This window comes from Pseudonocardia humida, assembly GCF_023898865.1.
Lineage (GTDB): Bacteria > Actinomycetota > Actinomycetes > Mycobacteriales > Pseudonocardiaceae > Pseudonocardia > Pseudonocardia humida.
Map to the genome: position 1 here is coordinate 1 of NZ_JAGSOV010000083.1, position 56,475 is coordinate 56,475.

The following is a 56,475-nucleotide window of genomic DNA, read 5'->3' on the forward strand; positions in this document are numbered from 1 at the left end:
GGCGGCGCCGGCGCGGCGGGCGACCTCGGATCGAGCAGGGGTTCGGCCCCTGCCGTCACGTCGACCCGCCCAGGGTTGCACGCCCGGAAAACCCCCGCACGGTTGGCATCGAGCACGCTGCGGCCGGCAGGGCAGGGTGCGGGGGCCTTCCGGACGTGCACGCTGAGCACGCCGACGTGACGGCAGGGGCCTCGGGAGAGGAGTGGCGCTTCGCGCCCCGGGGTTCACGCCTTCGGCGCTCACCCGCCCCCATCCCGGCTCGCGGTGCTGGCGCGCCCGGCGGGACGGGAGTGACTTTCGTCTCGCCGGGCGGGGCGAGTGCGGCTTTCGTCCCGCCGGGCGGGGCGAGTGCGGCTTCGTCTCGCCGGGCGGGGCGAGTGCGGCTTCGTCTCGCCGGGCCGGGCGAGAGCCGCTCTCGCTCGCGGCGGGCTCGGCGGAGTAGCCCGGGGAGCGGCGCGAGAGTGGTCCTCGTCCAGCCCTGCTGGACCACAGTCACTGTCGTCCCGCCCGGAGCGAGCGGGCTTCTCGCCACACGTGCCTGCCCGAGAGCGCCACTCGCCCAACTCCGGACGAGCCCGGCGGGCGCCGCCGCGAGACCTGGTCGCCCAGGGCGCGCCCTTCGACGATCACGACGACCGATCGAGGCCGGGTCAGCCCGCTTCGGCGCGCAGCCGGTCGACGTCGGCGGCCAGGCGGGTGCGGATGTGGGTGATCAGGCGGTAGAGGTCGGGGCAGTAGACGCTGGGGTTGGTGAAGCCGGCACCGGCCGCCCAGCGCTGGGTGTGCGCGCCGCCGCCGCAGACCTCGACGATCGCGCAGGTCCGGCAGGTGTCGGCGAGGGCGGACGGGCCGGCCTGCCGCTCGCGGACCAGGGGGTGCGCCAGCGCGGCGTCGAAGGGGTCGTCGGCCACGCTCAGGCCGGTGGCGCCGGCGCCGGGCAGGGTCGCGGTGAGGGCGTCGCACACGTCGATGGCGCCGTCGGTCTGCACCACGATCGACGCCGTGGGCAGCAGGCCGGTGCCGGTCACCGTGGCTCGGCCGCCCAGCAGCAGGTTGAGCACGTCGTCGAACAGCCGCACGGACGTCTCCCGGACGGGGTGGTCGTACCAGCGGTCGAAGACGCGGCAGAGCCAGTCGCCGTAGGGCGCGTCGGGGGCGCCGGGCACGCGCCCGGGCGGTGGGGCCGTCCAGTTGCCCTCCGGCAGCAGGAAGTCGATCTGCGGCGGGTCGTGCGCGACCAGGGCCTCGTAGGTGGTGACGGGGTCGTTGGCCAGGTCGACGGTGCACAGCAGGCCCGCGTAGGCGGGGGTGTTGTCCGGGCGGCGCAGCTCGTCGAGGGCGGCGGCGACGGCGCCGTGCGTGCCGGTCCCGGAGCGGCGCCTGCGGTGGCGGTCGTGGGCCGCGGCGTCGCCGTCGAGGCTGACGCCGATCCGCACGCCGAGCCGGCGCAGCCGGGCGACGCCCGCGGCGTCGAGCCGCACGGCGTTGGTCTGCACGGCGAAGCGCAGGTCGGTCAGGTGCCCGGCGGCCCGGCGGATCGTGCGCACGCAGTGCTCGATCTCGTCGAGGCCGGCCAGCAGCGGCTCGCCGCCGTGCAGGGCGACGCCGACGGCGGGCAGGGCGTGCGCGCGGACGTGCTCGGCGATGCGGCCGGCGGCCTGCTCGACCGTGCGCCGCGACATCACGGTGGGGCGCTCGGCCCAGCCGCGGTCGCCCAGGGTGTAGACGTAGCAGTAGTCGCAGGCCAGGTCGCAGCGGCTGTGCACCTTGAGCAGGAACTGGTGGAACGGGTGCGGCGCCGGTCGCGACTGCTCGTGCACGGCGCTCCGACTCCGGCGGCGACCCCGACGGGCTACGGGCCCGCGGGGTGCGTTCACCGCCTGTGACGTGGAACCCCACTCTAGGACAGCGCGTGCTCCCCGGGGAACCGGATACGGTGCGGCGGCTCTCACCGTGGGTGCGGTTATCCTCACGGCGTGAGGCCGAAGCCGTCCGCCGCGCCACCGGTGCCCCCGCCCGGCCCGTCGGACGCGGTCGGCGGGTCGCCGTCCGGTGTCCGCGTCGACGCCTCCGACCTCGACGACCTGCTCGCCGGGCTGCCGGCCACGGCCCTCGGCGAGGCGCTGCGCCGGGCCCGCCGCGAGCGCGACCGCCCGCCCCCCACCGGCGCGAAGTACCAGCGGGCCATGGAATGACCGGGCCGAGCGGGGCACCGGCCCGGTTCACCACCTTCCTGCCGGTGTCCTCGGCGGTCCCGTCCTCGTCGCTGGTCGCCGACGTCGCCCTGCTGCTGGCCGGGGCCGGGCGCGCCGTGCTGGTGGTCGACTGGTCGCTGGGCGAGGCGGGCGTGCGCTCGTGCCTGCGCCGGGTGCCCGCCCGGCGGCTGCCGGTCGGGGAGCTCGCCGCGCCCGTGCGGGACGCGCTGCGGCGCACGTTCGGCACGCCGCCGGGCGTCGACCCGTTCGACGGCGCGGACCGCTTCGACAGCCTCGACCCGTTCGACGGCCTCGTGGACGACCCGGACGACACCGAGCGCTACGGGGCGTGGTGGCGCCACCGGATGCACGCCGTGCCGGGCCTGCTCGACGTGGCCGCGCTGGCCGACCCGGCGGGCCCGGTCGTCGGGCGGTCGTCCGACGTGCAGATCGACCGCCAGATCCAGCAGCTGGCCGGTGCGCTGCGGGTGGGCTGCCCGTACGACCACGTCCTGCTGCACGGCCTGCGCCCCGGCGCGGCGGGCGGCGTCGGGCTGGTCGCCGGGGTCGCCGACACGGTGGTGGTCACCGTGGCCGCGGTGCCCGACGCCCTCGACCTCGCCCAGCGGGCCGCGACCGACTTGCTCACCCGCCGCCCGTACGACCTGGAGATGGTGGTCGCCGCGATCGACCTCGGCGGCGGCAGCGTGCGGCGGGGCAGCGGGCGGGAGCTGACCGCGCGCGTCCTGGCCGACTTGACCCGCCCGCGGGTGATCGGTCCGGACGTCACGGCGGTGACGATGACCTACGGCGTGGAGTCGGCCTCCGGAGACGCGCTCTCCGTGCTGGTCGACGCGGACGGCCCCGCCGGGCGCGACCGGCGCCGCATCGCCGAGCTGGTGTCGGGCGCCGACGACGTCCCGGCGCTGCCCGAGCGGCTGCGCGCCCACTTCGGCAACGTCCTGGGCGACACCTCCGGGGCGGGCACCTACTGGCTGGCCTACACCCCGCCCGACCGCTCATGGGCCGACCGGATCGCCGGGCTGCTGCGCGACGCCGGTGTGCCCACCCGCCGCTACCCCGCCGACGGGGACGTCGTGCCCGGCCCGCGCGACACCGTGGTCGCCGTGGCCTCCCCCCGCCTGGGCGCCGCCGACCCGCTCCTCGACGCCCTGACCGAGCACGGTGTCGATCGGGGTGGCGATCAGGGGGCCGGGCCGGGCCCGGAGGTGGTGGCGGTCGTCGTCGAGCCGGTGCCCGCCGAGCTGCTGCGCGGGCGCAGGCGCATCGACCTGGCCCGGCTCGCGCCGGAGGACCGCCGCGCGGAGCTGCTGGGCGGCCTGGACCTGTTCATCGGCCACGCCGTCGACCGCGACGGCGCCGTGCCCTACGCCGGCCGGCCGCTGCGCGTCCCGGGCCGCGACCGGCGCTTCGTCGGGCGCGACGACCTGCTCGAGCGCATCCGCGACGCGTTCGCGCCGATCGAGGGCCACACCGCGGAGTCGCCCGGTGGCCCGCTCGTCCTCGTCGGGGAGCCGGGCGTGGGCAAGAGCGGGGTCGCCGCCGAGTACGCCCGCCGCTTCGCCCGCGACTACTCCGGCGTGCTCTGGGCGCCCGCCCAGGACGCCCGGGCGGCCCGGGCCGCGCTGGCCGACCTGGCCCGCGAGCAGGGCTGGCCCACCCCGCGCGGCGGTTCCGACGCCGCGCTGGACCACCTGCGCTCCGGGCACGGCGGCGAGCGCTGGCTGGTGGTCTTCGACAACGTGCTCGGCGGCGCGCTCACCGACATCCCGCTCAACGGCGTGGCCGACGTGCTGATCACCACCACCAGCGGGTACCGGCCCACCACCGGCCGCACGCTGGAGGTCGACCGGCTGCCGCCCGCGGCGGGCGCGGCGATCCTGCGCGACGAAGCGCTGGGCGTCCCCGGCTTGACCGACGCCGACGCGGCGCGGGTGGTGGAGATGGTCGGCGGCCTGCCGATCCCGCTGATGCTGGCCGCGGCCTGCCTGCGCGACGCGGTCGCCCGGATGCAGCAGCTTCAGGTCGACGCGGTGGTGGCGCGCCGGGACGCGGTCGACAACCTGCGCGACGCGCTCACCGCAGGCGGCGCCCCGCCCGACCCGCCTCCCGCCGAGCTGGGCCGCGCGCCCGCCTCCGGGGTGACCGCCCGCATCCTCGGCGTCGCCTGCGCCGCGCTGGCCCGCGACGACGTCGGGCAGCTCGCCGTGCGGCTGGCCCAGATGTGCACGTACCTGTCCGCCGACGGCGTCGACATGGGCGTGATCGGGCACCGCGCGTTCGTCGCCCGGCTCGCCGAGAGCGCCGGCCCGGCCGGTCGCGTGCTGTTCGAGGACGAGTGGGTGCTCGACCGCGTCCTGGCCGCGGGGGCCCGGTTCGGGCTGTTCGCGGTGGAGTGGGCGGCGCCGTCGTCGGTGCGGATGCACCGGGTGCTGCAGCGTGCGCTGCAGGAGCTCACCGACCCGGAGGTCATGCTGAGCCGCCAGGCCGACGTGCTGTGGGCGCTGGCCGACCACGCGCCGCTGCGCCCGGAGACCGAGCCCGCGGTGATGGCCGAGCTGGAGCGCCACCTGGTGGCCAGCGGCGCGCCCGACGCCGTCGACCGGTCCGGCCTGGTGCGCCACCTGGGCGCCCCCGACGAGCCCGGCAGCCCGGCCTGGAACGTCCGGCGCTGGGTCGTGGAGCAGATCGGGCACGTCTACGCGACCGGGGAGCCGGTCTCCTGGGAGTCGGCGCTGAACATGGCCACCGCCGTCGAGCGCCGCTGGGTGGAGCGCTTCGGCCCGGGCGACCCGCTGCGCTGCCGGCTCGCCGACCGCCGCGGCGGGCTGCTGTTCTCGCTCAACCGCACCGAGGAGGCCCGCCAGGTCGACATGGGCGTGCTCGCCGAGATCCGCCGCACGCTGGGTCCGGCGCACCCGCGCGCGGTGCACGCGGCCGGTGCGCTCGCCGGCGACGTGCTGCGCCTCGGCCGCTTCGACGAGGCCCTGCCCGAGGCCGAGACGGTGTGGGCCGAGCTGCGCGACACCTTCGGCGAGGACCACCCGCTGGCCCTGGCCAAGGGCTACAACCTCGCCCACACCCGGTTCCTCAACGGTCGCCAGGTCGAGGCGCTGGCGCTGCACCGGCGCTGCCACGCCCACCGCGAGCGCGTCCTGGGCCCAACCCACCCCTGGTACCGCGAGTCGCTGCGCAGCCTGGGCTTCTACCTGCGCGAGACCGGCGACTCCGACCAGGCCCTGCTGCGCCTCGAGCACGCGCTCGACCTGGCCGGGGAGTCCGGCGCGCCGGCCGAGCAGCTCGAACGCATCCGGGTCAAGCGGGCGCTGGCGGTCACGCTGCGCCGCGCCCACCGGCGCTCCCCGCGCGACGTCATCGAGGAGGCGGAGAAGCAGCTCACCGCGCTGCACGCGCTGCTCGGGCCCGACCACCAGGAGATGCTGGGCGCGCTGATGGGCCAGGCCGTCGACCTGGCCTCGGCCGGGCGGGCCAAGGAGGCCACCGCGCTGGCCGCGCGCGCGGTGCGCGGGTTCGCCGCGCTCGCCGTCGGCGACGCCCACCCGTTCGTCGGCGTCGCGCTGACCAACCAGGCCCTCGTCCAGCTGGCCGCCGGGGAGGTCGACCAGGCGGTGGCCACCGGCAGGCGCGCCGTCGAGGAGCTGGCCGCGGCGGTCGACGACGTGCACCCGTGGCGGTTGGCCGCGCAGTCCGGACTGGTCAGGGCGCTGGCCCTGCAGGGGAGGACGGCCGAGGCCGACGAGCTGCTCGGGTCGACGGACGGGCTGTGCCGGCACTACCTTCCTCCGCGCCACCCCGTCGCCGGCGCCGTGGCCGACAACCGGGCGGCCGCCGACCTGGTCGGGGTGGCTGCGGCGGCGGCCGCGGAGAGCTGGCGGGAGCTGGACATCGACCTACCGCCCACATGACCCGGCGCGGGGCGGGCGCGGTGACGAGCAGGGTCGGCTGTGGGGCAACGGGGGAGGCGCCGTGACCGTCGAGGGGGGTCCGCACGAGGTCAGGGTGCGCCGGACCGGGGGCGAGCCGGCCGGGCTGGACGAGGTCGAGGACCGGTTGCGCGCCGCGCTGGCCGGGCCCGGCGCGCCGCGCTGGCTGGGCCAGCTGGTCGGCGGGGTGCCCGACCTGGAGTGCGACACCCTCGGCGCCGGTTCGCCGGGACGGCTGCGCGAGGCGTTCCACAACTCGGGGCGGCTGCTGAGCATCCTGTTCGCCGAGCAGGACCGGCGCCTGGAGCCCGCCCGCTCCGGCCGGCTGGTCCGGATGGTCGTGCGGACGGGGCGTGGCGGCGCGTTCTGCCTGTCGGTGGTGCCCGGCCAGCACGTCGTCGGGTTCGCGCACGACGTCGGCCCGGACGGGGTCGCGGCGGCGGGCGCGGCGATGATCGGGCTGGTCGACCGGTTGCGCGCCGACCTCGGGCTGCGCAGCCAGAACCCGGGCGGCCTGGCCGCCCGCCGCGACGCCGCGCACCCGGCCGCGGCCGGCGACGGGCCCGAGGGACCGGCAGGCGCCGACCCACCGACCACCGCGGGGGTCACCGCGGGCCCCCTGTTCGACCGGGCCGCGGCCCTGCTGGACGGTGCGGCGCTGCAGTGGGTGGGCCACGTCCGCGACGAGGCGGTGGTCTTCACCGCCGACCGGTTCGCCGACCGCCGGCTGGCCCGGCACTTCCGGCTGATGAGCGCCCCGGCCCGGCGCCGGTTCTACGAGTCGTTCGCCGCCGAGGTCGTCCCGCTGACCGGGCGCCTGGACCGCCTGGTCCGGTCGCCGCTCGGCGGCCCGCTCGACGGCCTCGTCCTCGACCTGGAGCAGGGCGCGCTGCTGGTGCAGCGGCTCGGCCCGCGCGAGCACCTGGTCGGCGTCACGGTCGACCAGGAGCGGGTGGCGGCGGCCGAGGAGGCGCTGGCCGCGCTGACCCGCTCGCTGCGGACCGGTGAGGGCGGCTGAGACCCCGCGTCAGGTGATCGGGGAGCGTTCCGCGGCCGCGCGCACCTCGCGGCCGAGCTCGCGGATCTGCCGGTTCGCCGCGTCGATCTCCACGCGGGCCGGGCGGATCCGGCCCGAGCCGCCCCGGCGCGACGGGCGCGGCAGGTTGTGCAGTTCGAGCAGGGGCAGCACGTCGACCGCCTCCTCGTAGCGCGCGCAGAGCCGGTCGAGCTCGCGGCGCCCCGGTGAGGCCGGCACCAGCATCCACTCCCGGTCGACGGTGCGGGCCCACTCGCGCACGGCGGACCGGAACTCCTGCACCACCGCCAGGACCATCGAGACGGTGCCCAGGGCGCGCATGGCGAGGTGGTCGACCCGGCCGATGCGGCGCAGCCCCGCCAGCACCTCCTCGCCGCGGTCGTCGGACCGGAACAGCCCGCGACCGGTGCCCTCCGGCGTGCCCAGCGCGACGATCTCGTCGATGGCCCGGGTGAACACCGTGCGGACCGGCTGGGGCAGCGGGTCGTCGGTGCGCCCGGGGCGGCGCGGCTCGCCCGTCCACCCTGGCGGGACCAGGGCGGCCTGCTGGCCGCGCAGCGAGTCCACGCCGGCGGCGACCCGGTCGATCAGGTCGAGGGTGCGGGTCTGCTGGCGGTCGACGCGGTCGATCCAGTCGCGCAGGCCGGCGATCGGGTCGGCGTCGTCGGCGTCGTCGAAGGCGTGCAGCATCGCCTTGACCGCGGCCGCGAGGTCGTCGTCGAAGGTCTCCGCGGCGAACGACAGCGGCGCGCGCCCGAACTCCTGCCGGATGCGCGCCACGTGCACGGCGCTGGCCGCCCCGGTGACCACGACCTGGACCTGGGCGCGCACGCTGTGCCGGTCCAGCGTCTCGGCCGTGGCCACCAGGCGCTGCACGTCGGCCGGGGAGACCACGGCGTCGGCGATCAGGATGCCGACCCCGGCGTGGTCCGGGCTGGGCACCGGGATCCAGAAGTCGAGCCGGCCGCCGTCGTCCAGGCTGGCGGCGTAGTCGACCCGGAAGTCCCACAGGTGGTTCTCCAGGACCCGCCGGATGGTCGCGACCACGCGGGAGCGGTCGGCCACGGCGAACCAGCTGCGGGCGTCGTCGAGGACGCGGTCCTCGGTGACCTCGCCGCCGGTCTGGGCGGCCTCGCGGCGCAGCCGGTCGGTGAAGTCGCCGAGCATGCGGGGGTTGCCGTCGGTGAGGTCGACGATGCGCTCGACGGCGTCGATGGAGAACGGGGAGAGGGTGTCCGAGCCCGAGCGGGCCCGCAGGAAGCGGGCGGCGGCCTCGCCGTCGAAACCGGTCAGCTCGATGCGGGTGCCGGTGCGCCGGTAGGGGCCGATCTCCAGCTCGTCGAGCGCCTCGGCGCTGCCGGTCAGGTAGACCAGCGTGCCGGCCACGCGCAACTGCTCCAGCGCGCGGCGCAGGGCGCGGACCTGGCGGTCGTGGCCCTGGTCGAAGTCGAGCTGGTCGACGTCGTCGAGCACGAGCACCAGCCGGGCGCCCTGGCGGCCGTAGAGCCGGGCGAAGACGCCGAGCGCGTCGAGCCCGCCGGGGGCGGGGGCGGTGAGGCCGCGCTCGCGCAGCACCCCGGCCGGCGGCTCGCCGCGCAGCCAGGCCCAGGCCGCGGTGTCCAGCCCGTCGCGCAGCAGCAGCACGAGCGCGGCCGCGTAGTCGCTGTCGCCGACGACCTCCACGAGCACCGTGGACAACCGCTCCAGCAGCACGGCGGGGGAGAGGCCGAGCTCGGTGAGGTGCGCGTCGCGGTCGGCGGCGGTCTGGTCGGGGGTGCGCAGGAGCTCGTTGGTGCGGGCGGCGACCCGCTCGTCGGTGATGGCCCCGGAGACGAGGTCGGCGTGGTAGCCGCGCACGCAGGCCAGCACCTCGGAGCGGGGCAGCGCCCCGACGAACGCCGCGTGCAGCTGGTCGGCGTCCATCCCGGCGACGTTCAGGTGCACCGCGCGCGCCGGGATGCCGGAGCCGCCCGGGCCGAAGTCGTGCGTCTGCCGGACGAGCAGCCGGGCCAGGTGCGACTTGCCCGATCCCGGGGGGCCGGAGATCCCGATCACCGAGCCCGGGACCAGCGCGCCCGCGCTCACCGGGCGGGCCCGGAGGTGGTCGTCGAGGAGCTGGCGGGCGGTGCGCACCGCCGGCGTGTCGATCGTCAGCGGTCCCACCGGAGCCGCTGACTCGGACTGGTCGTCCACTAGGGCGCCTCGGGTTCACGTCGCGCGAGCAGGTCGGTTATCTCCGGGAACTCTATGAAGGGTAGTCCGTCGAACTCGGAGCGACCACCGATCCGCCGCCCGTACAGCCGGCGGAACAGCGCCACCACCCACCCGATGGTGTGCTGGTCGTCGCGGTTGAGGCCCTCCACCTTGCGCAGGGTCTCCTCGGTGACGCCGGGCAGGCCGCTGCCGGCGGCCAGCGCGCCGAGCCTGCGCTCGACCACCGTCCAGGCCTCCCCGGGCTCCAGGTGCCGCAGCGGCAGGCTGAGCAGCGGGAGGCTGTCGGGGCGCGGCGGGCGGCGGGCCAGCGGCAGCGAGCCGGGCGTGGTGGTCCGCTCGGCGAAGAAGAGCATCCCCGGGCCCATCCAGCCGTCGTAGGTCTCCAGGTTGGCGGCGTCGATGTCGGGTGGGCCGGTCGGCAGCAGGACGACCGCGATCCGGTCCTGGACGAGGTTGCGGCGCATGAACCGGTAGACCAGGCCGGGGTCGCACTCCTCGACCGAGGGCCGCTCCAGCATGTCCGCACCGCGGGTGCGCTGCTCGTCGGTGAGCCAGGACGCCTCCTCCAGGGCGTGCCGGCACACCGTCCAGCGCATCTCGTGCCCGGAGCGCATGGTGCCGTCGGGCTTGGTGGGCGACACGCCGCGCAGGTCGAGGGTGCTGAGCACGGTGCCCCGCGGGACGCGCTCGCGGACCAGCTGCACGCACCGGTTGACCAGGGTGGTCTTCCCGCTGCGCTCCGGGCCCTCGACGACCGCCAGCCGGCCCCGCCGGGCGATGGCGGGCACGTGCAGCTGCTGGGCGAACTCGGCCAGCCGTTCGCCGTGCCCGCCCACGTCGTCGATGAACCAGCCGGCGTGCAGGTCGGGGTCGAGCGGGCCGTCGGAGTAGGGGTCGTCGCCGGGCGGGACGAACGGGTTGGCCGCCGTCACGCCCCACCCCCGGGGCGCCACGTCCGGTCCAGGCCGGCGGCGAGCGCGGTCGCGGTGGTGCGGACGCGGTCGGCCGCCGCCGCGATCTCCCGGCTGTGCGCGGTGACATCGTCGCGGTCGTCGGGCCACGGGCCGGCGATCGCGGCCGAGACGGCGTCCAGGGCGAGCAGCGTGTCGGCCGCGGCCCCCGGCCGGCGCAGCGCCTCGGCGTGCCAGGCCGCCGCGTCCAGCTCGCCCACCTGGTCGAGCAGCGAGGCCACCGTCGGCCCGTCCGCGGTGCCCTTCGTGCGGACCAGGACGAACGCCTCGACCGAGCGCACGAACCGCCCGGCCGCGGCGCGCAGCGCGTCGCCCGCCTGGCGGCGCCGGGTCGAGCGCGCGGTCAGCCAGCTGGTCCCCAGCGCGAGCACCGCGCCGACCAGCACGTTCACCGTGGCGATCAGGCCCGTCGTCCACTCCGACGCCGGCCCGTCGGGCCTGATCGCCGCGCAGGCCCGCTCGAACCGCTCGGGCTCGTCGGTGCGCCACGTCGCGGCGGGCACCTCGGCGCCCTCGACCAGGAACGTGCCCGGGGTCGCGCCGGCGCGGGCGATCCCGAGGGCCTCAGCGGCGTCGACGAGCTTCTGGCGCTGCGGGCGGGACAGGCAGAACGCGACGTCCTCGTCGGTGCCCGGGTCGGGCGAGCCGGCGCAGCCGGACAGCACCAGTACGGCGACGGCCACCACCGCCGACCCCCGCGCGCCCACTCCCACGTGCTCGTTCACCCCGACCACCGTCGCCGACCGCGCCGGACCGATCGCGGTCGCGGTCAGTCTGGCCGACGGTGATCGCGGCGGCGCCGCCGGGCCCTACGATCGCCCCGGTGCGGGTGAGCATCCTCGACGACTACGTCGACACGCTGCGATCGCTGGACTGCTTCCGGTTGCTCGACGGCCACGACGTCACGGTCCTCACCGACCACGTGCCCGACGTCGACGCCCTCGCCGGGCGGCTGGCCGGCACCGAGGCGCTGGTCCTGATCCGGGAGCGCACCGCGATCACCGCCGAGCTGCTCGCCCGGCTGCCCGGGCTGCGGCTGATCAGCCAGAGCGGCGCGTACCCGCACGTGGACGTCGAGGCGTGCACCCGCCACGGAGTGCTGCTCTGCTCGCGTACCGGCGCGGCCGGGCCGTCGTACGCCACGGCCGAGCTCACCTGGGGCCTGGTCCTGGCCGCCGCCCGGCAGATCCCCGTCCAGCAGGCCTCGCTGCGGGCCGGCACGTGGCAGGCCGGCGTGGGTCGCACGCTGCGCGGGCGGACGCTGGGCGTCTACGGCTACGGGAAGATCGGGCGGGTCGTGGCGGGCTACGGCGACGCGTTCGGCATGGACGTGCTGGTGTGGGGCAGCGGGGCCGCCCGCGAGCGGGCCGCCGCCGACCGGCGCCGGGTGCCGGCGGACCGCGCGGCCTTCTTCGCCGGCTCCGACGTGCTCAGCGTGCACCTGCGCCTGGTCGAGGCCACCCGCGGCGTCGTCACCGCAGCGGACCTGGCCGCGATGCGCCCCGACGCGCTGTTCGTCAACACCAGCCGGGCCGGGCTGGTGCAGCCGGGAGCGCTGGTCGCGGCGCTCGACGCCGGACGGCCGGGGACGGCCGCGGTCGACGTCTTCGACGAGGAGCCGACAACCACCGACCCCCTGCTCGCGCGCCCGAATGTGATCGCCACACCGCACATCGGCTACGTGACGCGCGAGGACCTCGAGGCGCAGTTCCGCACCGTGTTCGGGCAGGTCGCCGCGTTCGCCGCGGGGGAGCCGACGAACGTGGTCAACCCCGACGCGCTCCGCTGACCCGCCTGGAGCCCCTGTCCTGCGCCGGGCCCGAACCGCCGGTCCGCGCTACGACGACGGGCCGGGGCGGTCCGGCTCGTCGCCCCACCCCCGGGCGGTGAGCGCCTCGCCGAGCCGGTCGGCGTGGCGCAGGGTCCGCACCAGGAACGGCGCGGCGAACGCGACGACCGAGCGCTCGGCCCCCCGGGCCTTCGCCGCGGCCCGCACCTCGGCGGCGATCCCGGCCAGCGTGCCCACCGCGGCCACCGTCAGCCCGACCAGCAGCCCGACCCGGTCGGGGCGGACGCCGAAGCGGCGCAGCGGGCCGAGCCCGCGCTCGACCGCGCCCACCACCGCGTCGACGCGGGTGGTGAGCGTGAACAGGGTGGCCACCCCGATCGCGACGGCCAGCCGCAGCGCCGCCGTCGCGGCGGCGGGCAGGCCCAGCAGCAGTGCCTGCACGGCGAAGACCAGGGCGACCAGCGGGAGGGCGGTGCGCAGCAGCCGCCACACCCGCCGCCCGGGCACCCGGGCCACCGCGTAGCCGAGCGCGACGGCGGCGAGCAGCCCCGCCAGCGCCACCGGCTCGCCCGTCACGACGGCCAGCGTGACCACGACCATGACCCCGGCCAGCTTCGGTCCCGCCGGCAACCGGTGCAGGGGCCCGGTGCCCGGTTCGTAGAGGCCGAGCGGGTTCATCCGGCGAGCGCGCGGTAGTGCCGCAGGGCCGGGGCGGGCTCGTCGTCGGCGACGACCCGGCCGCCGTCGACCACGACGACCCGCTCGAAGCCGTCGAGCAGGTCGAGGTCGTGGGTGACCAGCACGACCTGCTGGCGCAGGCCGGAGAGCAGGTCGACGAAGCGGCGCTTGTTGCGCAGGTCGAGCAGCGTCGTCGGCTCGTCGCAGACCAGCACGTCCGGGTCGAGCGCGAGCATCCCGCACAGCGCGAGCAGCTGCTTCTGGCCGCCGGAGAGCTGGTGGGCGGGGTGGTCGGCGTAGCCGGCCAGGCCGTGCTCGGCCAGCACCTCGGCCGCGCGGCGCGCCCGCTCCGCGCGCCCCAGCCCGGCTCGGCGCAGCGAGAAGGCGACGTCCTCACCGGCGGTCGGCATGACGATCTGGCTGTCCGGGTCGGTGAAGACGAACCCGACCCGGCGGCGGACCTCGGCCCCGCGCCGCGCGGTGTCCAGCCCGTCCACCAGCACCCGCCCGGACGTCGGCAGCACCAGCCCGTTGACCGTGCGGGCCAGGGTCGACTTGCCCGAGCCGTTGGCCCCGACGAACGCCACCCGCTTCTCGGGCAGCGCGAGCGTCACGTCGGCCAGGACCTCCCGGTCGCCGTAGCGGTGGCCCACCCCCTCGAACTCGATCACGCGACGACCTCCCAGGCCGCCGCCACGCCGACCCCGCCGCCCGCGGAGAGCGCGGCGAGCCCGGTCCGCTCGCCGCCGCCGCCGCGCACCAGGCGCGCGAACAGCCGCACGACCAGCACCGCGCCCGAGGCCCCCCAGGGGTGCCCCAGCGCGATCGCGCCGCCGTCCGGGCTGACCCGCTCCTCGTCGATGCCGACGGCGTCGAGGCAGGCCAGCGCCTGCCCGGCGAAGGCCTCGTTGAACTCGACGACGTCCGGCGGCCCGGCCGCCGCGAGCACCCGCCGCATCGCCGGCACCGCGCCCAGCCCCAGCAGGTTGGGGTCGACGGCACCCGTGGCCGCGACCACCAGCCGCAGCCCCGACAGGCCGCGCTCGCGGCGCACCCGCTCGCTGACCACCAGCACGGCCGCCGCCCCGTCGTTGACCCCGCACGAGTTCGCCGCGGTCGCCGTGCCGTCGGGGGTGAACGCCGGGCGGAATCGGGCCAGGCGCTCCAGCGTGAACTCCCGGGGCCGCTCGTCGGCGTCGACCCCGCCGACGGCCACCAGCTCCCCGGCGAACCGCCCCGCCCGCCGCGCCGCCAGCGCCCGGGCGTGGCTGCGCAGGGCGAAGCGGTCCTGCCGCGCGCGGGAGATCCCGGCCCGCGCCGCGACCAGGTCGGCGGCCGCGCCCATCTCCGGGTCGCCCGCCTCGGCCGGGGCGAACGGCGCGCGGGTGTAGGGCCGGGGCGGATCGGTGCGCCAGGCCCGGTGCGGCGCGGTCGACGCGCTCTCCACCCCACCGGCCAGGAACACCTCGCCCTCGCCGGCGCGCACGGCCGTCGCCGCCATCGCGATCGCCGCCAGCCCGGAGGCGCACTGCCGGTCCACGGTGACCCCCGGGACGCCCCGCCCGAGCCCGGCCCGCAGCGCGGCGACCCGCGCGGGGTTCCCGCCCGGCCCGAACACGTTGCCCAGCAGCACGTCGTCCACATCGGACAGGCCGGCGTCGTCGAGGGTCGCGCGCAGCACGGGGGCCGCGAGCTCGTCGACGGCGCACCCCTTCAACGCCCCTCCGGCGCTGCCGATGGGGGTGCGGCGCGCCGCGACGACGACGGGGGTGCGGTCGTCGGGGATCACGGCGCGGGGGAGGCCGGCGGGGCGTGCACGGCTCCGAGCGTAGGTGGGCGGGGATGGGTCTCCCGCGACCGCCTGGCCGGCCGGTTGAGGCGCGAGCCGACAGTTGATAAACCGAGTACTCAGTCTAATAATGGTGGGGTGAAGCGCCGCGCCCCGGTCATCGCCCTGCTGCTGCTCGCCCCGTTCGTCGGCGAGTTCCTGCTGGGCAACATCTCCCTGCGGGAGATCTTCGCGCTGCCGTTCCTCGTCCCGCTCTACGGCGCGGGCGCCCTCCTGATCCGCGAGGTCGCCCGCCGCACCGGCCGCGGCTGGCCGACGATCCTGCTGCTCGGCGCGGCCTACGGCGTGATCGAGGCGGGGCTGGTCGACCAGTCCCTGTTCAACCCGTCCCTGGATGGCTGGGACTTCCTCGCCGTCACCCCGGTCCCGGCGCTCGGGATCAGCGCGTGGCACGCGATGTCGTTCGTGATGGGGCACGCGGTGTGGAGCATCGCGGTGCCGATCGCGCTGGCCGAGCTGCTCGTGCCCGACCGGGCGCGCGAGCCGTGGTTGGGGCGGACCGGTCTGGTGCTGACCGCCGTGGTGTACGTGCTCGGCTGCCTGGAGGTGTTCGCCTTCATGTTCGCGGCCGAGGAGTTCCTGGCCACCCCGGGGCAGATGATCGGAGCCGCCGCGGTGGCGGCCGTGCTGGTGGTCGCGGCGTGGCGGGTTCCGCGGCGGCGCGAGCCGGCCGGCCGGGGGTGGGTGCCGCGGCCGCGGGTGCTCGGGGCGGCGGTGTTCGCCGGCCTGGTCGTCTACCAGCTGCGCCCGGAGACGTGGGGCGGGTTCGCGTTCGGGATCGCCTGGCTGGTCCTGCTCGGGACCGCGCTGGTCCCGCTCGCCCGGCGGCGCCGGTTCGGCGCGCGGCACGAGCTGGCCGTCGTGGCGGCCGCGCTGGCCGTCTACGCGCTGCTCGGGCCGGTGCTCACGCTGATGACGACGCCGGACGACCCGTTGCGGTGGGTCGGCAACGCCGTCTTCGCCGGGATCGCCGTCGTGCTGGTGCTGATCGCCCGGGCGCGCACCCGGCCGCGGGTGGACGCCGCGACGCCGCCGGGCTGACGGTCAGCGCAGCGGGTCGGCCCGCAGGGTGCCGGCGGCCAGCTGCTCGCCGACCAGCGCCCTGGCCGGTTTCCCGGACGGCGTGCGCGGTAGCCGGGGCACCACGAGCCAGCGGCGCGGGCGCTTGGCGGGCTCCAGGCCGTCCCGGGCCGCGGCGCGCAGGGCGCGCAGGGTGGGCCCGGCCTCGACGACCGCGGTCACCACCGATCCGAGCCGGGGGTGCGGCGTGGCGGCGACCAGCACGTCCCGCGCGCCGGGGGCGTCGCGCAGCACCGCCTCCACCTCCTCGGCCGACACCAGCCGCCCGCCGCAGGAGATCGTGGCCGTCCCGCGGCCGTGCACCCGCAGCCCGCCGGTGGGGGTGAGCTCGGCGCGATCGCCGACGGTCGTCCACGGCCCGGCCGGCTCGACCGCGCCGCCGCGCAGGTGGCCGCGGAACGCCAGGGGTGATCGCACCCACAGCACGCCCTCCCGGACCCGCAGGTCCACGCCGTCGACCGGGCGCAGCTCGGCCTCGCCCCGGCGGCGCACGGCGATCAGGGAGTGCTCGGCCGAGCCGTAGTACTCGACGAGTTCGGCGTCGGGCAGCAGCCGGGCGAACCGCTCGCGCACGGGCGCGGGCAGGTGGGCGCCGCCGCAGACGACCACCCGCGGCGCCCCGCGCCCGGGTGCGCGCTCGACGCGGTCGAGGAGGTCGACCAGCGCGGCCGGCACCAGGTGCACGGTTCCGGCGCGGCGGGCGTCGGCGAGCTCCAGCCGGGGGCGCAGCGCGGGCGCCGTGCCGCACCACAGGGCGTGCAGCGCCCCGAACAGGAACAGCGACGAGCTGGGCGGGCCGGGGACCAGCACCGGCCCGGGCAGCTCGCCGAGCGCGGCGAAGCTGCGCAGCCAGGAGTCGCGCGAGCGGACCAGCACCTTCGGGCGTCCGCTGCTGCCCGAGGTGGTGGGCAGGTAGAACGCGGTGCCGGCGCCGCCGACCGGCCCGACGCGCCCGTCGGGAGGCGGGGGGCCGCCGGTGACGACGAGGTCGGGGGCGGCGTCGGCGAGCACGGCCGCGCGCTCGCGGGCCGTCCACCGCGGCTCGACCACGAGCGTGGCCGCGCCGAGCAGGTCGGCGCCGAGCAGCCAGGCGAGCGCGTCATCGGGGGCGGCCTCGACGGCGACGCGGTCGCCCTCGCGCACGCCCCGGGAGCGCAGCGCCGCGGCCGCACCGTGCGCCCGGGCCGGCGTCGCGGCCGGCCCGAGGACGGTCATCGGCCGCCGACCGCGGTCCGGTCGAGCCGGTCGGGCAGGGCCCGGTGCACGACGGCGGCGACCAGCGCGGCGACCACGACCTTGGCCGCGTCGCCGGGCACGAACACCAGGGAGCCGACCAGGGCGGTGCCGGCGTCGCCGGTGTAGACGGCCAGGAACGGCACGCCGACGGCGTAGTCGGCGAGCAGGCCACAGGTGGTGGCCAGCAGCAGCACCGGCAGCCCCGGGCGCGCCGCGCGCTGCACGATCAGACCGGTGACCAGGGCTGAGAGCATCCAGCCCAGCAGGAACCCGCCGCTGGGCCCGACGAACGGCGCCAGCCCGCCGCGCCCGCCGGACAGCAGGGGCAGGCCGATCGCGACGAGCGCCAGCAGCAGCACCACCGCCCCGGTGCCGCGCCGCGCTCCCAGCAGCGCGCCGGCCAGCAGCGGACCGATGTTCTGCAGCACGATCGGCACGCCGGTGGCCCCGAGGTGGATCCCGGGGAAGATCCCCAGCACGGCGATGAACGCGGCGAACACGACCACGGCGGCGATGGCGGCCGCGGGGGAACGATCGCGCGGAGCGGTCATGATCGGAGGCTAGTGCGCCGCCCGACCGCTCCGGCGGCCGCGTGTCCACCGTCGCACTCCGTCGAGAACGAACTCGTCGCCGTTGTGGACCGGTCCACACGGCGACAACCGCGTTCTCGACGGGGGCAGGTGGGGCGGGGGCGCAGGCCGTCGAGGTGCAGGGCCAGGAAGCGGCGCCACGCGAGCGGGTCGGCGTCCGCGGTGAGCTGGATGATCCGCGAGACCGCCCAGACGAGGGCGGCGAGGTCGTCGGCGGTGAAGTCGGCGCGCAACCCGCCCGCGCCCTTGGCCCGGTCGAGGATCCGGTCGACGTGGCCGAAGCCCGCGCAGGAGGTGCCGGGGTCGGCGGTGCCGGGCGCGTTGCGGGCCACGGCGTCGTTGATGCCGCGGTCGCGGGCCTGCAGCGAGAACATGCCCTCCAGGAACGCCACGAAGCCGTGCCACGGGTCGGGGTCGGCCAGCGCCTGCTCGGCGATCGGGTCGAGCGGGGACAGCTGCGCCGGCAGGATCGCCGCGACGAGCGCGGCCCGGTCGGCGAAGTGGTTGTAGAGCGTCCCGATGCTGACACCCGCGCGGCGCGCCACCTCGTCGAGGGGGGCGTCGAGGCCCTGCTCGCCCAGCACGGCCTCCGCGGCGCGCAGCAGCTTGTCGCGGTTGCGCACGGCGTCGGCGCGCAGGGGGCGCTCCCGGACCGTCACGGTCGCCGATCCTAGTCGCGGACCACGTCGAGGGCGGCCTCAAGCTCCTGCCGCCATCGACACCGACCACCGCCCGACGGACGTGCGCGCCGTCGGGCACAGTGTGCGGGTGCCGGACCTCGCCGCCGCCCTCACACCCGTGCTGACCGCCGCGCTCGGAGCCGGGAGCCGGGTCGTCGAGGCGACGTCGATGACGGCGGGCGCCTCCCGGCACACCACCGCGGTCGTCGTCGACGACGGGACCGGCGGTCGCCGCCGGCTGGTGCTCCAGCAGGCCCGACCCGGCACCGCCGGGGCCATGCTGGTCGAAGCGGAGCTCATGCGGCGGGCCCGCGCCGGCGGGGTGCCGGTGCCCGAGGTGGTGGCGGCCTCCGACGACCCGGACGCACCCGGCGCGCCGTACACGCTGACCGGCCACGTCGCGGGGGAGACGCTGCCGCAGCGGATCCTGGGCGACTGCCCGCCGGGACTGGCGCGCCGCTGCGGCGAGGTGCTGGCCGCGATCCACCGCATCGACCCGGCCGGCGTCGACCTGCCCGCCCCGGACGACCCGGTGCGCGCCCTGCGCGACCTGTACGACGGGACGGGGTCCGCGGTCCCCACCTTCGAGCTGGGCTTCCGGGAGCTGACCCGCGACCGGCCCCCGGCCTGTCCGCGCGGGCTGGTGCACGGCGACTTCCGGATGGGCAACCTGGTGGTCTCCGCGGACGCGCGCGGCGGCCTGGCCGCGGTGCTCGACTGGGAGCTCGCCCACGTCGGCGACCCGGTGGAGGACATGGGCTGGCTGTGCACCAAGGCCTGGCGGTTCCGCCGGCCCGCGGTGGTGGGCGGCTTCGGCGACGTCGACGACCTGCTCGCCGGCTACGCCGCGGGCGGCGGTCGGCCGGTCGACCGCGCGGAGCTGCACTGGTGGACCGTCTACGGCACGCTGCGCTGGGGCGTGCTGTGCCTGTCCATGCTGCGGGCCCACCTCGACGGCCACGTCCGCTCGGTCGATCGGGTCGCCATCGGGCGCCGGGTCGCCGAGCAGGAGTGGGACCTGCTCGACCTGCTCGACTCCGCCGCTACCGCCCGCTGAGCGCCTCCACGACCGGCGCGAATGCGTCCGGGTCGCGGACGACGTAGTGGCTGATGCCGAGCAGCTCGCGCAGCCGCTGCAGCTTGTCCACGACCTGCTCGACGCTCCCGAACAGCGCGAACGGGCTGTCGCGGACGGCGTCGGCGGTCAGCTCGAAGGCCCGGGCCACCTCCTCGGCGCTCGGCGCGTCCGCTCCGATGCGGAGGAACTGCACCAGGGCGGACCGCTCGATCCCGCCGTCGCGCTCCCCGGCGGCCTCGCTCAGCCAGCGGGCCCGCTCGACCAGCGCCGGCACGGCGAACCCGCCACCGCTCGGTGCCCCGCCCTCGCCGTGCACGATTCCGGTGAACTGGAAGATGTCGGCGTAGCGGGCGGCCAGCCGGACGACGCGGGGGCCGTGCCCGCCGATCAGGAACGGCACCCGCTCCTGCACCGGGCGCACCCCCAGGTCGTCGACGTGGACGCGGTGGTGCTCGCCGTCGTGGTCGGCGCGGCCCTCGTCGAGCAGCGCCCGCAGCACGGCGAGCGACTCGGCGAACCGGGAGACCCGCGCGCCCGGCGGCCGGATCGGCGCGCCGATGGCCTCGTGCTCGGACTCGTCGTAGCCGGTGCCCAGACCCAGGACCAGCCGACCGCCGGTCATGCGGTCGACGGTGGCCGCGGTGCGGGCCAGCAGCACCGGGTGGTGCAGCTCGTTGTTGAGCACCAGCGGGCCCACCCGCAGCCGCTCGGTCGCGGAGGCCGCGACGACCAGCGGCGCGAACGGGTCGACGTGGCCGATGTGGTCGTAGGAGTACAGCTCCTGGTAACCGAGCGACTCCACCTTCCTGGCGTACGGGGGCAGCGCGGCACCGTCGGCGAGCAGCGATCGGCCCGCGTCGAGGTGGGTGCCGCCCTGGACGGTGAACCGGAACGGGCGCGGCATGGCGGTGTCGGTGTCCCTTCGCGATCTCGACGGGTGGTCGTCGACAGCATCGCGTGCCCGGCCGGTCACCGGGACCCGGTTCGCTGCGCGCGGAACCGGGGCGACCGCGTGGCGCGTCCCGGTCAGCCCCGGGGGCCCGGGGGCCTACCGGCGGGGTCGAGCGGCACCGGGGCCGTGGCGGTCGAGGTGAAGTCGACGGCGGTGGTGGTGGCCACGGCGGTCGTCGGGTTCGGACCCGTCGCCGGCCCGTTCTCGACGCCCGTGTCCAACCCCGCCCTGGCCAGCAGGCCCTTCTCGTTGAGCGCCCACTCGCCGCGCTCGGCGAGGCGGGCGTGCGCCTCCTCGAAGTCGGCCCGGGTGCGCACGGCCGCGGCGGCGCGCTGGTCGCCGCGGTCGGCGTGGTGCTCGGCGTAGGTGCGGTGGAACTGCGCCCGCCACCGCCACGACGGCGGCGCCGACTCGCGCAGCACGGGCGGGAACTGCGGGCGGGGCAGCGGCGGCCCGGTCAGCTGGCGGCCCAGCGCCAGCTCGCCGGCCAGCGCGTAGGTGGGCCAGCCCGCGAGGTGGCCGAGCAGCGGGTCGATCTCGAAGCGGCCCTGCTCGGCGAGCGCCGCCCAGCTCTCCACGACGTCGAGGTCGCGGTAGAGCACGTCGACCTTGATCCCGTCGAGGGTCCACCAGGCGCCGCCGTTCATCAGCCGCCCCCATTCGCCGGGGTCGACGACCGTGCCGGGGTGCCCGAAGGCCCGCAGGTGACCGGCGTCGAGGTGGCCCCGGTAGTAGAGGCCGAAGTCCCAGTCGCTGTCGGGGAGCTCGGCGCCGCGGGCCCGGGACCCGCCGAGGGTGACCGCGACGACCCCGGGGATGGCCTGGAGCCGCTCAGCGAGCCAGTGCATCGTCGAAGTATGACGGCTCGGCCTGACGCCCGGCGGGGGGTCCCGGGGGTCCGCCCGCCGGTCGGGCAGCCGGTGCGGGCTCAGCCCAGTCCGCCCCGCTTGACCAGCTGCGCGGCGATGACGTTGCGCTGGATCTCGTTGGTGCCCTCGCCGACGATCATCAGCGGGGCGTCGCGGAAGTAGCGCTCGACGTCGTACTCGGTGGAGTAGCCGTAGCCGCCGTGGATGCGCACGGCGTCGAGGGCGACCTCCATCGCGGTCTCCGAGGCGAACAGCTTGGCCATGCCGGCCTCCATGTCGCAGCGCTGGCCGGCGTCGTACTTCTCGGCGGCGTAGAGGATGAGCTGGCGGGCCGCGGTCAGCTTCGTCGCCATGTCGGCCAGGTAGTTGCCGATCGACTGGTGCTGCCAGATCGGCTTGCCGAAGCTCTCCCGCTCCTGGGCGTAGCGCAGGGCGTCGTCGAACGCGGCGCGACCGACGCCGAGCGCCCGCGAGGCGACCTGGATGCGCCCGGTCTCCAGGCCCTTCATCATCTGCGCGAAGCCGCGGCCCTCGGCCCCGCCGAGCACGGCGTCGCCGGGCACCCGCATGTCGGTGAAGCTGAGCTCGCAGCTCTCCACGCCCTTGTAGCCGAGCTTGGGCAGGTCGCGGCTGACGGTGAGGCCCGGCCCGTGCTCGACGAGCAGCACGGAGATGCCGCGGTGCGCGGGCTGGGCGGCGGGGTCGGTCTTGCAGAGCAGGGCGATCAGCTGGGAGCGGCGCGAGTTGGTGATCCACGTCTTGGACCCGTTGACCACGTAGGAGTCGCCGTCGCGGCGGGCCACCGTGGTCATCGCCTGCAGGTCCGAACCGCCGCCCGGCTCGGTCAGCGCCATCGTGGCGCGGACCTCGCCGGTCGCCATCCGGGGCAGGTAGCGCCGCTTCTGCTCCTCGGTGCCGAACTCCGAGAGCAGCTTGGCCACGACGGTGTGCCCGCCCATCGCCCCGGCCAGGCTCATCCAGCCGCGCGCCAGCTCCGCGGTGACCAGCGCGTAGCAGGGCATGGACACCGGGGCCTCGCCGTAGGGCTCGCCGATGGCCAGCCCGAAGATGCCCAGCTGCTTCATCTGCTCGATGAGCTTCTCGGGGTAGGTGTCGTCGTGCTCGAGCTCGCGGACGACGGGGCGGACCTCCCGGTCGACCCACTCGCGCACGGTGTCGACGACGGCCTGTTCCTCGGTGCTCAACCCCATCGGAACACGATAGGCCCGCTCCGGGCGACTAGCGTGATCGTCGTGACGACCACCGCAGAGAAGGCCGCGGAGCTGCTCCGCCTGCACACCGACCCCGAGCTGCTCCTCGTGGTCAACGTCTGGGACGCGATCACGGCCGAGGTCGTGGCCGACACCCCGGGTACGAAGGCGCTGGCCACGGCCAGCCACAGCATCGCCGCCGCGCACGGCTACCCCGACGGGGAGGTCATCCCGCGCGACGAGATGATCGCCGCGGTCGGGCTGATCGCGCGCACGGTGGAGCTGCCCGTCACCGCCGACCTGGAGGCCGGATACGGCGACGCGGGCGGCACGATCGCCCGCGCCATCGACGTCGGGATCGTCGGGGCGAACCTCGAGGACCAGATGAAGCCGCTGCCCGAGGCGGTGGCCGCGGTCGAGGCGGCCGTCGCGGCGGGGGAGCGGGCGGGCGTGCCGTTCGTGCTGAACGCCCGCACCGACGCCTTCCTCCGGGGCGCCGACCGCGACCCGGAGGACGTGCTGGCCGACGCCGTCGAACGCGGCCGGGCCTACCTCGACGCCGGGGCGTCGAACTTCTTCGCCCCCGGCAGGCTCGACGAGCAGACCGTCGGGCGGCTGGTGGAGGCGCTCGGCGAGCGCAAGGTGAACCTCATCGGCATCCCCGGCTCCATCGACCTGGCCACCGCGCGGCGCCTCGGCGTGGCCCGGGTGTCCTACGGGCCGTGGAGCCAGAACGTGGCCCTCACCGCGCTCTCGAACCTCGCCGCGGACGTCTACAACGGCGGCGGGCTGCCCGCCGACACCCGCAAGCTCAACTGATCCGCGCCGCACCCGAACGGGAAACCGTCGAGAACGACGCTGTGGGATCAACCCGAGCGGAGTCGATCCCACGACGTCGTCCTCGACGGGCCGGGGTGGAGTCGGTCAGCTCGGGCAGGGCACCGCGACGGGCTCCTGGTCGTCCTCGACGGGGGCCGGCTGCGGCGTGCGCAGCGCGACCGCGGCCAGCACCGCCAGCCCGGCCGCGATCACCGCGGCGACCAGCGAGGTCAGGTGCAGCCCGCTGACGAACGCGCTGTTCGCGGCCTGGACCAGGGCCGTGGCGTCGGCGGCGGGCAGCTGCGCGGCCACCGCGCCGACCCCGCCCAGCGTGTCGGCTGCGGCGTCGGCCAGCTCAGCCGGAACGCCCGCGGGCAGCCCGTCGGCGACGCCGCCGCGGTAGATCGCCAGTCCGATGGTGCCCAGCACCGCGATGCCCAGCGCCCCGCCCAGCTCGGAGGCCGTCTCGGAGATCCCGGACGCCGCGCCCGCGGCCTCCTCCGGGGCCGAGCCGACGATCATCTCGGTGGTCAGCCCGAACACCGGGCCCATCCCCAGCGAGACGACCAGCGAGGCCACGATCACCGCGACCATCCCCGACGACACGCTGACGGTGGTCAGCAGCAGCAGTCCCGCGGCGGCCAGCGCCAGGCCGGCCGAGACGACCGTCGCCGGCCGGAACCGGCGGACCAGCCGCGGCGACAGCTGCGAGCTCAGCACGAACCCGCCCGCCCCCGGCACCGCGGCCAGCCCGGCGGCCAGCGGCGAGAGCCCGAGCACCAGCTGCATGTACTGGCCCAGGTAGAGCACGTACCCGACCATCACGAAGATCGACAGGAAGTTGACCGCGAGGGCCACGGTGAACGCCCGGATCCGGAACAGCCGCACGTCGATCATCGGCTCGGGCAGCCGGCGCTGGCGGCGGAACCACGCGACCCCCAGCGCCACCCCGCCGGCCACCGCCAGCACCGGGACGACGTGCACGCCGTCCTGCACGGCCTGCTTGATCCCGTAGACCACCGCCAGCAGCGCCACCACCGACATCCCCGCGCTGACCAGGTCGAGCCGCCCGGCCCCCGGGTCGCGGTACTCCGGCAGCAGCTTGGGGCCCAGCACCAGCAGCGCGCCCATCACCGGCAGCGCCAGCAGGAACACCGACCCCCACCAGAACCACTCCAGCAGCACCCCGCCCAGCACCGGTCCGACCGCGCTGCCCGCCGAGAACGCCCCGATCCAGATGCCGACCGCGCGGGTGCGCTCGGCCGGGTCGCGGAACATGTGGAAGATCAGCGACAGCGTCGACGGCGCGATCGTGGCCCCGGCCAGCCCCAGCAGCGCCCGGCTGGCGATCAGCATCTCCGGCGTCGTCGAGAACGCCGCCACGATCGACATCACCCCGAACGCCGCGGCCCCGCCCATCAGCAGCCTGCGCCGCCCGATCCGGTCGCCCAGGGTGCCCATCGTGACCAGCGCACCCGCGACCATGAAGCCGTAGACGTCGATGATCCACAGCAGCTGGCTGCTGGTCGGGCGGAGGTCCTCGCTCAGCGCCGGGACCGCGAGGTCCAGCACGGTGAGGTCCATGACGTAGAGCAGGCAGGCCAGGGCGAGCACGGCCAGGCCGGTCCACTCTCGGCGGGTCGCCTTCGGCGGCGGCATGGTGTCCACGATCTCGTCCTCCCGGTCGGGGTCCCTGCGGGTGCGTCGGGGGTAGGACCCCGGTGCGCTCCCGGATTCATCGCAAGGTCGAACCGGGGGGCGGGAAATCGACACGGGCCGATCACCCTGCGGGTGGCGTCGGCCCTCTCGCAGCCTGCGGACCGGTGGCGGCCGGTTCGGGCCGGTGTCGCAGGCCCAGGGTGGTCGTCGCAGACTGCCTGCACCCTGCGAGGACCACCCCCGTGCTGCGAGGGACGCCACACCCCCTGTGCGGACTCGCCCCGCGAACCGCGACGTCAGAACTCGATCCGTCCTGTTGCGACGGTCCCGCGAGCGGTGGAACCTGCAGTGGTCCCGAGCCGAAGGAGGTCGCGTGGCGACCATCTTGCAGCGTTCGTTCCGGCGCAAGCCCGTGTCCTCGATGGCCGCCGAGACCGGCGCCGACAGCGGGGGAGGGGAGCTCGCGCGGTCGATCGGGCTGTTCCAGCTGGCCATGATCGGGGTCGGGGCCACCATCGGCACGGGCATCTTCTTCGTGCTCACCGAGGCCGTGCCGGCGGCGGGCCCTGCGGTGGTGTGGTCGTTCGTGATCGCCGGCGTGGTCGCCGGCCTCACCGCGGTCTGCTACGCCGAGCTGGCCAGCGCGGTGCCGGTGTCGGGGTCGTCGTACTCCTACGCCTACGCCACGCTCGGCGAGGTGGTGGCCATGGGGGTGGCCGCCTGCCTGCTGCTGGAGTACGGGGTGTCGTCGGCCGCGGTGGCCGTGGGCTGGAGCGAGTACCTCAACCAGCTGCTGGGCAACCTGTTCGGCGTCGCCATCCCGGACGTCCTGTCGAACTCGCCCGAGGAGGGCGGGATCATCAACCTGCCCGCGATCGTGCTGGTGGCATTGTGCGCGCTGCTGCTGATCCGCGGGGCCAGCGAGTCGGCGGCGGTCAACGCGACCATGGTGCTGATCAAGCTCGCGGTGCTGGTGCTGTTCATCGTGGTCGGGATCAGCGGCTGGAACACCGACAACTTCGCCGACTTCGCGCCGTTCGGGGTCACCGGCATCACCGGCGCGGCGGGCATCATCTTCTTCTCCTACATCGGCCTGGACGCCGTCTCGACGGCCGGTGAGGAGGTGCGCAACCCGCGCCGGACGATGCCGCTGGCCATCCTGATCGCGCTGGCCACGGTCACGGTGGTGTACGTGCTGGTGGCGCTGGTCGCGGTGGCGGCGCAGCCGGCCGCGGAGTTCGAGGGCCAGGAGGCCGGGCTCTCGGCGATCCTGGAGTCGGTCACCGGCCAGGCCTGGCCGGGCACGCTGATCGCCGCCGGGGCGGTCATCTCGATCTTCAGCGTGACCCTGGTGACGATCTACGGCCAGACCCGCATCCTGTTCGCCATCGGCCGCGACGGCATGCTGCCGCGCTTCTTCAGCACGGTGAACCCGCGCACCCGCACGCCGGTCAACAACACGATCGTCGTGGCGATCGCGGTCGCGCTGCTGGCCGGGCTGCTGCCGATCAACTTCCTGGCCGAGATGACCAGCATCGGCACCCTCGTGGCGTTCACGGTGGTGTCCGTCGGCGTGATCATCCTGCGGCGCACGGCCCCCGACCTGCCGCGCGGGTTCAAGGTGCCCGGCTACCCGGTGGTGCCGATCCTGTCGATCCTGGGCTGCATCTGGATCATCGTCGGGCTGCGCACGATCACGATCCTGGTGTTCCTGATCTGGGTGGCGGTGGTGCTGGTCTGGTACTACGCCTACGGGATCCGGCACTCCCGCCTCGGCGAACCCGGCACCCAGGTCGAGGACCGGGCATGACCCTCGTCGTCGGCCTGCCGCGCGACGAGCGCGCGGCCACCGCGCTGCACCTGGGCGGGCAGCTGGCCCGGGCGCTGGGCGACGACCTCGTCGTCTGCACCGTCGTCCCGCCGCCGTGGCCGCCCGGGCTGGGCCGGGTGGACGCGGAGTACCAGGAGTACCTCGACCGCGACGCCGAGGAGGCCCTCGCCCGGGCCCGCGACCTGCTCGCGCCCGGGCTCAGCGCCGACTTCGTCGTCGCCAGGGCCCGGTCGACCTCGCGCGGACTGGTGGAGACCGCCGAGGAGCGCGGGGCCACGGCCATCGTGCTGGGCTCCTCGGACGCCGGCATGCTCGGTCGGGTCGCGTTCGGCAGCGTGGCCGAGCGGCTGCTGCACACCTCGCCCGTCCCGGTGGTGCTGGCGCCGCGGGGGTTCCGCTGCCAGCCCGATGCCGGCGTCAGCCGGGTCACCGCCGCGTTCGGCGCGGCCGAGGGCGACGAGGACCTGGTCGTCGCGGCGGCCGGCGTCGCGGTCCGGATGGGGGCGGCGCTGCGGGTGGCCTCGTTCGCCGTCCGCCCCCGCACCCCGCTGACCGCCGGCATCGGGTCGCGGGCCGAGGACGCCGTGCTCGCCGAGTGGTCGAGCGAGGTGAGCCAGGCGCAGCAGGCCGTGCTGGAGCACGTGGCCGCGCTGCCGACGGCGCCGACGAGCACCGGGGCGGTGATCGGGCGCGGCACCGAGTGGGACGCCGCGCTGCAGGACGTGGACTGGACCGACGGCGACCTGCTGGCCGTGGGGTCGAGCGCGGAGGGCCCGCTGGCCAGGGTGTTCATCGGCTCGCGCTCGTCGAAGATCGTGCGGCACTCGCCGGTGCCGGTCGTCGTGGTGCCCCGCGGTGCCGCGGTCGCGCTGGCCGAGCGGGCCGAGCAGGCCTGAACGCGCCGAGGGGGCGGTCCCGGGGCGCCGGGACCGCCCCCTCGGGCGGCCCGCCGCGGCACTGCGCTGTGCCGCGACGGGGACTGCGGTCGTGCCGTCAGCCGGTGGCGACCGGCTTGACGTCCGGGATCCCGTTCGCGGTCGGCTCCGACGGCGGCGTCCCGACCGGGGTGATCGGGGCCGTGCCGTTGTCGGTCACCAGCACGTCGGTCAGCAGCTGGACCGTGCCCCCGGTGATCTTGTTGACGGCCACGCCCGCGATGCCGCCGTGCTTGTCGGCGGAGAACCGGAACGGGGCCAGCCACGGGCCCTGGAACGTCTTACCGCCGCTCTCGACGGCCTTGACGATGCCCTCGCGCGTCGGGTTCGGCCCGGCCGCCTGCAGCGCGGAGACGAACGTGTAGGCCTGCGACATGCCGTAGATGCGGAAGTTGTTCAGGTCGCCCTCGCCGCCGTGCTCGTCCCACACCTTCCCGAACAGCTGCACCCACTTGTCGTCCGTCTGCGTGACGTTGGGCAGGTAGCTGGTGCTGATCACGCCCTCCAGCAGCCCGGCGTCGGTGATCGCGCCCTCGGAGAAGCGGGCCAGCAGCGAGCCGACCAGGGTCAGGTCCGCGCCCACGTTGGAGTAGGCCCACTGCGGCTTGTAGTTCAACCGCAGCGCGTTGAGCTGCGAGAGCGCCGTGTACGACGGCACCGCGAAGCCCACCACGAGGTCGGCGCCCGCGGCCTGCAGGGCGGCGATCTGCGGGGCGATGTCGGTGTTGCCGGGGGTGTAGCGCTGGACGGTGACGATCTGGGAGTCCAGGTACTGCCGGGCGCCCTTCTCGCCGTCCCGGCCGAAGTCGTCGTCCTGGACGAACAGCCCGACCTTGGCCTGCGGGAAGTTCTGCGCGAGGTACTGGGCCAGGATCTTGCCCTCGACCTCGTAGTCGGGCTGCCAGCCGAAGGTCTGGGGGTTCTCCTGCGGCTGGTCCCACAGCAGCGAGCCGGAGGAGACGAACAGGTCCGGCACGCCCTCGGAGTTGAGGAAGTCGATGACGGCGGAGTGCGTCGGGGTGCCCAGGCCGCCGAGCATCGCGAAGATCTGGTCCTGCAGCACCAGCTCGTTGGTGACCTGGCTGGTCTGCGTCGGGTTGTAGGCGTCGTCCTTGTAGACGTACTCGATCTGCCGGCCGTTGACCCCGCCGTTGGCGTTGACGTAGTCGAAGTAGGCCTTGGTCCCGGTGGGGATGTCGGCGTAGCCGGGCGCCGCCACGCCCGTCAACGGGAAGTGCGCGCCGACCTTGACGGTGGTCTCGGTGATGCCGACGTCGGAGGCGGTGGCCGCCTCGCCGGTCGCGCCGGTGCCACCGCCGTCCTCGGCCGGTCTGCCGCCCGCGCCACAGGCGGCCAGCGCCAGGGACGCGGCGACGGCCGCGGCCGCCAGCCGTGCGGTTCTGCTGATCATGCACTCCTCCTCGTCGAGGAACCCGAGCGGTCGCTCCGAGTCCGATGCCAGACCTTGCGAAGCACGCCGACCGCGCCCGCGGGCGCGAGCAGCATCACGAGCACGAGCACGACCCCGTAGACGAACGGGGCCACCTCGGCGGCGGCGGTGGCGTCCAGCCCGAGCGACGTGCCCAGGTTCGTCACCGTCGGCGTCAGGAAGACCAGGAGCGCGCTGCCCAGCAGCGCCCCGGTGAAGGTGCCCAGCCCGCCGAGCACGACGGCGGTCAGCAGGCTCAGCGACAGCACGATGGTGAACCCGCTCGGGGCGGCCAGGCGCACCACGACGGCCAGCACCGCGCCGGCCAGGCCCGCGCAGGCGGCGCTGACCACGAAGGCGACCACGCGGGTGCGGCCCAGCCGGATGCCGGCCAGCTCGGCGGCGACCTCGTCGTCGCGCACGGCCTGCCAGACGCGCCCGACCCGGCCCCGCTTGAGGTTGGCCATCAGCAGCAGGACCACCAGCAGGGTGATCCAGCCGACGTAGGCCAGGTACTTCACGCCCGGGGTCTCGTTGGCCGAGAGGAAGTAGATGGCGTCGGAGAACCAGTCCGGCGCGCGCGGCGCGGCGATCCGCAGCCCCTGCTCGCCCCCCAGCACCTCGTCGAAGTAGATGGCCAGCCCGGGCAGCGCCACGGCCAGCGCCAGGGTGGCGCCGGCGAGGTACGGGCCGTGCAGCCGGGCGGCCGCGGCGCCGACCACGACGCCGACGACGGCCGTCACGGCCATCGCCACCAGCATCACGATCGGCAGCGGCAGCGCGGCGCCGTCGGCGTCGGGCCCGAGCAGCAGGCCGGTCGTGTAGGCCCCGACCGCCATGAGCGCGCCGTGCCCGAGCGAGATCTGGCCGTTGAGCCCGGTCAGCGTGGTGAGCCCGACGGCGGCGATCGCGTAGTAGGACATCGTCGCGAACTGGGAGTTGCGGAACGGGTTGGTCAGCTCCAGCACGAGGAAGACCACGACCAGCCCGCCCAGCGCGGCCAGCGCGTGCCGGGCGAACGTCGACTTCGGCAGCCTGCGCCGCACGGCGTCGAACCGGCCCGGCGGCGGGGCGGGCGCGGCGGCGCTGGCGGGCGCGGCGGCCTGCCCGGTGTCCTTCTCGGTGTCCTGCGGGGTGTCGGCCTGCTGCGTCATCAGACCCTCCTGGCCGCGGCGTGGGAGAACAGGCCCTGCGGGCGGACCAGCAGCACGGCCACCAGGATCACCAGCGAGGCCAGCGCGACCAGCTCGCTGCCGAGGTAGCCGCTCACGTAGGACAGCAGCAACCCGATCGTCAGCCCGCCGACGACCGCACCGCCCGGCGACTCCAGGCCGCCGAGCACCGCGGCCACGAAGCCGTAGACGACGACGGCGTCCATGTAGTTGGGGGAGACGAGGTTGCCGCCGGCGATCAGCACCCCGGCCAGCGACCCGACCACCGCGGCCAGCGCCCAGCCCAGGGTGAGCAGCGCGCCCACCCGCACCCCGAGCAGCCGCGACATCTCCTGGCTGAACGCCGAGGCCCGCATCTGCAGGCCCAGGTTGGTGAACCGGAACAGCGCCACCAGCGCCAGCATCACCACGATCACCGCGACGATCACGAAGATGCTGTTCGGGGTGAACGCGATGTTGACGCCGCCGACGGTGAACCCGCGCAGGTCGAACGGCGCCGGGAACGACACGAACGTCGAGCCGAACAGGATCGCGGCCAGCGCCTGGAACCCGACGAACAACCCCAGGGTCACGATCACCGCGTTCAGCTCGGGACCGCCCTCGACCCGGCGCACGACCACCCGCTCGACCAGGGCGCCGAGCACCAGCCCGGACACCAGCGCGACCAGCAGCCCCACCCAGTACGACTGCCCGGCCTCGATCAGCGCGAGCGCGATGTAGGTGGTGAACATGGCCATCGCGCCCTGCGCGAAGTTGACGATCCGGGTGGACCGCCAGATCAGCACCAGTGCCAGCGCGATCGCGGCGTACACCGCGCCCTGCGCCAACCCGGTCAGCGTGACGTTCAGGAACTGCTGCATACCGTCCCCTGCTCGGAAGCCCTGCTAGAAACCCAGGTAGGCGTGGCGGAGGCCGTCGTCGGCGGCCAGCGCGGCGGCGCTGTCGACCGCCACCACCCGGCCGAGGTTGAGCACGACGCCGACGTCGGCGATGGACAGCGCGCTGCGCGCGTTCTGCTCGACCAGCAGCACGCTCAGCCGCTCGCCCGCGGTGTCGTCCACCAGCTCGCGGAGCAGGCCGAAGATCTGCGCCACGATCCGCGGGGCGAGCCCGAGCGAGGGCTCGTCGAGCAGCAGCACGTCTGGGCCGGACAGCAGCGCCCGCCCGATCACCAGCATCTGCCGCTCGCCGCCGGAGAGCGTGTGCGCGTGGCGGCCGCGGCGCTCGGCCAGCGGCGGGAACATCGTGTAGATGTCGTCGAGCTGCTGGCGGGTGCGCTTGCGCGAGCTGCCCAGCAGCGCGCCGAGGCGCAGGTTCTCCTCGACGGTCAGCTCGGTGATGACGCCGCGGCCCTCCGGCACGTGCGCCACCCCGGCCCGGGCGATCATCTCGGCCGGGGCGCGGGTCACGTCGCGGCCGCCGAGCAGCACCTTGCCCGCCGTGGGGCGGACGAGCCCGGAGATCGTGCGCAGCAGCGTCGTCTTGCCTGCGCCGTTCGCGCCGAGCACCGCGGTGATCCGGCCGGGCTCGGCGCTGACGTCGACCCCGTCGAGCGCGGTGACCGGCCCGTAGCTGGCGCTCAGTCCGACGACCTCGAGCCCGGTCGTCCGGGCGTCCGCGGGGCGGGTGTCCGAACTGGTGCTCATCGCTCTCCCTCGCTGCGCTCGGTCGGCGCTTCGCGCAGGCACTGCGCCGATGATTCGCTCGCGAGCTCGCTCATCGGTGCGTCGCCTCCTCGCCCAGGTAGGCGTCGATCACGGCGGGGTCGTCGCGGACCTCGTCGGGCGTGCCGTCGGCGACGACCTTGCCGAAGTCGAGCACCGTGATCCGGTCGCAGACGCTCATCACCAGGTCCATGTGGTGCTCGACGAGCACCACCGACATGCGCGCGGTCAGCGACCGGATCAGCTCGCCGAGCTCGGTCATCTCGTCGGCGCCCAGCCCGCTGGCCGGCTCGTCGAGCAGCAGCAGGTCGGGCGCCCCGGCCAGGGCCCTGGCCAACGACACCCGCTTCTGCACGGGGTAGGGCAGGCTGCCGGGCAGGCGCGCGGCGTAGGACTCGACGCCCAACTCGACCAGCGCCTCGACGGCCCGCTCGCGCAGCGCGCGCTCGTCGCGGTCGGAGCGCGGGAGCGCGAACAGCGTCGAGGCGAACCCGGCGCGGGCGTGCCGTTCCGCGCCGACCATCACGTTCTCCAGCACGGTGAGCCCGGCGAACAGCCCCACGCCCTGCAGGGTGCGGGCGATGCCCATCCCGGCCAGCCGGTGCGGGCGGAGCCCGCGCACCGGTCGTCCGTGGCGGAGTACAGTGCCGGTGTCGGGGCGGACGAAGCCGCAGCAGACGTTGAACAGCGTCGTCTTGCCGGCTCCGTTGGGCCCGATGACCCCGCGCACCTCCCCGGGGCCGACCGAGAACGACACATCGTCGAGGGCGACGAGACCACCGAACCGCACGCTGACGCCGGCGACACCGAACACGGCCGCCTGGTCGTCGGTGGTGGCGTCGGCATCGGTCGCCTTGCCGAGGGGCACGGTCACGGGTCGCAACTCCATCGTCGGTCCGAGCACCGCGTCCGGCGCGGGTGCGGCACTACTTTGGGCGGAACGCCCAGCCGCCGCCATGGGCGCGGCGCCCAAGATGCCCCACCCCGACCTGGGCGCAGCGCCCCAGCTTGTGGACGGCGCTGTGCGTCGTGCTGCACAGTGCTGCCCGTGGCTACGCCTACGCGCAGTGGCGGACGAGTCGGCGCAGACCGCCCGCCCCTCCCTCGAGCACTGCCGCCGCAGGCCCACGAGGCACTGCTCGTGCTGGGGGCGGCGCTGCTCGAGGACGTCGACGCGCTCGCCGACCGGCTCACCGTGATGGCGCTGCAGCGCGAGTCCGTCTACTCCGACATGGACCTGGTCGAGGACCTCCGCGCGGCGTGCCGCATCAACCTCGAACGCGGCGTGCAGGTGCTGGCCCACCGGGTGCCGGAGGGCGTCGAGCCGGAGGACACCTCGCGCCAGACCGGTCGCCGCCGGGCCCGCCAGGGCGTGCCGCTGGAGTCGGTGCTGCGCGCCTACCGGCTCGGCGGGCGGGTGATGTGGGAGGCCCTGCTGGAGACCTCGCGGGGGCGCTTCAACGGCGCCTACGACGAGCCGCTCCTCGACGCCGCCGCCTACGTCTGGCGGGTGAGCGACAACAGCGCCTCGGCGCTGGTCGAGGCGTACCGGATGGAGGAGCTGCGGCTGCACAGCCACGACCTGAGCCGCCGGCACGCGATGCTCGACGCGCTGATCGAGGGCCGCGGCAGCGACCCGACGTTCCTGCGCAACGCGGCCACCGTGCTGGGGCTGCCCGAGGACGGGCCGCTGCTGTGCGTCGTGGCCCCGATGGAGACCGCGGGGGAGTACCCGCTGCGCTCGCCCCAGGAGGCCATGGCCCTGCAGGACATGCTGTCGGTGTGGTTCGTGCGCCCCCGCGACGAGGTGGGGGTGATCGTGCTGGGCTCGCGGCCGGCGAAGGTCGCGCTGGACGCCCTGCGCCCGTGCGTGATCGGGCGGGCCGGGGTCTCGCCGGTGATCGACGGCCTCGGCTCGGTCGACGCCGGCTACCGGATGGCCCAGACCGCGGCCCGCACGCTGAGCGGCCCCGGCCTGGCCGTGCTCGACGACCGCCTCCCCGAGGCGCTGCTGGTCGACAGCCCCGAGCTGCTGCCGCGCCTGGTCGGCACCGCCCTCGGCGGCCTGATGAGCCTGCCCCCGGCCGACCGCGACACCCTGCTGGGGACCCTGGAGGAGCTGCTGGCCTGCGGCGGGTCACCCACGCACGCGGCCACCGCGCTGTTCTGCCACCGCAACACGGTGATCTACCGGATGCGCCGGATCGAGTCCGCGACCGGCCGCTCGATCAGCAACCCGCGCGACCGGCTCCTGCTCACCCTGGGCCTGATGGCGGCCCGGGCGAAGCGGACCTGACGCGCGGCCGCCCCCCAATGCCGTCGAGAACGAACTCGTCGTCGTTCTGGACCGGTCCACACGACAACAGGTTCGTTCTCGACGGGTCAGTGCCAGGCGCGGGCTGAGCGGGCCGCCCAGTAGTCCCGCGGGGCCTCGGCGAGGTCCTCGAGCTCGCCGAGGACGTCGACGGGGACGGCCAGGGCGGTCGCGGAGGCGTTGCTGAGCACCTGGGCCGGGTCGACCCCGCCCGACAGCACGCACCAGGCCCAGGGCTGGGCGAGCGCGGCGGCGATGGCCAGCTGGTCCACCGGCACGCCGAGGCCGGCGGCCAGCGCCGCGACCCGGGCGGCGCGGTGGTCGTCGGGGGCGGCGCCGCCGGGGGCGAGCCGACCGTTCGCCACCGGCTCCTTGACGATCACCTCGGCGCCCGCCGCGGCCGCCGCGGCCAGCGCGGGCCCCGCGGAGGTCTCCAGCACGTTCCACGTCGACTGGACCGAGGTGAACAGCGGGAGGCCGTCGACGTCGATGCCGATCGCCTGCCGCACGGTCGCCGCCTGCGCCGGTCCGGAGGTGGACAGGCCCACGCGGACGCCGCGTTCGCGCAGTCCCGCCAGCGCCCGCAGCACGGCGGGGTCGTCGAGCACCCCGGTCTCGGGCGTGGCCGAGTGGATGTGGTAGCGCTCCAGGCGCTCGCCCAGCAGCGCCAGGCTCTGCGCGACCTGCTCGGTGAACGCCTCGACCGAGTGGTCCTTGACCTCGTGCACATCGGCGTCGACGTGCCACTCGCCGACGTAGCGGTAGCCCCACTTCGAGCCGATCCGCACGTCCGTCGCGTCCGGGCGCGCGGACAGCCACCCGGCCAGGAACTCCTCGGCCCGCCCGTAGGACCGCGCGACGTCGACGTAGCGCACACCGGCGGCGTACGCCGCGTCGAGCACGCGCCACGTCCGCCCGCGCAGGTCGTCGACCGAGCGCTGGTCCCCGAGATCGGCGCCCCGGCCCGAGGTGATGTAGGCGGGTCGGGCCACCGCGGCCAGGCCGATTCCGATCCGGGTGGGCAGGGGGTTCATCGAAGGTCCTTCCGGGCAGGTCGTCGTGCCTTACGGTTCGCAAACGATCGCGATAGTCCGACGAGGGGCCGCCGTGAAGAAGCTGATCAACGATCCCGCCGACGTGGTGTCCGAGGCGCTGCTGGGGATCGCCGCCGCCCACCCCGATCTCGGTGTCGACCACCAGAACAAGATCGTCTACCGGGCCGACGCGCCGGTCCGCGGCAAGGTCGGGCTGATCTCCGGCGGCGGGTCCGGTCACGAGCCGCTGCACGGCGGGTTCGTCGGCCCGGGGATGCTCGACGCGGCCTGCGCGGGCGAGGTCTTCACCTCCCCGGTGCCCGACCAGGTCGTCGCGGCCACGCGGCTGGCCGACGGCGGGGCGGGCGTGCTGCACATCGTCAAGAACTACACCGGCGACGTCATGAACTTCGAGATGGCCGCCGAACTGGTGACCGCCGACACGGGTGTCGAGGTGGCCTCGGTCGTCGTCGACGACGACGTCGCCGTGCAGGACAGCCTCTACACCGCGGGTCGGCGCGGCGTCGGCACGACGGTGCTGCTGGAGAAGATCACCGGCGCGGCCGCCGACGAGGGCCGCGACCTGGCCGCCGTGGCCGACGTCGCCCGCCGCGTCAACGCCGCCGGGCGCAGCATGGGCATGGCGCTGACCTCGTGCACCGTGCCCGCGGCCGGGCAGCCCACGTTCGACCTGCCCGAGGGCGAGATGGAGATCGGCATCGGCATCCACGGCGAGCCGGGCCGCAGGCGGGTACCGCTGGCCCCGGCCCGCGAGGTCGCCGAGATGCTGGTCGAGCCGGTGCTGTCCGACCTGGACTTCACCGGCGGCGACGGTGCCCTGGTGTTCCTCAACGGCATGGGCGGCACGCCCATGCTCGAGCTGTACCTGATGTACAACGAGGTCGCGAAGATCCTGCAGAAGGCCGGGGTGACGGTGGTCCGCTCGCTGGTCGGGCCCTACATCACCAGCCTGGAGATGGCCGGCTGCTCGGTCACCGTGCTCAAGCTCGACGACGAGCTGCTGCGGCTGTGGGACGCCCCGGTGAGCACCCCGGGCCTGCGCTGGGGGCGGTGAGCGCGGTGCCGACCGAAGGGGCGGTCGACGTGGCCGCGCTGCGCCGGTGGATCGACGCGTTCGCCGGCGACGTCGCCGAGCACCAGGAGGAGCTCACCCGGCTCGACTCGGCCATCGGCGACGCCGACCACGGCTCCAACCTCGCCCGCGGCATGAAGGCGGTGCTGGCCGCGCTCGACTCCGAGCGGCCGGCCACGGCGGGCGCGCTGCTCAAGCGCACCGGGATGACGCTGGTCAGCACGGTCGGCGGGGCGAGCGGTCCGCTCTACGGCACGTTCTTCCTGCGCATGGGCACGGCCGCGGGCGAGGTCGAGTCGCTGGACACCGCCGCGCTCGGCGCGGCGCTGCGGGCGGGCGTCGGCGGGATCGTGGCCCGCGGCAAGTCCGAGCTGGGCGACAAGACCATGTACGACGCGCTCGCCCCCGCCGTCGACGCCTACGACGCCGCGGGCGACGAGGTCGGCGCCGCGCTGCGGGCGGCGTCCGATGCCGCCGACCGGGGGCGCGACGCGACGATCCCGCTGCAGGCGCGCAAGGGCCGCGCGAGCTACCTGGGCGAGCGCAGCGTCGGCCACCAGGACCCGGGCGCCACCTCCGCGGCACTGCTGCTGGGCGCGGCGGCGCGCACCCTGGGATGATCACCGGGTGGTGAGCTCGCCGGTCGGTCTGGTCGTCGTCTCGCACAGCAGGCCGCTGGCCGCCGCCGCGGTGGCGCTGGCCCGCGAGATGGCCCCGGCCGGGCTGCTCATCGAGGTCGCCGCGGGGATCGACGGCCCGGACGGCCCCGCCTTCGGCACCGACGCGGTGGCGATCGCGGCCGCGATCGCCGCCGCCGACCGCGGGTCCGGGGTCGTGGTGCTGATGGACCTGGGCAGCGCGGTGCTGTCCGCGGAGCTGGCGCTGGACCTGCTGGAGGACCCCGACCAGCGCGACCGGGTGCTGCTGTGCCCCGCGCCCCTGGTCGAAGGGCTGGTGGTGGCGGCCGTGGCGGCCGCGGGTGGGGTGGGCCGGGCCGAGGTGGCCGCGGAAGCGACCGGGGCGCTCGCGGCGAAGGTCTCGCAACTGGCGGTCGAGCCGGACGGGGTCGAACCGGGTGGGGTCGAGGCCCCGCCGGTGCCCCCGCCGCGCCACCCCGGCGGGGGCGCCGGCGCCGAGCCGGGCGCCGACCTGGAGGCCGGTGCCGCCTCCGACGCGGCCGCGGCCGGGCAGCGCCGTGCCGGTGAGCGACGGGCGCAGGAGCGCGCGGCGGCCGTCTTCGTCGTCACCAACCCGCACGGCCTGCACGCCCGGCCCGCCGCCCGGCTGGTGGCCCTGGTCCGCAGGCTGTCCGCCGCCACCCACTGCGAGCTGCGGCTGCGCAACCGGAGCACCGGCTCGCAGTGGGTGCCGGCGGGGAGCATGGCCCGGGTCGCCGTCGTGGGCGCGGAGGCCGGGCACGAGGTCGAGATCGAGGCCACCGGCGACGGCGCGCGAGCCGCGGTCGACGCGGTGCTGGAGCTGGCCGGGCGGCACTTCGACGAGCCGGTCGAGGCCCCCGCGCCCACCCCGGCCCCACCCGCCCCGGCCCCGGTCGACGCGCCGCCGAGGGTCCTGCCCGGGGCGCCCGGGATCGGCGTCGGTCCGGCGCGGGGGCTGGGGCCACCACCGGTCACGGTGCCCGACGACCCGCCCGACGACCCCGGCACCGAGCGCGCGCGCCTCGACCGCGCGCTGGCCGACGTCGCCGTCGCGATCACCGCGTCCCGCGACGCCGCCGCCCGCGACCTCGGCCCCACCGAGGCCGCGATCTTCGACGCCCACCTGCTGCTGCTGGAGGACCCCGAGCTCGCCGGGCGCACCCGCACCGCCGTCGACGCCGGTGCCTCCGCCGCCCGGGCCTGGGCCGACGCCGTCGAGGGCGGCGCCACGGCGCTGGAGGCGCTCCCCGACCCCTACCTCGCCGCGCGCGGCGCCGACGTCCGCGCGGTCGGGGAGCAGGTCCTGCGCGCCCTGTTGGCCGCCCCGGGAGGTCAGGAAGGTGGCCTTCCTGAACCGGGAGGCGGCGGGGACGGCGGCGAGCGGGTGGTGCTGGTCGCGGCCGACCTGACCCCGGCGCAGGCCGCCGGGCTCGACCCGGCCCGGGTCGCCGGGGTGGTGCTGGCCGGTGGCAGCCCGACCGCGCACGCCGCGCTGCTGCTGCGCGCCCGCGGCGTCCCGGCCGTCATGGGCGCGGGGCCCGGCGTGCTCGACGTCCCCGACGGCACCGCCCTCGCCCTCGACGGCACCACCGGCGAGCTCGTCGTCGACCCGTCGCCCGAGCGGCTGACGGCCCTGCGCGAGCGCGCCGCGGCCGGCGCCCGGCGCGAGCGGGCCGCCGGGGAGCGGGCCGGTGAGCCCGCCCGCACCCGCGACGACGTGCACGTCCTGGTCGGGGTGAACGTCGGCTCGCGGGCCGACGCCGAGGCCGCCGCCGGCGCCGACCTCGTCGGCCTGGTGCGCACCGAGTTCCTGTTCCTCGACCGCGACCGCGCCCCCGACGTCGACGAGCAGGTCGCCGCCTACCGCGGCGTGGCCGAGGCCCTCGACGGCCGCCGGATCACCCTGCGCACCCTCGACGTCGGCGGCGACAAGCCCCTGCCCTACCTGCCGCTGCCGCGCGAGGCGAACCCGTTCCTCGGGGTGCGCGGCATCCGGCTCGCCGGCCCGCACCCCGCGCTGCTGCGCGAGCAGCTGCTGGCCGCGGTCCGGGTGGCCCACGAGACGCCGGTCAGCCTGATGTTCCCGATGGTCGCGGCGCTCGAGGAGCTGCTGGCCGCCCGCCGCGAGCTGGACGCGGTCATCGCCGCGGAGGGTCGCGGCGCGCCGGCCGGCCTGCAGGTCGGGATCATGGTCGAGGTACCGGCGGCGGCGCTCAAGGCGGCGGCGTTCGTGCCGCACGTCGACTTCCTCAGCATCGGCACCAACGACCTCACCCAGTACGCGCTGGCCGCCGAGCGCGGCAACCCGGCCGTGGCCGCGCTGGCCGACCCGCTCGACCCGGGCGTCCTGCGGCTGGTCGACGCGGTCTGCCGGGCCGCGGAGGGCCGCGCGCTGGTGGCGGTGTGCGGGGAGGCCGCGGGCGAGGAGGTGGCGGCGCGGCTGCTGGTGGGCCTGGGCGTGCGGGAGCTGAGCGTCGTGCCGCCCCTGGTCGCGGCGACCAAGCAGGTGGTGCGCGAGCTGGACGCCGGGGCGGCCGCGCTCGCCGCCGCCGGCGCCCTCACCGCGGACAGCGCCGCGGCCGTCCGCGCGGCCGCGGCCGATCGACCCCGGAGTTCAGGAAAGCCACGATGCTGAACTCAGAGGGCAGCAGCGTGGCTCTCCTGAACCGGGGTGCGGGGCAGGCTCAGCCGAGCGGGGGACCGGTGACGCCGTAGTTGCCGCGGTAGTAGAGCAGCGGCGGGCGGTCGGGGGCGGCCCCGAGGTCGTGCACCCGGCCGACGACGATCGTGTGGTCGCCGCCGTCGTACTCGTTCCACAGGGTGCAGTCGACCCAGGCGCTGACGCCCTCCAGGATCGGCGAGCCCGACGGCGCCGCCCGCCAGGGCACACCGGCGAACTTGTCGGCCCCCGAGCGGGCGAACCCGACGCTGAGCTCCTGGTGGTCGGCGGCCAGCACGTTGACGCAGAACGCGGCGGCCTGCCGGATCCGGGGCCACGTGGTGGACGTGCGCGCGGGGGCGAAGGTGATCAGCGGCGGGTCGAGGGAGAGCGAGGCGAAGGACTGACAGGTGAAGCCGGCCGGTCCGCCGTCGCTCATCGCGGTGACGACCACGATCCCCGACACGAAGTGCCCCAGGACCTCCCGCATCACGGCGGGGGAAACCGGTCCGGGCGGCGCGCTACCCGTCATGTCGGCCACAGTAGTGTCCAGGACGGCGGCGGGGACCGCCGCCGAAGCGACGATCCCCACAGATCGTTCGTGCCGTCGTGCCGGTCAGCTGGCGTAGGCCCGCAGCCGGTCGGCCCGCTCGCCCAGGCGCAGCTTGGCCATGACCTCGCGCTCGATCTGGCGCACGCGCTCGCGGGAGAGCCCGAAGCGGCGCCCGATCTGGTCGAGCGTGCGGGGCTGGCCGTCGTCGAGGCCGTAGCGCATGCGGATGACGTTCTGCTCGCGGTCCTCCAGGGTGGCGAGCACGCGGCGCAGGTCGTCGTGCAGCAGGTGCGAGATGACCGTGGTCTCGGCGTCGGCCGACTCGCCGTCCTCGATGAAGTCGCCCAGCGGCGCCTCCTCGTCGGAGCCGACCGGCATGTCCAGGCTCACCGGGTCGCGCGCGTGGTCGAGGAGGTCGGCGATCTTCTCCTCGGGGATGCCCGACTCGGTGGCCATCTCCGCGTGGGTCGCGTCGCGGCCGAGGCGCTGGTGCAGGTCGCGGCGGATGCGGGCGAGCTTGTTGACCTGCTCGACCAGGTGCACGGGCAGCCGGATCGTGCGGGCCTGGTCGGCCATGCCGCGGGTGATGGCCTGGCGGATCCACCACGTGGCGTAGGTGGAGAACTTGAAGCCCTTGGCGTAGTCGAACTTCTCCACCGCGCGGATGAGACCCAGGTTGCCCTCCTGGATCAGGTCGAGCAGCGGCATGCCGCGGCCGGTGTAGCGCTTGGCCAGCGACACGACCAGCCGGAGGTTGGCCTCCAGCAGGTGGTTGCGGGCGCGGCTGCCGTCGCGGACGACGTGGCGCAGGTCCGACGCGTACTGCTTGTCGAGCTGGCGACCCTCGGCGGCCGCGGTGTCGAGCACGTGCTGGGCGAACACACCGGCCTCGATGCGGCGGGCCAGGTCGACCTCCTGGGCCGCGGTGAGCAGGGCGGTCTTGCCGATGCCGTTCAGGTAGACGCGGACCAGGTCGGCCGCGGGGCTCTGGGCGTCGAGGTCCTCTGCGGACAGCTCGGGGCGCCCGGACTCCGGCATGATCTCCTCGATCGACTCCTCGGTGGCGTCGACGGTGTCGCGATCGGTACGCTGTGCCGGGACCGTCGACACCGTCGAACGGCCGCCCCGCGCTGCGGTGAGTGACGTCGTCATGTGGTTGAGTTCCTCCCCTGCGCGACCCCGGGCGGGCGTGGTGTGCCTCCTGCCGGGGTTCTCAGTGCGTCCAACGCGCCGTCACGCCGTAACGTTCCCAACACGGCGATGTGCCCTCGACCACTCTCAGCGGCCTTTCAGGCTCGTCCTGGTGTAGGTACCCGGCTTCACCGCCGTCACACGGGCACCCCTGTCCGGGCCCTCTTCACGGGGCTCCCGCTCGTAGCACCCGGGCCGGGGCAGCATGATGGAGCCATGAGCGCGGACGGTGACGGGACCCGGTCGAAGTCGGCGTGGACGAACCCGCTGGGCGAGTTCATCCGCGGCCAGCGCCAGCTCGCCCGGCTGTCGCTGCGCGAGATGGCCGCGATGACCAGCGTCTCCAACGCCTACCTGTCGCAGGTGGAGCGCGGGCTGCACCAGCCGTCGCTGAAGGTGCTGCAGTCCATCGCCGAGGCGCTGCAGCTCTCGACCGAGCAGCTGCTCAGCCAGGCCGGGTGGGCGACCGGGGCGTCCGAGGCGGGGAAGGGCGCCGCCGAGCCGCCCGCCCCGACCGGCACCGAGGACGCCATCCGCGCCGACCCCCGGCTGACCCCGGAGCAGCGCACCGCGCTGATCGGCGTCTACCGCAGCTTCGTCGGCGACGACTGAGCCGGGCGGTCAGGTCTCCACGAGCACGGTGAACGGGCCGTCGTTGACCGATTCGACGGCCATGCTCGCCCCGAACACCCCGGTCGCGACCGCGGCCCCCCGCTCGCGCAGGTGCGCCACGACCGCCTCGACGAGCGGCTGCGCGTGCTCCGGTCGGGCCGCGGCCGACCACGACGGCCTGCGGCCCTTGCGGGTGTCGCCGTAGAGCGTGAACTGGCTGACCACCAGCAGCGGGGCCCCGGTCTCGGCGCAGGAGCGCTCGTCGGCCAGCACCCGCAGCTCGTGCAGCTTGCGGGCCATCGCGGCGGCCGCGGTGCCGTCGTCGTCGCGGTGCACCCCGAGCAGCACCAGCAGCCCGGGGTCGGTGATCTCGCCGACGACCTCGTCGGACACCCGGACCGCGGCCCGCAGCACCCGGGCCGCGACCGCCCTCACGGCCCGGCCGGGCGCAGCAGCCCGTGGCGGACGAACTCGCGCACGGCGGGCAGGGTCGCGGCGACCAGCTCGTCGGCCGGGCGGTCGTGGGCGAACGACAGCAGCTCGACGAGCTCGTCGAGGGCGAGCGCGCCCTGGCAGCCGGCCAGCAGGGCGGCGGCGGGCTCGTCGACCTCGTGGCGCCAGCGCGGCCCGTCCATGCGGACCACGGCGGCGCCGACCTCGTTCCAGCCGTCGGTGCCCGACTCGGCGTAGCGCTCCAGCACGACCGACGGCGCCAGGACGAGCCGGGCGCCGAGCAGCGCGTCGTCGGTGGCGTGGGCGCGCAGCCAGTCGACCCGATCGAGCCAGCCGTCGACCTCGGGGCCCAGCGGGTCCTCGAACTCGCCGTGCAGGTCCTCGAACACGACGGTGGGCGGCCCGTCGGTGCGCCGCAGCACCAGGTGGCCGAAGCCGACCGCCTCCACCCGCTCCTCGGCCATCCAGTCCAGCCAGACCCCCGCCTGCTCCCTGGCCAGCGGCGAGGCGGTGTCCAGCCCGCCGTCGCGCTGCCAGGTGCCCACGTGCAGGGCCGGGTCGGCGACCTCGCGCTGCACGACCCACGCGTCGACGCCGTCGGGCAGCCATGAGCGCAGCCGGTCGGGCCAGTCCTCGCCGCGCACGTGCAGCCAGGAGCCCAGCAGCTGGGCGACGCCGCCCGGGGCGAGGTGGTCGGGCAGGGTGCGGACCAGCATGGCCAGCGCGTCGTCGCCGCCCATGCCGGAGTCGCGGTAGACGAAGTCGACGCGCGGCGGCCCGGGCACGAACGGCGGGTTGGACACGATCCGGTCGAACCGCCGCCCGGCCACCGGCTCCAGCCACGGTCCCCCGAGCAGTTCGACGTCCAGCTCGTTGAGCGCGAACGTGGCCCGGGCCATGGCCAGCGCCCGCGGCGCGACGTCCGTGGCGGTGACGGCCGCCGCGTGCCGGGTGGCGTGCAGCGCCTGCACCCCGCAGCCGGTGCCGAGGTCGAGCAGGGTGCCTGCGGGGCGCCGGGCCGTGGCCGCGGCCAGGGTCAGCGACGCGGCCCCGACGCCGGTCACGTGGTCGCGCTCCTGGCGGCGGCGGTCGAGGTCGGACAGCACCCACCAGTCGCCGTCCTCGTCGCCGTAGGGGCGCAGGTCGAGCACGGCCTCCCAGCCGTCCCCGTCGCCGCGGTCCGCCGGGCGCAGCAGCCCCGCGGCCGCGGCGTCGGCCGGGTCGAGCGGGGCGAGGGCCGCGCGCACCGCGGCATCGGGCTCGACCGAGCCCAGCAGCAGCATCCGGACCAGCACGCCCAGCTCGCCCGCGTCGCGGGTGGCGCGGTGCGCGGGCTCGACCTCCCCGCGGCCGAGCGCGGCGTGCGCGGAGCCGCCGAGCAGCGCGCGCACCCCGTCGGTGGAGTAGGAGGCCTTGGCCAGCGCGGTGCGCAGGGCGTCGGCGACGGCGGGGGAGAGCTGCGGATCCACCCCCCGATCCTCCCGGAGCCCGCGTCGCGGGGCGCCGCGGGGCGCTAACCTGCTCGGCGTGCCGCTCCGCCTGAGCCAGAACGCCGACGCCGACGCGCTGCTCGACCGCGACCCGCTGGCCCTGCTGATCGGGATGCTGCTCGACCAGCAGGTGCCGATGGAGCACGCCTTCTGGGCGCCGGCCGAGCTGGCCGCCCGGCTGGGCCGCGACCGGCTCGACGCCGCCGAGATCGCCGCGCACGACCCGGAGGCCCTGGTCGCGATCTTCGCCACGCCGCGGGCCCTGCACCGCTACCCCAAGGCCATGGCCGCGCGGGTGCAGGCCCTGTGCGCGGCGGTCGTCGAGCACTACGACGGCGACATCACCCGGCTGTGGGCCGACGTCCCCGACGGCGCCACCCTGCGCTCGCGGCTGGTCGCGCTGCCCGGCTACGGCATGCAGAAGGCGCAGATCTTCACCGCGCTGCTGGGCAAGCAGCGCGGGGTGACGCCGCCCGGGTGGCGCGAGGCCGCGGGCGCGTACGGCGAGGAGGGCGGCTTCCGGTCGGTCGCCGACGTCGTCGACCCGGAGTCACTGGCCAAGGTCCGCGAGACGAAGCAGGCGGCGAAGGCGGCGGCCAAGGCGGCCAAGGGCTGACCCGTCCGGGGCCGGGCTAGGGTCGACGGGGTGCACCAGGTCCCCCCGGCGCTGCGCGGAGCGCGCGTCATCGACCCCGACCAGGTGTGCGACGCCACGGCCGTGCTGGCCGACGCGACCGGCATCGACCGCACCGCGGGCCTGCTCGACGCGCTGGGCGACACCAAGCGCCTGAGCATCGTGCTCGCCCTGCGCCACGCGGGTGATCTCTGCGTCTCCGACCTGGCCCTGTCCGTCGGGATGAGCGACAGCGCGGTCTCGCACGCGCTGCGGCTGCTGCGCGCCCACGGGATGGTCAGCGCGCACCGGCAGGGCAGGCTGGTGCGCTACCGCGTGACCGGCGAGCTGACCCAGCGCCTGCTCGACGTGGTCTCCGAGGTCGTCGTCGGCGAGGTCTCGCTGCACGCGCACGCCTCCGGGAACGACGAACCGGACTGATCGGACCGCGCCCGACGGGGAGTGACGCAGGGCACGTCCCGTGCGACGGGGTGGGCAGGCGCCGGGTCGACGCCGGTGGCACGATTGGACGTGGCGGTCGGGTGGCCCGACACAGGTCGCGGACCATCGCGGTGCATGCCGCCGACGACAGCGCCCCACCGGGCGCCAGCGAGGAGCACCATGTCAGACCCTCAGCAGCGTGCGGCGCAACCGGTGCTGATCACCGACGCGGAGCTGTCCTACGAGGAGTCCCTCAAGGTCCGCAAGCAGCGCTACAAGGTCATGATGGGGATGCGGATCCCGCTGATGGTGCTGGCCGCGGTCTTCTACCAGATCCCGTGGCTGGCGGTCAGCCTGCTGGTGCTGTCCATCCCGCTGCCGTGGATGGCCGTCCTGATCGCCAACGACCGGCTGCCCCGCAAGGTCGAGAAGGTCAACCGCTACCAGGCCGACCGGCGCGCCATCGAGCCCAAGGAGCACCCCGTCATCGACGGCTGACCGTCGAGGACGACCGTCGTGACCAACAGGCCCTGTTGATCACGGCAACCCCGTGCTGGACGGGGGCGGGCGGGCTCCGAAGGTGGCGACGGCGGCCGCGCCCGCGCCGCAGCCGGCCCGCAGCGCCTCCATCGGCCCGGCGCCGGTGAGCCAGGCCACCAGCAGCCCCGCGTCGAACGCGTCCCCGGCGCCGGTCGGGTCGACCACCTCGGCGGAGGGGGCGGGCACCGCCCACACGCCGTCCGCGTCCTCCCAGGTCGCCCCGGCCGCGCCGCGGGTGGCGGCCACCGCGCCAACGCCGGGCACCAGCGGGTCGGGGCCCAGCGCGGCCAGCTCGTCGGCGTTGGGCAGCAGCAGGTCGACCCCGCGCACCCAGTGCCGGAACTCCCCGGTCAGCCCGGGCGCGGCCTGCGGGTCGACCGAGCGGCTCAGCCCGCGCTCCGCGGCGGCGGCCAGCGCCACCCGTCCGGCCGCCCGCGACGACTCGTCGAGCAGCACGTAGCCCGACAGGTGCAGGTGGTCGACGCCGTCGAGGTCGGGCAGGTCGTCGGGGGAGAGCCGGGCGGCGGCGCCGCGGTCGGAGAGCATCGTGCGCTCCCCGTCGCCGAGGAGCACGACGACGGTGCAGGTCGGCGCGCCGGCGTCGACGGCGAGCACCGGGCGGACCCCGGCGTCGGCCAGGTCGCGGGCCGCCGCGCGCCCGGCCGGGTCGTCGCCCACCCGGCCGACCATGGTCACCTCCGCGCCCAGGCGGGCCAGCCAGACCGCCGTGTTGGCCCCGGCCCCGCCCGCGCCGGTGCGGATCGCCGCCGGCACGTCGGCCCCGGGCACCACCGGGCGCCCGGGGGAGACCAGCACGTCGAGCGCCACGTCGCCGACCACGACGACCCGGGGTGCGCGGGACATGCTCAGCGGGCCCCCGCGACGGCGACCCGCGCCGCCAGCTCGGCGTTGGCCCGCACCAGGGCCAGGTTGGCGCGCAGGCTCGCCCCGCCGCTGCCGGCGTGGAAGTGCGCCAGCAGGGCCGGGGTGACGTCCTTGCCGGTGATCCCGCGCTCGGCCAGCAGGGCGAGGCCCTCCACGAGGAGCCGGTCGTGCAGGTCGGCGTCGAGCTCGTCGGCGGCGGGCACCGGCTGGGCCAGCACGGCACCGGCCGGCGCGCCCAGCTCGCGGTGCGCGCGCCAGGCCGCGGCGGCCTGCGCGGGCTCGTCGACCCGCCAGGGCACGGGGTGGCCGGAATCGCGCCGGTAGAAGCCGGGGAAGGCGTCGGTGCGGTAGCCCAGCACCGGCACCGACCCGGTCTCCAGCACCTCCAGGGTGGCCGCGACGTCGAGGATCGACTTCACCCCGGAGCAGACCACCAGCACCGGCGTGCGGGCCAGCGCGCCCAGGTCGGCGGAGACGTCCCAGCTGTCCCGGGCGCCGCGGTGCACCCCGCCGAGCCCGCCCGTGGCGAACACCTCGACGCCGGCCAGCCGGGCCAGCGCGGCCGTGGCGGCCACGGTGGTGGCGCCGTCCCGGCGCAGCCCGACGGCCGGTCCGAGGTCGCGGACGGAGAGCTTGCGCAGCTCGCCGGAGCAGACCCGGTCGAGCTCGTCGGCCGACAGCCCGACCCGCGGCACGCCGTCCAGCACGGCGACGGTGGCGGGCACCGCGCCCTGCGCGCGGACCGCCTCCTCCAGGTCGTCGGCCGCGTAGCGGTTGCCCGGCGCGGGCAGGCCGTGCGCGAGCAGCGTGCTCTCCAGCGCGACGACGCCGACCCCGCCGGACAGTGCCTGTGCCACCTCCGCGGACACGCGGACGGGACCCTCCCCCGGGGAACCGCTCACCACTCGCCTCCCGTTCGGGCCGTCCGCTCCGCCCGGACCCTACCTGCGGCGGTCCGAGCGGTGGCTGACCCGCTCCGTCGGATGCGGCATCATGGGCTCATGGCCACCCAGGTGCTGCCCGATGTCGAGACCCGCCCCGAGGGCACCGACACCACCGGCGACGACACGCCCAAGATGTTCCACTACGTCCGCAAGAACAAGATCGCGGAGAGCGCCGTGCTGGGCAACCTGGTCACGGCCCTGTGCGGCGAGACCTTCCCCGTCACCCGTTCGCCCAAGCCCGGCTCCCCGGTCTGCCCGGACTGCAAGAAGATCTACGAGTCGTTGCGACCCGGCGGCGACAGCTGACGGATCGCTGGTTGAGCGAGTCGAATCGGGGAACTCGTCACTGTGCGGAATGACACGGCCAGCCCGGATGGTCGCTGGACTGCAACGATGCGTGGCTGGATCTACGACCGGCTGGTGGCGGGGATGACCACCGGCTGGTACCGCGAGGTCCTCGACAGGCTGCCCAACGGCGCCCGCGTCCTGGACGTCGGCATCGGCACCGGCGCGGCCCTCGCCGGCTGCGCGGAGCTCGTGCGGTCCAAGGACCTGCAGGTGGTCGGTCTCGACATCGACCCCGACTACCTCGAGCGGTGCCGGGGCGAGATGGCGCGGGCGGGCCTGGCCGGCCACGTCCGGCCCGTCCTGGCCTCGGTCTACGACCACGACGACGGCCCCTACGACGCGGTCTACTTCAGCGCGAGCCTGATGCTGCTGCCCGACCCGGTGGCCGCCATCTCGCACACGGCCAAGCTGCTGACGCCGCAGGGGCGGCTGTTCAGCACCCAGACGTTCCACCACCGGCGCTCCGCGGTGCTCGAGCGGATCAAGCCGATGCTGCACCGGGTGACGACCATCCACTTCGGGCGCGTCACCTACGAGCACGAGCTGCGCAACGCGTTCATCGCCGCCGGCGTCGAGCTGGTCGAGCTGACGACGATGAGCGACAAGGGCAGGTCGTCCTACCGCCTCGCGGTGGGCCGCGTCCGCGGCGCGGAGGGCGACCTGGGCGACGGCCGGGCCAGCGCCGCCTGAGTCCCGGCCCGCTCGAACCCGTCGAGCAGGGCGGTCAGCCCGAAGCGGAACCGCTCGTCGTCGTCGGCGCCGCTGCCGGCCGCGCCGACGACCTCGGCGACCACCAGCCCGACGGTGAGGCTGCGCACGCACTCGACCATCCACGATCCGGTGCGCGCGGCGAACCCGGCGGCCGCGAGCCGGTCGGCGAGCCGCGCGTTGCCGGTGTCGACCGACCCCGCCCGGGTGACGAACACGCCCACCGCCCGCGGGTGGCGGTGCAGCACCTCGCGCACCCGCCCGGCGTAGGTGGCCAGCTCCTGCCGCCACGACGCGGCCCCCGCCGGGCTGTCGAGGTCCATCTCGGCGTGCAGCGCGTCGACGATGCCGTCGAGCAGGGCGGCCTTGTCGGGCAGGTGGCGGTAGACGGCCATCGGGTCGACGCCCAGCTCCCGGCCGAGCCTGCGCATCGAGAGCCCGGCCAGGCCGTGCCGGTCGACGAGCCCGAGGGCCGCGTCGACGATGCCCTCGCGGGAGAGGGCCGCGGTCACGGCGTGGCCGCGGGTGATCGACACTCGAACATGTGTTCGAGTGTAGTGGCTGGCCCTCAGCCGCGCACCGCTGCGGCCACCCCCGCCCCGGGCCCGTCCGCCGCGACCACTCCGTCGCGGTAGGGCGCCAGGAACGCCTCCAGCGCCGCGAGCACCTCGTCGGGGGCCTCCTCCGCGACGAAGTGGCCGGCGCCCGCGACGACCAGGCTCTGCACGTCGTCGGCGACGAGCCGCAGCGCGTCCGCGACGTGCTCCCCGAAGCTCGCCGCGCCACCGATCGCCAGTACCGGCATCCGCAGCCGCCGGGTCGCGCGCTGCGCGTCCTGGGCGATGGTCGCGTCGAGTGCCCGGTAGAAGCCGAAGCTGGCGCGCAGCGCGTCCGGCTCGGACAGCGGGCCCACGTAGTAGCTGATCACGTCGGCCGGGAGCTTGCGGGCGGCCGCGTCGAACTCCCAGCCGAAGAAGACGTCCTCGCGGCCCCGGACCAGCTGTTCGTTGATCTTCTCGAGCCGGTTGAAGGACAGGGTGCCAGAGCCGGTCGTTGACCGGTCCGGGGACCAGCACCGGCGGTGAGGGTGCCGCCCCCGGCGATCCCGGGATCTCGGCGAGGACCGCGCGGTCGATCCGGTCCGGGTGGTCCGCGGCGAGCGCGTAGCCGATCGCGAACCCGGTGTCGTGCCCGACCACGGCGAACCGCTCGTGGCCGAGCGCACCCATCAGCGCGACCATGTCGCCGGCGAGGGTGGCGGTGTCGTACCCGTCGGCGGGCATGTCCGACAGCCCCCGGCCGCGCTGGTCGACGGCGACGACCTCGAAGTGCCCGGCCAGGGCGGGCATCAGCAGGCGCCAGGCGTACCAGGTCTCCGGCCAGCCGTGGACCAGCAGCAGCGGCGGACCCTCACCCCCGACGACGGCGTGCAGGCGCACGCCACCGGCGTCGATGTAGCGGCTCGTGAACGTGTCGGCGAACCCCGCGTCGAGGCCGGGCGCGCCGGAGGCGGAGCCGGGGCCCTCGGGGGCGGGCAGTGGACGGGACGACGAGCTCATGGGGAGCTCCTCTCAGACCGGCGGAACGCTGCTCGATGACGCCACCGAGCCTGCTCGTCCCGTCCGGCGCGTCGCGCCGGTGCGGTCACTGGCCTGCTCACTGGTCCGCCCCGGCGTCCGGTGATCGGGCGGACGGCCCTGGTCACCCGGGGCCGATGCTGGGAGGCTCTTCGGTGCCCGGCCGGGAAGGCCGGTCTCGGGAATCGGGGGTCGCGGATGGGCCTCCTCGGGCGCGCGGAGGAGTGCGCCCTCCTCGACGCCCTGGTCGACGACGTCCGCCGCGGCGCGAGCCGGGCGCTGGTCCTGCGGGGTGAGGCCGGGATCGGGAAGACGGCGCTGCTGGGGCACCTCGCCGAGTCGGCGGCCGACCTGACCGTCGTGCGCGCGGTGGGCGTCGAGTCCGAGATGGAGCTGGCGTTCGCCGGCCTGCACCAGCTGTGCGCGCCGTTGCTCGGCCGGCTCGAGCAGCTGCCGGGTCCGCAGCGCGACGCGCTCGGGATCGTCTTCGGCCTGCGGACGGGCCCGGCGCCCGAGCGCTTCCTGGTCGCCCTGGCCGTGCTCAGCCTGCTGTCGGAGGTGGCCGAGCACCGTCCGCTGCTGTGCGTCGTGGACGACGCGCAGTGGCTGGACCGGACCTCGGCGCTGACGCTCGCGTTCGTCGCCCGCCGGCTGTTGGCCGAGCCGGTGGGGCTGGTGTTCGCCGCGCGGGAGCCCGGTGCGGAGCTGGGGCACCTGCCGGACCTCGACGTGCGCGGCCTGCGCGACGACGACGCCCGCGCGTTGCTGAGCTCGGCGGTGCGGTTCGCGCTGGACCGCCCGGTGCGCGACCGGATACTGGCCGAGACCCGCGGGAACCCGCTCGCGCTGCTCGAGCTGCCCCGGGGCCTGACGCCGACCCAGCTGGCCGGCGGGTTCGGCCTGCCGACGACCCGTGATCTGCCCCGGCGGATCGAGACGAGCTACATCCGGCGGCTCGAGGCGCTCCCCGACGACGCGCGACGGCTGATGCTGGTCGCGGCGGCCGAGCCGGTCGGTGACCCGCTGCTCCTGCAGCGCGCCTGCGATCGCCTGGGGATCGCGCTCTCCGCCGTCGACGCGACCGACGGGCTGCTCGAACTGGGGGTGCGCGTGACCTTCCGCCATCCCCTGGCGCGCTCGGCCGCGTACCGGTCGGCGGGCGGGTCGGAGCGCCGCGCGGCCCACCTGGCGCTGGCCGCGGTGACGAGCCGCGATGTCGACCCGGACCGTCGCGCGTGGCACCTCGCTGCCGCGGCTCCCGGGCCGGACGAGGAGGTCGCGCGCGAGCTGGAGCGCTCGGCGAGCCGGGCGCAGGCGCGCGGCGGACTCGCGTCCGCGGCCGCGCTGCTGCAGCGTTCGGTGGTCCTGACCGCCGATCCCGCGCTGCGGGCCGGCCGGGCGCTCGCCGCCGCCCGGGCCGGCCTCGGGGCGGGGGCGTTCGACGTGTCGCGCGAGCTGCTGGCGGCCGCGGAGGCGGGCCCGCTCGACGAGTCCGGGCGGGCCCGGGTGGACCTGCTGCGGGCCGGGATCGCGTTCGCCCGCAACCGCGGCGGCGACGCCCCGGTGCTGCTGCTGGAGGCGGCGAGGAAGCTGGCGGCGCTCGACGTGCGGCTGTCCCGCGACGCGTACCTCGACGCCTGGGCCGCCGGCCTGTTCGCCGGCCGGCTGGCGGCTGCGGGCGGCAACCTGCTCGACATCTCCCGGGCCGTGGCGACCGCACCCCGTCCGGTGGGTCCGCCACTGCCGTGCGACCTGCTGCTGGACGGCCTAGCGCTGGTCTTCACCGCCGGGCACTCGGTCGCGGCGCCCGTGCTGGGCCGCGCGGTCGCCGCGTTCGCCGGTGCCGAGGTCTCCGCGGCGGAGCTGCTGCGGTGGGGTTGGCTGGCGACGCGGGCGGCGAACCTCGTGTGGGACTACGACCGGGGTCTGCAGATCGGCACGCGCGCGGCGCGGCTGGCCCGCGACTCCGGGGCGCTGGACGTCCTCGCCGCCGCGGACAACGCGTTGGGCCAGGCCGCCGTCTTCGGTGGTGACTTCGCCGGTGCCGCGCTGCTGGCGTCGGAGGTCGATGCGGTCAAGGCGGCGACCGGGTCCCGGATCGGCCCGTACGCGGCGATCGCGCTGGCCGGCTTCCGCGGCCGGCAGGCCGGCGCCGCCGCGTTGATCAGCGGCGTCATCGCCGAGGCCACGGCGGGCGGCCAGGGGACGGCCGTCCAGTACGCGCAGTGGGCGAACTCCGTGCTCATGAACGGCCTGGGCCGCTACGACGAGGCGCTGGCGTCGGCGGTGGAGGCGAGCGAGCAGGTCCCGGAGCTCTTCGTGACCTCGTGGGCGCTGAGCGAGCTGGTCGAGGCGGCCAGCCGGACCGGGCACGCCGAGGTCGCGCGCGACGCCCTGGCCCGGCTCGGCGAGCAGCGGGCGGCGTCCGACACCGGGTGGGCCGCGGGCGTCCACGTCCGGTCGCGCGCACTGCTGAGCGAGGGTGCGGCGGCCGAACACCTGTACCGCCAGGCCATCGACCTGCTGGGGCGCACCCGACTGCGCCCCGAGCTCGCCCGCGCGCACCTGCTCTACGGGGAGTGGCTGCGCCGGGCGAGCCGCCGCGTCGACGCGCGCGCTCCACTGCACGCGGCGCACGCGTCGTTCGTGCGGATCGGCATGGAGGCGTTCGCCGAACGCGCCCGGGGTGAGCTGCGGGCGACGGGGGCGAAGGTCCGCAAGCGGGTGGTCGAGACCCGCGAGGACCTGACGGCGCAGGAGATGCAGGTCGCGCGGCTCGCCCGCGACGGGCTGTCGAACCCGGAGATCGGCGCCCGGCTGTTCCTCAGCCCGCGCACCGTGGAGTGGCACCTGCGCAAGGTGTTCGCCAAGCTCGGCATCCACTCCCGCCAGGAGCTGGCCCGGGCGTTGCCCGGCTCCGACTCCGAGCTGGTCCCCGCCTAACAGTGAAGGACCGGGTCGGGTCAGCGCGACGACACGTAGTCCCCGGGGGTCGGCGCCACCGCGTGCAACCCGCGCCCACCCAGCTCCGGCGGCGCGTCCACCCGCGCTCCGCTGCGCGCGTCGAGCCAGCGGAGGTGGTCGGTCCACCACGAGCCGGGTGCGGGCGGCGCCGTCGGGTACCAGGCGTCGGGGTCGGCGGCGCTCGTCTGAGCCGCGCGGAACGACCGGTCGCTCCCGGGCGGGGCGACCAGCGCCTCGACCGGGCCGCCGGAGGCGAGCACGAAGCGGGTGTCGCCGGCCAGCAGGCGGGAGCTGCGGTACGCGGCCGACCACGGCCCGCCGTCGCCGGCGACCACGTAGGCGTCGGTGTCGACCTTGGACAGGTCGATCGGCGTGCCCAGCACACGGACCGCGCCCGGGTGGGCCAGCGCGTCGCGGGCGGCGATGCCGGTCAGGTCGTCGTGCAGGGCGGCGGGCAGGCGGATGGTGTCGTTCGCCCAGGCGCGCAGCTCCGGTGACGGGCCGGCGGCCGGCAGCGGGGCAGGCGGATCGGGTCGGCCGAACGCGGGCAGCAGCAGGGTGAGCGTGGCCGCCCGGCCGGTGGAGCCCGCGGCGACGAGGTGGGCCAGCAGCACCGCGGTGATCGTGCCGCCCGAACCCGTGGCCACCAGCGACACCGACGGCGCGCGGGTGATCCGCTCGACGGCGTCGACGGCGTCGAGGAGCGCCCGGGCGTAGGCGTCCAGGCCGCGGTCGGCGTGCTCGGCGCGCGGGTTCCACCAGGACAGCGCGAGCACCTGCTGCCCACCGGCCACGAGGTGCTCGGCCAGGCTGCGGCCGGGGGCGAGGTCGGTCAGGTAGTGCCGGTTGGTCAGGGAGGGGACCAGCAGCACGGGGACCGCCCGCACGGTCTCGGTGCGCGGCAGGTACTGGATCAGCTCGAACGAGGGCGTGCGCAGCACGACCGCCCCCGGCGTGGCGGCGACCTCCTCGCCGACCACCGGCGTCCGGCGGGCGGTGCGCGGTCGGGCCGGGGCGGGGGAGGGCGCCAGCGTGCCCGGGAGCACCGCCTCCACCAGGTCGTCGACGGCGGTGAGCACGGCGTCGAGGCGGTCGCGGTCGGCCCGGTCCAGCCCGGCGTCAGCGATCAGCTCGCCCGCGGTGGCCCGCCCGGCCCGGTGCGCCTGCACCAGCCGGCGCAGGGCGGGGTTGGGCGGCAGCCCGGGCTCGGCCTCGGCCGTGCCCAGCCCCACGTGCAGCAGCCGCCCGGCCAGCGCGGCCCCGCGCCGCCCCACGACCAGCGGCCGACCGGCCAGCCCGGCGGCGAGGCGCAGCAGCGGCCCGGCGGGCACGGTTGCCTGCGGCGGCGGTGGTCCGCCGGCCAGCGGCGGGTCGACGGCCAGCGCGTCGAGCCCGGCCAGGGCGGCCCGTTCCGTCATCCGCGTCCTCCCGTCAGGCCTCCGGCGCGTCCGGTCGGCTCCCGACCGACCGGTCCGCGGCCACACCCGCGGGCTCGTCCGCCGCGCGGTGGGGGGCCGCGCCGTCGACGTCGGGCGAGGAGGTCGGCGTGCCCCGCGGTGCGCCGGGCGCGCCCGTGGGCCCAGCATGGTCCGTCGCGTCGATCGGCGGCAAGGGCGCGCCCTCGGACCGCTCGGTGACCATACCGCTCACCACGGCCGCCCTGGCCGCCGCGATCCGGCGCATCGAGCGCATCCGCTCGGACCGGCGCCTGCGCCGCGTCGGGCGGGACGGCCACTCCTCGTCCACGGCGTTGTTCAGGTGCGCGCCGAACACGATCGACAGCCCGAGCAGGAACCCGAAGAGCAGGAACGCGATCGGGGTGGCCAGCGCGCCGTAGGTGTAGCCGGTGCTCAGCAGCACCGCGATGTAGATCCGCAGGCCGGTCGTGGAGGCGATGAACACCACCATCGCCACCAGCGCCCCGGGCAGCAGCCGGCGCCAGGGCAGCGTGTGCGGCAGCGCCAGCCGGTAGAGCGTGGTGAGCACGATCACCAGCAGCAGCCCCGAGGCCGGGTAGTAGAGGTTGTTCAGCAGCGTGACGGCCGTCGGGCGCCGGGCCTCGGGCAGCACACCGGGCAGCAGCTCCGGGCCCAGCGCGATCACCGGCAGCGTGAACACCGCCACCACCAGCGCCACCAGGTAGAGCAGCAGCGAGAAGATCCGCTGCCAGACCGGGTGGCGCACGAGCTTCTGGCCGTGCGCGTCGGTGACCGAGTCGACGATCGAGGCCACCGCCGACGACCCGGCCCACAGCGCCACGACGAACCCGACCGAGACCACGTCGGCGCGGCCGATGGTCAGGATGCTGTCCGCCGTCGGGGCGATGATCTCGTCGACGACCTCCGGGGTGAACACGCTGGCGGAGAAGCCGACGATCGCCCCGCGCACGGCCTCGAGCGTCTGCGGGCCGAACCAGTCGTCGACGAAGCCCAGCGAGCCCAGCAGGGCCAGCAGCAGCGGGGGCAGCGACAGCGCCTGCCAGAACGCGGCCTGCGCCGAGTGCGAGAAGATGTCCTTGTCCCAGGCCCGGCCCAGCGCCCGCGCGGCGACCCGGCGCAGGGCGCTCGGCCGGTGGACGGGCCGCGGGGGAGGGTCGTCGGAGGTCATCGCCCGCCCAGCATGGACCAACCGGTCGCCCCCGCCGTGCCGCGGTGGGTATGCGGTCGTGGTCGATGCGGTCCCGTTACCCTGGACCGGCCACCCGGGGTGGTGCTCGCCACCAGGCCCGCCCCGACGGGCCCGGCCGCGCGACGCGCTCCCGAGCAGTCGAGACGTCAGGGAGTCGTGTGTCCCAGGCCCCGCAGATCGCCACGTCCGCGCGCCCGCTGCGCGCCTGGCAGCGCAGCGCGCTGGCCCGCTACCTGGCCGCCGCGCCGAAGGACTTCCTGGCGGTGGCCACGCCCGGCGCCGGGAAGACGACCTTCGCGCTGCGCGTCGCCGCCGAGCTGCTGGCCGACCGGGTCATCGAGGCGATCACCGTGGTCACCCCGACCGAGCACCTCAAGCACCAGTGGGCGCAGGCCGCGGCCCAGGTCGGCCTGGCGATCGACCCCGAGTTCCGCAACACCGCGGGCGGCACCTCGTCGGACTACACCGGCATCGCGATCACCTACGCCGGCGTGGCCGCCCATCCGCTGCTGCACCGCGCGCGCACCGAGAACCGGCGCACGCTGGTCGTCCTCGACGAGATCCACCACGCGGGCGACGCGCGGTCCTGGGGCGACGGGGTCAAGGAGGCGTTCGACGGGGCGACCCGGCGGCTCACCCTGACCGGGACGCCGTTCCGCAGCGACGACAACCCCATCCCGTTCGTCGACTACCTGCCCGGCGCCGACGGCGCCCTGCGCAGCCGGGCCGACCACTCCTACGGCTACTCCGAGGCGCTGGCCGACGGCGTGGTCCGGCCGGTGGTGTTCCTGGCCTACTCCGGCACGTCGAGCTGGCGCACGAGCGCGGGCGAGGAGATCACCGCCCGGCTGGGCGAGCCGCTGACGG

General features: G+C 76.0%; 51 protein-coding genes and 1 pseudogene (1 of these 52 only partly in view). 21 read left to right on the top strand and 31 right to left on the bottom strand.

Going from position 1 to position 56,475, the window contains the following annotated elements:
• Nucleotides 1-650: 650 nt before the first annotated feature.
• A complete protein-coding gene (locus KDL28_RS35955; protein ID WP_252445927.1) occupies nt 651-1,820 on the bottom strand; it encodes an FxsB family cyclophane-forming radical SAM/SPASM peptide maturase in 1,170 nt (389 codons plus the stop codon).
• 156 nt (nt 1,821-1,976) lie between these two features.
• Here KDL28_RS35955 and KDL28_RS35960 point away from each other — a divergent pair, with 156 nt between their 5' ends.
• The 3 genes from KDL28_RS35960 to KDL28_RS35970 all read left to right on the top strand — a co-directional run bounded on the left by KDL28_RS35960 (nt 1,977) and on the right by KDL28_RS35970 (nt 7,178).
• Nucleotides 1,977-2,195, top strand: a complete 219-nt coding sequence (locus KDL28_RS35960; RefSeq protein ID WP_252445928.1) for an FxSxx-COOH-like cyclophane-containing RiPP peptide — start codon at nt 1,977-1,979, stop codon at nt 2,193-2,195.
• Nucleotides 2,192-6,142 carry an FxSxx-COOH system tetratricopeptide repeat protein gene (gene fxsT / locus KDL28_RS35965; RefSeq protein ID WP_252445929.1) on the top strand — a complete coding sequence of 1,317 codons (3,951 nt, stop codon included), beginning with the start codon at nt 2,192-2,194 and terminating at the stop codon, nt 6,140-6,142. The genes KDL28_RS35960 and fxsT overlap by 4 nt, the downstream gene beginning before the upstream one ends.
• A gap of 61 nt (nt 6,143-6,203) precedes the next feature.
• Nucleotides 6,204-7,178: a hypothetical protein gene (locus KDL28_RS35970; protein WP_252445930.1), complete on the top strand. Its 975-nt coding sequence runs from the start codon at nt 6,204-6,206 to the stop codon at nt 7,176-7,178.
• Nucleotides 7,179-7,187: 9 nt separating this feature from the next.
• Here KDL28_RS35970 and KDL28_RS41195 read toward each other — a convergent pair whose 3' ends face one another.
• Genes KDL28_RS41195 through KDL28_RS35985 form a run of 3 tightly spaced genes read right to left on the bottom strand, consistent with a single transcriptional unit; the run spans nt 7,188 to nt 11,106 of the window.
• Nucleotides 7,188-9,359 (bottom strand): hypothetical protein, encoded by a 2,172-nt coding sequence (locus KDL28_RS41195; protein ID WP_305882282.1) that lies wholly within the window; start codon nt 9,357-9,359, stop codon nt 7,188-7,190.
• 29 nt (nt 9,360-9,388) lie between these two features.
• On the bottom strand, nt 9,389-10,342 hold the full coding sequence (locus tag KDL28_RS35980) for a hypothetical protein (protein ID WP_252445932.1): 954 nt from the start codon (nt 10,340-10,342) through the stop codon (nt 9,389-9,391).
• A complete protein-coding gene (locus tag KDL28_RS35985; protein ID WP_252445934.1) occupies nt 10,339-11,106 on the bottom strand; it encodes a hypothetical protein in 768 nt (255 codons plus the stop codon). Before KDL28_RS35985 ends, KDL28_RS35980 begins: the two co-directional genes overlap by 4 nt.
• Nucleotides 11,107-11,204: 98 nt before the next feature.
• Here KDL28_RS35985 and KDL28_RS35990 point away from each other — a divergent pair, with 98 nt between their 5' ends.
• A complete protein-coding gene (locus KDL28_RS35990) occupies nt 11,205-12,170 on the top strand; it encodes a D-2-hydroxyacid dehydrogenase family protein (RefSeq protein WP_252445935.1) in 966 nt (321 codons plus the stop codon).
• A gap of 48 nt (nt 12,171-12,218) precedes the next feature.
• On the opposite strand, the gene KDL28_RS35995 is transcribed toward KDL28_RS35990, so the two are convergent.
• From KDL28_RS35995 to KDL28_RS36005, 3 genes are read right to left on the bottom strand one after another with little or no spacing between them, the layout of a single operon-like run.
• Nucleotides 12,219-12,848, bottom strand: a complete 630-nt coding sequence (locus KDL28_RS35995; RefSeq protein WP_252445937.1) for an energy-coupling factor transporter transmembrane component T family protein — start codon at nt 12,846-12,848, stop codon at nt 12,219-12,221.
• Nucleotides 12,845-13,519, bottom strand: coding sequence for an energy-coupling factor ABC transporter ATP-binding protein (locus tag KDL28_RS36000; protein WP_252445938.1), 675 nt, complete (start codon nt 13,517-13,519; stop codon nt 12,845-12,847). The genes KDL28_RS35995 and KDL28_RS36000 overlap by 4 nt, the downstream gene beginning before the upstream one ends.
• Complete coding sequence (locus tag KDL28_RS36005; protein WP_252445939.1) at nt 13,516-14,637, bottom strand: thiolase family protein; 1,122 nt, start codon at nt 14,635-14,637, stop codon at nt 13,516-13,518. Before KDL28_RS36005 ends, KDL28_RS36000 begins: the two co-directional genes overlap by 4 nt.
• 138 nt (nt 14,638-14,775) lie before the next feature.
• Between KDL28_RS36005 and KDL28_RS36010 the strand changes: the two genes are divergently transcribed.
• Nucleotides 14,776-15,738 (top strand): AF_0692 family protein, encoded by a 963-nt coding sequence (locus KDL28_RS36010; protein ID WP_252445940.1) that lies wholly within the window; start codon nt 14,776-14,778, stop codon nt 15,736-15,738.
• A gap of 3 nt (nt 15,739-15,741) precedes the next feature.
• Here the strand turns inward: KDL28_RS36010 and KDL28_RS36015 are convergent, their stop codons facing one another.
• From KDL28_RS36015 to KDL28_RS36025, 3 genes are read right to left on the bottom strand one after another with little or no spacing between them, the layout of a single operon-like run.
• Nucleotides 15,742-16,992, bottom strand: coding sequence for a class I adenylate-forming enzyme family protein (locus KDL28_RS36015; protein ID WP_252445941.1), 1,251 nt, complete (start codon nt 16,990-16,992; stop codon nt 15,742-15,744).
• On the bottom strand, nt 16,989-17,564 hold the full coding sequence (locus KDL28_RS36020; protein WP_252445942.1) for a biotin transporter BioY: 576 nt from the start codon (nt 17,562-17,564) through the stop codon (nt 16,989-16,991). The genes KDL28_RS36015 and KDL28_RS36020 overlap by 4 nt, the downstream gene beginning before the upstream one ends.
• Nucleotides 17,561-18,262: a TetR/AcrR family transcriptional regulator gene (locus tag KDL28_RS36025; protein WP_252445944.1), complete on the bottom strand. Its 702-nt coding sequence runs from the start codon at nt 18,260-18,262 to the stop codon at nt 17,561-17,563. Before KDL28_RS36025 ends, KDL28_RS36020 begins: the two co-directional genes overlap by 4 nt.
• Before the next feature lie 109 nt (nt 18,263-18,371).
• Here KDL28_RS36025 and KDL28_RS36030 point away from each other — a divergent pair, with 109 nt between their 5' ends.
• Complete coding sequence (locus tag KDL28_RS36030) at nt 18,372-19,340, top strand: phosphotransferase family protein (protein WP_252445945.1); 969 nt, start codon at nt 18,372-18,374, stop codon at nt 19,338-19,340.
• Here the strand turns inward: KDL28_RS36030 and KDL28_RS36035 are convergent.
• The 3 genes from KDL28_RS36035 to KDL28_RS36045 all read right to left on the bottom strand — a co-directional run bounded on the left by KDL28_RS36035 (nt 19,327) and on the right by KDL28_RS36045 (nt 22,393).
• A complete protein-coding gene (locus KDL28_RS36035) occupies nt 19,327-20,265 on the bottom strand; it encodes a TIGR03621 family F420-dependent LLM class oxidoreductase (RefSeq protein WP_252445946.1) in 939 nt (312 codons plus the stop codon). The two genes, KDL28_RS36030 and KDL28_RS36035, sit on opposite strands and share 14 nt — an antisense overlap.
• Before the next feature lie 122 nt (nt 20,266-20,387).
• On the bottom strand, nt 20,388-21,161 hold the full coding sequence (locus KDL28_RS36040; protein WP_252445947.1) for a nucleotidyltransferase domain-containing protein: 774 nt from the start codon (nt 21,159-21,161) through the stop codon (nt 20,388-20,390).
• Nucleotides 21,162-21,241: 80 nt separating this feature from the next.
• Entirely contained in the window at nt 21,242-22,393 is a 1,152-nt protein-coding gene (locus tag KDL28_RS36045) for an acyl-CoA dehydrogenase family protein (protein ID WP_252445948.1), read from the bottom strand.
• A 42-nt stretch (nt 22,394-22,435) separates the two neighbouring features.
• On the opposite strand from KDL28_RS36045, the gene KDL28_RS36050 reads away from it, so the two are divergent.
• Nucleotides 22,436-23,212: an isocitrate lyase/PEP mutase family protein gene (locus KDL28_RS36050; RefSeq protein ID WP_252445949.1), complete on the top strand. Its 777-nt coding sequence runs from the start codon at nt 22,436-22,438 to the stop codon at nt 23,210-23,212.
• A gap of 105 nt (nt 23,213-23,317) precedes the next feature.
• On the opposite strand, the gene KDL28_RS36055 is transcribed toward KDL28_RS36050, so the two are convergent.
• A complete protein-coding gene (locus KDL28_RS36055; RefSeq protein ID WP_252445991.1) occupies nt 23,318-24,871 on the bottom strand; it encodes an MFS transporter in 1,554 nt (517 codons plus the stop codon).
• A gap of 373 nt (nt 24,872-25,244) precedes the next feature.
• Between KDL28_RS36055 and KDL28_RS36060 the strand changes: the two genes are divergently transcribed.
• Both KDL28_RS36060 and KDL28_RS36065 read left to right on the top strand, forming a co-directional pair.
• On the top strand, nt 25,245-26,681 hold the full coding sequence (locus tag KDL28_RS36060) for an APC family permease (protein ID WP_252445950.1): 1,437 nt from the start codon (nt 25,245-25,247) through the stop codon (nt 26,679-26,681).
• Nucleotides 26,678-27,598, top strand: coding sequence for a universal stress protein (locus tag KDL28_RS36065; protein WP_252445951.1), 921 nt, complete (start codon nt 26,678-26,680; stop codon nt 27,596-27,598). Before KDL28_RS36060 ends, KDL28_RS36065 begins: the two co-directional genes overlap by 4 nt.
• A gap of 97 nt (nt 27,599-27,695) precedes the next feature.
• Here the strand turns inward: KDL28_RS36065 and KDL28_RS36070 are convergent, their stop codons facing one another.
• From KDL28_RS36070 to KDL28_RS36090, 5 genes are all read right to left on the bottom strand, one after another.
• Nucleotides 27,696-29,048: an ABC transporter substrate-binding protein gene (locus tag KDL28_RS36070; RefSeq protein WP_252445952.1), complete on the bottom strand. Its 1,353-nt coding sequence runs from the start codon at nt 29,046-29,048 to the stop codon at nt 27,696-27,698.
• Nucleotides 29,045-30,220, bottom strand: coding sequence for a branched-chain amino acid ABC transporter permease (locus KDL28_RS36075; RefSeq protein WP_252445953.1), 1,176 nt, complete (start codon nt 30,218-30,220; stop codon nt 29,045-29,047). The genes KDL28_RS36070 and KDL28_RS36075 overlap by 4 nt, the downstream gene beginning before the upstream one ends.
• Nucleotides 30,220-31,098, bottom strand: coding sequence for a branched-chain amino acid ABC transporter permease (locus KDL28_RS36080; protein ID WP_252445954.1), 879 nt, complete (start codon nt 31,096-31,098; stop codon nt 30,220-30,222). The genes KDL28_RS36075 and KDL28_RS36080 overlap by 1 nt, the downstream gene beginning before the upstream one ends.
• A 24-nt stretch (nt 31,099-31,122) precedes the next feature.
• Complete coding sequence (locus KDL28_RS36085) at nt 31,123-31,884, bottom strand: ABC transporter ATP-binding protein (protein ID WP_252445955.1); 762 nt, start codon at nt 31,882-31,884, stop codon at nt 31,123-31,125.
• Between the two features lie 70 nt (nt 31,885-31,954).
• Nucleotides 31,955-32,716, bottom strand: a complete 762-nt coding sequence (locus KDL28_RS36090) for an ABC transporter ATP-binding protein (protein ID WP_252445993.1) — start codon at nt 32,714-32,716, stop codon at nt 31,955-31,957.
• Between the two features lie 327 nt (nt 32,717-33,043).
• Here KDL28_RS36090 and KDL28_RS36095 point away from each other — a divergent pair, with 327 nt between their 5' ends.
• Nucleotides 33,044-34,198, top strand: coding sequence for a PucR family transcriptional regulator (locus KDL28_RS36095; RefSeq protein WP_252445956.1), 1,155 nt, complete (start codon nt 33,044-33,046; stop codon nt 34,196-34,198).
• Between the two features lie 86 nt (nt 34,199-34,284).
• On the opposite strand, the gene KDL28_RS36100 is transcribed toward KDL28_RS36095, so the two are convergent.
• Nucleotides 34,285-35,250, bottom strand: coding sequence for an aldo/keto reductase (locus KDL28_RS36100; RefSeq protein WP_252445957.1), 966 nt, complete (start codon nt 35,248-35,250; stop codon nt 34,285-34,287).
• 73 nt (nt 35,251-35,323) lie between these two features.
• On the opposite strand from KDL28_RS36100, the gene dhaK reads away from it, so the two are divergent.
• The 3 genes from dhaK to ptsP are packed head-to-tail and all read left to right on the top strand — an operon-like array spanning nt 35,324 to nt 39,637.
• Nucleotides 35,324-36,325, top strand: a complete 1,002-nt coding sequence (dhaK, locus tag KDL28_RS36105; protein WP_252445958.1) for a dihydroxyacetone kinase subunit DhaK — start codon at nt 35,324-35,326, stop codon at nt 36,323-36,325.
• 5 nt (nt 36,326-36,330) lie between these two features.
• Nucleotides 36,331-36,963, top strand: coding sequence for a dihydroxyacetone kinase subunit DhaL (dhaL, locus tag KDL28_RS36110; RefSeq protein WP_372497168.1), 633 nt, complete (start codon nt 36,331-36,333; stop codon nt 36,961-36,963).
• A 7-nt stretch (nt 36,964-36,970) separates the two neighbouring features.
• Nucleotides 36,971-39,637, top strand: a complete 2,667-nt coding sequence (gene ptsP, locus KDL28_RS36115) for a phosphoenolpyruvate--protein phosphotransferase (protein WP_252445960.1) — start codon at nt 36,971-36,973, stop codon at nt 39,635-39,637.
• Between the two features lie 49 nt (nt 39,638-39,686).
• Here ptsP and KDL28_RS36120 read toward each other — a convergent pair whose 3' ends face one another.
• The gene (locus KDL28_RS36120; protein WP_252445961.1) at nt 39,687-40,193 is read right to left on the bottom strand and encodes a flavin reductase family protein; all 507 of its coding nucleotides are present in this window, start codon (nt 40,191-40,193) and stop codon (nt 39,687-39,689) included.
• 84 nt (nt 40,194-40,277) lie between these two features.
• Entirely contained in the window at nt 40,278-41,366 is a 1,089-nt protein-coding gene (locus KDL28_RS36125) for a sigma-70 family RNA polymerase sigma factor (protein ID WP_443698381.1), read from the bottom strand.
• A 255-nt stretch (nt 41,367-41,621) separates the two neighbouring features.
• Between KDL28_RS36125 and KDL28_RS36130 the strand changes: the two genes are divergently transcribed.
• Complete coding sequence (locus tag KDL28_RS36130; protein ID WP_252445962.1) at nt 41,622-42,017, top strand: helix-turn-helix domain-containing protein; 396 nt, start codon at nt 41,622-41,624, stop codon at nt 42,015-42,017.
• Between the two features lie 9 nt (nt 42,018-42,026).
• Here KDL28_RS36130 and dtd read toward each other — a convergent pair whose 3' ends face one another.
• Together dtd and KDL28_RS36140 are read right to left on the bottom strand one after the other, a co-directional pair.
• Nucleotides 42,027-42,452, bottom strand: a complete 426-nt coding sequence (gene dtd, locus KDL28_RS36135) for a D-aminoacyl-tRNA deacylase (protein ID WP_252445963.1) — start codon at nt 42,450-42,452, stop codon at nt 42,027-42,029.
• Nucleotides 42,449-43,939, bottom strand: coding sequence for a DUF7782 domain-containing protein (locus KDL28_RS36140; RefSeq protein WP_252445964.1), 1,491 nt, complete (start codon nt 43,937-43,939; stop codon nt 42,449-42,451). The genes dtd and KDL28_RS36140 overlap by 4 nt, the downstream gene beginning before the upstream one ends.
• A 58-nt stretch (nt 43,940-43,997) precedes the next feature.
• Here KDL28_RS36140 and KDL28_RS36145 point away from each other — a divergent pair, with 58 nt between their 5' ends.
• The 3 genes from KDL28_RS36145 (at nt 43,998) to KDL28_RS36155 (ending at nt 45,512) form a co-directional block, all read left to right on the top strand.
• On the top strand, nt 43,998-44,576 hold the full coding sequence (locus tag KDL28_RS36145; RefSeq protein ID WP_252445965.1) for an HhH-GPD-type base excision DNA repair protein: 579 nt from the start codon (nt 43,998-44,000) through the stop codon (nt 44,574-44,576).
• A 30-nt stretch (nt 44,577-44,606) separates the two neighbouring features.
• On the top strand, nt 44,607-45,014 hold the full coding sequence (locus KDL28_RS36150) for an ArsR/SmtB family transcription factor (RefSeq protein ID WP_252445966.1): 408 nt from the start codon (nt 44,607-44,609) through the stop codon (nt 45,012-45,014).
• A 180-nt stretch (nt 45,015-45,194) separates the two neighbouring features.
• The gene (locus KDL28_RS36155) at nt 45,195-45,512 is read left to right on the top strand and encodes a DUF3099 domain-containing protein (protein ID WP_252445967.1); all 318 of its coding nucleotides are present in this window, start codon (nt 45,195-45,197) and stop codon (nt 45,510-45,512) included.
• A gap of 39 nt (nt 45,513-45,551) precedes the next feature.
• Here KDL28_RS36155 and KDL28_RS36160 read toward each other — a convergent pair whose 3' ends face one another.
• Both KDL28_RS36160 and KDL28_RS36165 read right to left on the bottom strand, forming a co-directional pair.
• Entirely contained in the window at nt 45,552-46,418 is an 867-nt protein-coding gene (locus KDL28_RS36160) for a carbohydrate kinase family protein (protein WP_252445968.1), read from the bottom strand.
• A gap of 2 nt (nt 46,419-46,420) precedes the next feature.
• Entirely contained in the window at nt 46,421-47,308 is an 888-nt protein-coding gene (locus tag KDL28_RS36165; RefSeq protein WP_252445970.1) for a pseudouridine-5'-phosphate glycosidase, read from the bottom strand.
• A gap of 132 nt (nt 47,309-47,440) precedes the next feature.
• Between KDL28_RS36165 and KDL28_RS36170 the strand changes: the two genes are divergently transcribed.
• Together KDL28_RS36170 and KDL28_RS36175 are read left to right on the top strand one after the other, a co-directional pair.
• The gene (locus KDL28_RS36170; protein WP_252445971.1) at nt 47,441-47,689 is read left to right on the top strand and encodes a DUF3039 domain-containing protein; all 249 of its coding nucleotides are present in this window, start codon (nt 47,441-47,443) and stop codon (nt 47,687-47,689) included.
• Nucleotides 47,690-47,776: 87 nt separating this feature from the next.
• On the top strand, nt 47,777-48,421 hold the full coding sequence (locus KDL28_RS36175) for a class I SAM-dependent methyltransferase (RefSeq protein ID WP_252445972.1): 645 nt from the start codon (nt 47,777-47,779) through the stop codon (nt 48,419-48,421).
• Here KDL28_RS36175 and KDL28_RS41885 read toward each other — a convergent pair.
• The 3 genes and pseudogenes from KDL28_RS41885 to KDL28_RS42315 all read right to left on the bottom strand — a co-directional run.
• Nucleotides 48,349-48,975, bottom strand: coding sequence for a TetR/AcrR family transcriptional regulator (locus KDL28_RS41885; RefSeq protein ID WP_252445997.1), 627 nt, complete (start codon nt 48,973-48,975; stop codon nt 48,349-48,351). The genes KDL28_RS36175 and KDL28_RS41885 overlap by 73 nt on opposite strands.
• Nucleotides 48,976-49,007: 32 nt before the next feature.
• Nucleotides 49,008-49,367: an alpha/beta fold hydrolase gene (locus KDL28_RS41890; protein ID WP_252446000.1), complete on the bottom strand. Its 360-nt coding sequence runs from the start codon at nt 49,365-49,367 to the stop codon at nt 49,008-49,010.
• Nucleotides 49,273-49,998: pseudogene (locus KDL28_RS42315) on the bottom strand (alpha/beta fold hydrolase); the annotation flags it as partial. The gene KDL28_RS41890 and the pseudogene KDL28_RS42315, both read right to left, overlap by 95 nt.
• Before the next feature lie 216 nt (nt 49,999-50,214).
• On the opposite strand from KDL28_RS42315, the gene KDL28_RS36195 reads away from it, so the two are divergent.
• A complete protein-coding gene (locus tag KDL28_RS36195; protein ID WP_252445973.1) occupies nt 50,215-52,959 on the top strand; it encodes a helix-turn-helix transcriptional regulator in 2,745 nt (914 codons plus the stop codon).
• Nucleotides 52,960-52,979: 20 nt separating this feature from the next.
• Here the strand turns inward: KDL28_RS36195 and KDL28_RS36200 are convergent, their stop codons facing one another.
• A complete protein-coding gene (locus KDL28_RS36200; RefSeq protein WP_252445974.1) occupies nt 52,980-54,398 on the bottom strand; it encodes a polyhydroxyalkanoate synthase family protein in 1,419 nt (472 codons plus the stop codon).
• Between the two features lie 13 nt (nt 54,399-54,411).
• Nucleotides 54,412-55,587, bottom strand: coding sequence for a YihY/virulence factor BrkB family protein (locus KDL28_RS36205; protein WP_252445975.1), 1,176 nt, complete (start codon nt 55,585-55,587; stop codon nt 54,412-54,414).
• Nucleotides 55,588-55,652: 65 nt separating this feature from the next.
• Here KDL28_RS36205 and KDL28_RS36210 point away from each other — a divergent pair, with 65 nt between their 5' ends.
• On the top strand, nt 55,653-56,475 hold the beginning of the coding sequence (locus KDL28_RS36210; protein WP_372497167.1) for a DEAD/DEAH box helicase. It continues 998 nt past the right edge of the window; 823 of the gene's 1,821 nt are visible here — the first part of the coding sequence; its start codon is at nt 55,653-55,655; its stop codon lies beyond the right edge, outside the window.

Excerpts from the sequence above, each read along its gene's own strand:
- KDL28_RS36035 (WP_252445946.1), bottom strand. The coding sequence starts at position 20,265 with ATGCCGCGCCCGTTCCGGTTCACCGTCCAGGGCGGCACCCACCTCGAC.
- KDL28_RS36080 (WP_252445954.1), bottom strand. The coding sequence starts at position 31,098 with ATGCAGCAGTTCCTGAACGTCACGCTGACCGGGTTGGCGCAGGGCGCG.
- KDL28_RS36070 (WP_252445952.1), bottom strand. The coding sequence starts at position 29,048 with ATGATCAGCAGAACCGCACGGCTGGCGGCCGCGGCCGTCGCCGCGTCC.
- KDL28_RS36200 (WP_252445974.1), bottom strand. The coding sequence starts at position 54,398 with ATGACGGAACGGGCCGCCCTGGCCGGGCTCGACGCGCTGGCCGTCGAC.
- KDL28_RS36170 (WP_252445971.1), top strand. The coding sequence starts at position 47,441 with ATGGCCACCCAGGTGCTGCCCGATGTCGAGACCCGCCCCGAGGGCACC.
- fxsT (WP_252445929.1), top strand. The coding sequence starts at position 2,192 with ATGACCGGGCCGAGCGGGGCACCGGCCCGGTTCACCACCTTCCTGCCG.
- KDL28_RS36175 (WP_252445972.1), top strand. The coding sequence starts at position 47,777 with ATGCGTGGCTGGATCTACGACCGGCTGGTGGCGGGGATGACCACCGGC.
- KDL28_RS36075 (WP_252445953.1), bottom strand. The coding sequence starts at position 30,220 with ATGACGCAGCAGGCCGACACCCCGCAGGACACCGAGAAGGACACCGGG.
- KDL28_RS36065 (WP_252445951.1), top strand. The coding sequence starts at position 26,678 with ATGACCCTCGTCGTCGGCCTGCCGCGCGACGAGCGCGCGGCCACCGCG.
- KDL28_RS36155 (WP_252445967.1), top strand. The coding sequence starts at position 45,195 with ATGTCAGACCCTCAGCAGCGTGCGGCGCAACCGGTGCTGATCACCGAC.
- KDL28_RS36055 (WP_252445991.1), bottom strand. The coding sequence starts at position 24,871 with ATGCCGCCGCCGAAGGCGACCCGCCGAGAGTGGACCGGCCTGGCCGTG.
- KDL28_RS36160 (WP_252445968.1), bottom strand. The coding sequence starts at position 46,418 with ATGTCCCGCGCACCCCGGGTCGTCGTGGTCGGCGACGTGGCGCTCGAC.
- KDL28_RS36045 (WP_252445948.1), bottom strand. The coding sequence starts at position 22,393 with ATGGGGTTGAGCACCGAGGAACAGGCCGTCGTCGACACCGTGCGCGAG.
- KDL28_RS36205 (WP_252445975.1), bottom strand. The coding sequence starts at position 55,587 with ATGACCTCCGACGACCCTCCCCCGCGGCCCGTCCACCGGCCGAGCGCC.
- KDL28_RS36125 (WP_443698381.1), bottom strand. The coding sequence starts at position 41,366 with ATGACGACGTCACTCACCGCAGCGCGGGGCGGCCGTTCGACGGTGTCG.
- KDL28_RS36040 (WP_252445947.1), bottom strand. The coding sequence starts at position 21,161 with ATGCACTGGCTCGCTGAGCGGCTCCAGGCCATCCCCGGGGTCGTCGCG.
- KDL28_RS36100 (WP_252445957.1), bottom strand. The coding sequence starts at position 35,250 with ATGAACCCCCTGCCCACCCGGATCGGAATCGGCCTGGCCGCGGTGGCC.
- KDL28_RS36130 (WP_252445962.1), top strand. The coding sequence starts at position 41,622 with ATGAGCGCGGACGGTGACGGGACCCGGTCGAAGTCGGCGTGGACGAAC.
- KDL28_RS36020 (WP_252445942.1), bottom strand. The coding sequence starts at position 17,564 with ATGACCGCTCCGCGCGATCGTTCCCCCGCGGCCGCCATCGCCGCCGTG.
- KDL28_RS36120 (WP_252445961.1), bottom strand. The coding sequence starts at position 40,193 with ATGACGGGTAGCGCGCCGCCCGGACCGGTTTCCCCCGCCGTGATGCGG.
- KDL28_RS36015 (WP_252445941.1), bottom strand. The coding sequence starts at position 16,992 with ATGACCGTCCTCGGGCCGGCCGCGACGCCGGCCCGGGCGCACGGTGCG.
- KDL28_RS35995 (WP_252445937.1), bottom strand. The coding sequence starts at position 12,848 with ATGAACCCGCTCGGCCTCTACGAACCGGGCACCGGGCCCCTGCACCGG.
- KDL28_RS36195 (WP_252445973.1), top strand. The coding sequence starts at position 50,215 with ATGGGCCTCCTCGGGCGCGCGGAGGAGTGCGCCCTCCTCGACGCCCTG.
- KDL28_RS36085 (WP_252445955.1), bottom strand. The coding sequence starts at position 31,884 with ATGAGCACCAGTTCGGACACCCGCCCCGCGGACGCCCGGACGACCGGG.